Source organism: Bradyrhizobium sp. LA6.8 (assembly GCF_040547935.1).
GTDB classification, from domain to species: domain Bacteria; phylum Pseudomonadota; class Alphaproteobacteria; order Rhizobiales; family Xanthobacteraceae; genus Bradyrhizobium; species Bradyrhizobium barranii.
The window spans coordinates 1-55,218 of the sequence record NZ_JBEPQQ010000013.1 but is presented as its reverse complement, the minus strand read 5'-3'; the positions used below and the strand labels follow the sequence as shown (position 1 = coordinate 55,218).

General features: G+C 64.4%; 55 protein-coding genes, 1 tRNA gene and 1 pseudogene (1 of these 57 only partly in view). 26 read left to right on the top strand and 31 right to left on the bottom strand.

Translation table 11 applies throughout. From position 1 onward, the window contains the following. Positions 1 to 481, bottom strand: the 5' portion of a protein-coding gene (locus tag ABIA90_RS40820; RefSeq protein WP_354121263.1) for an ABC transporter substrate-binding protein. Its footprint begins 278 nt before the window's first position; the window shows 481 of its 759 coding nt (coding positions 1-481); its start codon is at positions 479 to 481; its stop codon lies beyond the left edge, outside the window. 179 nt (positions 482 to 660) lie between these two features. Between ABIA90_RS40820 and ABIA90_RS40815 the strand changes: the two genes are divergently transcribed. Continuing rightward, positions 661 to 1,314, top strand: coding sequence for a helix-turn-helix domain-containing protein (locus ABIA90_RS40815; RefSeq protein ID WP_354098102.1), 654 nt, complete (start codon positions 661 to 663; stop codon positions 1,312 to 1,314). Positions 1,315 to 1,579: 265 nt separating this feature from the next. Here ABIA90_RS40815 and ABIA90_RS40810 read toward each other — a convergent pair whose 3' ends face one another. Together ABIA90_RS40810 and aptA are read right to left on the bottom strand one after the other, a co-directional pair. Continuing rightward, entirely contained in the window at positions 1,580 to 2,845 is a 1,266-nt protein-coding gene (locus tag ABIA90_RS40810; protein ID WP_354121262.1) for a D-amino acid dehydrogenase, read from the bottom strand. 70 nt (positions 2,846 to 2,915) lie between these two features. Next, positions 2,916 to 4,244: an omega-aminotransferase AptA gene (gene aptA, locus ABIA90_RS40805; RefSeq protein ID WP_063986675.1), complete on the bottom strand. Its 1,329-nt coding sequence runs from the start codon at positions 4,242 to 4,244 to the stop codon at positions 2,916 to 2,918. Positions 4,245 to 4,393: 149 nt separating this feature from the next. Between aptA and ABIA90_RS40800 the strand changes: the two genes are divergently transcribed. Further along, entirely contained in the window at positions 4,394 to 4,942 is a 549-nt protein-coding gene (locus ABIA90_RS40800; RefSeq protein ID WP_014497670.1) for a cupin domain-containing protein, read from the top strand. Positions 4,943 to 5,088: 146 nt separating this feature from the next. Beyond that, positions 5,089 to 5,241, top strand: coding sequence for a hypothetical protein (locus tag ABIA90_RS40795; RefSeq protein ID WP_166082130.1), 153 nt, complete (start codon positions 5,089 to 5,091; stop codon positions 5,239 to 5,241). Between the two features lie 43 nt (positions 5,242 to 5,284). On the opposite strand, the gene ABIA90_RS40790 is transcribed toward ABIA90_RS40795, so the two are convergent. From ABIA90_RS40790 to ABIA90_RS40780, 3 genes are read right to left on the bottom strand one after another with little or no spacing between them, the layout of a single operon-like run. Then, positions 5,285 to 7,546, bottom strand: a complete 2,262-nt coding sequence (locus ABIA90_RS40790; protein ID WP_354121261.1) for a xanthine dehydrogenase family protein molybdopterin-binding subunit — start codon at positions 7,544 to 7,546, stop codon at positions 5,285 to 5,287. After that, the gene (locus ABIA90_RS40785) at positions 7,539 to 8,594 is read right to left on the bottom strand and encodes an FAD binding domain-containing protein (RefSeq protein WP_354121260.1); all 1,056 of its coding nucleotides are present in this window, start codon (positions 8,592 to 8,594) and stop codon (positions 7,539 to 7,541) included. The genes ABIA90_RS40790 and ABIA90_RS40785 overlap by 8 nt, the downstream gene beginning before the upstream one ends. Next, on the bottom strand, positions 8,591 to 9,088 hold the full coding sequence (locus tag ABIA90_RS40780; RefSeq protein ID WP_041955025.1) for a (2Fe-2S)-binding protein: 498 nt from the start codon (positions 9,086 to 9,088) through the stop codon (positions 8,591 to 8,593). The genes ABIA90_RS40785 and ABIA90_RS40780 overlap by 4 nt, the downstream gene beginning before the upstream one ends. A gap of 239 nt (positions 9,089 to 9,327) precedes the next feature. Here ABIA90_RS40780 and ABIA90_RS40775 point away from each other — a divergent pair, with 239 nt between their 5' ends. Further along, positions 9,328 to 9,978 (top strand): TetR/AcrR family transcriptional regulator, encoded by a 651-nt coding sequence (locus ABIA90_RS40775; protein ID WP_193560905.1) that lies wholly within the window; start codon positions 9,328 to 9,330, stop codon positions 9,976 to 9,978. A 79-nt stretch (positions 9,979 to 10,057) separates the two neighbouring features. Further along, positions 10,058 to 10,435: a DUF4864 domain-containing protein gene (locus ABIA90_RS40770; RefSeq protein WP_354121259.1), complete on the top strand. Its 378-nt coding sequence runs from the start codon at positions 10,058 to 10,060 to the stop codon at positions 10,433 to 10,435. On the opposite strand, the gene ABIA90_RS40765 is transcribed toward ABIA90_RS40770, so the two are convergent. Continuing rightward, a complete protein-coding gene (locus tag ABIA90_RS40765) occupies positions 10,432 to 11,697 on the bottom strand; it encodes an MFS transporter (protein ID WP_354121258.1) in 1,266 nt (421 codons plus the stop codon). The two genes, ABIA90_RS40770 and ABIA90_RS40765, sit on opposite strands and share 4 nt — an antisense overlap. A gap of 150 nt (positions 11,698 to 11,847) precedes the next feature. Between ABIA90_RS40765 and ABIA90_RS40760 the strand changes: the two genes are divergently transcribed. From ABIA90_RS40760 to ABIA90_RS40725, 8 genes and pseudogenes are all read left to right on the top strand, one after another. Continuing rightward, complete coding sequence (locus tag ABIA90_RS40760) at positions 11,848 to 12,285, top strand: hypothetical protein (protein ID WP_354121257.1); 438 nt, start codon at positions 11,848 to 11,850, stop codon at positions 12,283 to 12,285. A gap of 79 nt (positions 12,286 to 12,364) precedes the next feature. Beyond that, on the top strand, positions 12,365 to 12,649 hold the full coding sequence (locus tag ABIA90_RS40755; RefSeq protein WP_354121256.1) for a hypothetical protein: 285 nt from the start codon (positions 12,365 to 12,367) through the stop codon (positions 12,647 to 12,649). 9 nt (positions 12,650 to 12,658) lie between these two features. Continuing rightward, on the top strand, positions 12,659 to 14,083 hold the full coding sequence (locus ABIA90_RS40750; protein ID WP_354121255.1) for a TolC family protein: 1,425 nt from the start codon (positions 12,659 to 12,661) through the stop codon (positions 14,081 to 14,083). A 13-nt stretch (positions 14,084 to 14,096) separates the two neighbouring features. After that, a complete protein-coding gene (locus tag ABIA90_RS40745; protein ID WP_354121254.1) occupies positions 14,097 to 15,428 on the top strand; it encodes a copper oxidase in 1,332 nt (443 codons plus the stop codon). A gap of 35 nt (positions 15,429 to 15,463) precedes the next feature. Then, complete coding sequence (locus tag ABIA90_RS40740; protein ID WP_354121253.1) at positions 15,464 to 15,919, top strand: cupredoxin domain-containing protein; 456 nt, start codon at positions 15,464 to 15,466, stop codon at positions 15,917 to 15,919. Between the two features lie 14 nt (positions 15,920 to 15,933). Then, positions 15,934 to 16,232 (top strand): annotated as a pseudogene (locus ABIA90_RS40735) (copper-binding protein). A gap of 358 nt (positions 16,233 to 16,590) precedes the next feature. Continuing rightward, entirely contained in the window at positions 16,591 to 18,732 is a 2,142-nt protein-coding gene (gene flhA / locus ABIA90_RS40730; RefSeq protein ID WP_071916417.1) for a flagellar biosynthesis protein FlhA, read from the top strand. Between the two features lie 295 nt (positions 18,733 to 19,027). Continuing rightward, positions 19,028 to 19,231: a hypothetical protein gene (locus ABIA90_RS40725; protein WP_014497685.1), complete on the top strand. Its 204-nt coding sequence runs from the start codon at positions 19,028 to 19,030 to the stop codon at positions 19,229 to 19,231. Positions 19,232 to 19,501: 270 nt separating this feature from the next. On the opposite strand, the gene ABIA90_RS40720 is transcribed toward ABIA90_RS40725, so the two are convergent. The 6 genes from ABIA90_RS40720 to fliI all read right to left on the bottom strand — a co-directional run bounded on the left by ABIA90_RS40720 (position 19,502) and on the right by fliI (position 25,683). Then, the gene (locus ABIA90_RS40720) at positions 19,502 to 20,722 is read right to left on the bottom strand and encodes an NAD(P)/FAD-dependent oxidoreductase (RefSeq protein ID WP_354121252.1); all 1,221 of its coding nucleotides are present in this window, start codon (positions 20,720 to 20,722) and stop codon (positions 19,502 to 19,504) included. A 115-nt stretch (positions 20,723 to 20,837) separates the two neighbouring features. Beyond that, the gene (locus tag ABIA90_RS40715; RefSeq protein ID WP_028149526.1) at positions 20,838 to 21,797 is read right to left on the bottom strand and encodes a helix-turn-helix transcriptional regulator; all 960 of its coding nucleotides are present in this window, start codon (positions 21,795 to 21,797) and stop codon (positions 20,838 to 20,840) included. 194 nt (positions 21,798 to 21,991) lie between these two features. Beyond that, positions 21,992 to 23,053 carry an anti-sigma factor gene (locus ABIA90_RS40710; RefSeq protein ID WP_354121251.1) on the bottom strand — a complete coding sequence of 354 codons (1,062 nt, stop codon included), beginning with the start codon at positions 23,051 to 23,053 and terminating at the stop codon, positions 21,992 to 21,994. A 37-nt stretch (positions 23,054 to 23,090) separates the two neighbouring features. Then, a complete protein-coding gene (locus ABIA90_RS40705) occupies positions 23,091 to 23,636 on the bottom strand; it encodes a sigma-70 family RNA polymerase sigma factor (RefSeq protein WP_041955015.1) in 546 nt (181 codons plus the stop codon). A 180-nt stretch (positions 23,637 to 23,816) separates the two neighbouring features. Further along, a complete protein-coding gene (gene fliJ, locus ABIA90_RS40700; protein ID WP_008138882.1) occupies positions 23,817 to 24,236 on the bottom strand; it encodes a flagellar export protein FliJ in 420 nt (139 codons plus the stop codon). Positions 24,237 to 24,357: 121 nt separating this feature from the next. Then, a complete protein-coding gene (gene fliI, locus ABIA90_RS40695) occupies positions 24,358 to 25,683 on the bottom strand; it encodes a flagellar protein export ATPase FliI (RefSeq protein ID WP_038936482.1) in 1,326 nt (441 codons plus the stop codon). A gap of 431 nt (positions 25,684 to 26,114) precedes the next feature. On the opposite strand from fliI, the gene ctrA reads away from it, so the two are divergent. From ctrA to ABIA90_RS40675, 4 genes are all read left to right on the top strand, one after another. Then, positions 26,115 to 26,816: a response regulator transcription factor CtrA gene (gene ctrA / locus ABIA90_RS40690; RefSeq protein WP_008138878.1), complete on the top strand. Its 702-nt coding sequence runs from the start codon at positions 26,115 to 26,117 to the stop codon at positions 26,814 to 26,816. 170 nt (positions 26,817 to 26,986) lie between these two features. After that, complete coding sequence (locus tag ABIA90_RS40685) at positions 26,987 to 27,391, top strand: DUF350 domain-containing protein (RefSeq protein WP_014497691.1); 405 nt, start codon at positions 26,987 to 26,989, stop codon at positions 27,389 to 27,391. 1 nt (position 27,392) lies between these two features. Then, positions 27,393 to 27,776: a hypothetical protein gene (locus ABIA90_RS40680; protein WP_063985398.1), complete on the top strand. Its 384-nt coding sequence runs from the start codon at positions 27,393 to 27,395 to the stop codon at positions 27,774 to 27,776. A 3-nt stretch (positions 27,777 to 27,779) separates the two neighbouring features. Then, positions 27,780 to 28,940: a glutathionylspermidine synthase family protein gene (locus ABIA90_RS40675; protein ID WP_354121250.1), complete on the top strand. Its 1,161-nt coding sequence runs from the start codon at positions 27,780 to 27,782 to the stop codon at positions 28,938 to 28,940. A 161-nt stretch (positions 28,941 to 29,101) separates the two neighbouring features. On the opposite strand, the gene ABIA90_RS40670 is transcribed toward ABIA90_RS40675, so the two are convergent. The 6 genes from ABIA90_RS40670 to chpT form a co-directional block, all read right to left on the bottom strand. Continuing rightward, positions 29,102 to 29,974 (bottom strand): CheR family methyltransferase, encoded by an 873-nt coding sequence (locus tag ABIA90_RS40670; RefSeq protein WP_085403220.1) that lies wholly within the window; start codon positions 29,972 to 29,974, stop codon positions 29,102 to 29,104. Further along, on the bottom strand, positions 29,971 to 31,164 hold the full coding sequence (locus ABIA90_RS40665) for a protein-glutamate methylesterase/protein-glutamine glutaminase (RefSeq protein ID WP_041955012.1): 1,194 nt from the start codon (positions 31,162 to 31,164) through the stop codon (positions 29,971 to 29,973). Before ABIA90_RS40665 ends, ABIA90_RS40670 begins: the two co-directional genes overlap by 4 nt. Positions 31,165 to 31,238: 74 nt before the next feature. Next, entirely contained in the window at positions 31,239 to 31,604 is a 366-nt protein-coding gene (locus tag ABIA90_RS40660) for a response regulator (RefSeq protein ID WP_007600538.1), read from the bottom strand. Between the two features lie 72 nt (positions 31,605 to 31,676). Then, the gene (locus tag ABIA90_RS40655; RefSeq protein ID WP_166082010.1) at positions 31,677 to 32,150 is read right to left on the bottom strand and encodes a chemotaxis protein CheW; all 474 of its coding nucleotides are present in this window, start codon (positions 32,148 to 32,150) and stop codon (positions 31,677 to 31,679) included. Between the two features lie 27 nt (positions 32,151 to 32,177). Continuing rightward, the gene (locus tag ABIA90_RS40650; protein WP_354121249.1) at positions 32,178 to 34,961 is read right to left on the bottom strand and encodes a hybrid sensor histidine kinase/response regulator; all 2,784 of its coding nucleotides are present in this window, start codon (positions 34,959 to 34,961) and stop codon (positions 32,178 to 32,180) included. A gap of 195 nt (positions 34,962 to 35,156) precedes the next feature. Continuing rightward, positions 35,157 to 35,810, bottom strand: coding sequence for a histidine phosphotransferase ChpT (gene chpT / locus ABIA90_RS40645; RefSeq protein WP_354121248.1), 654 nt, complete (start codon positions 35,808 to 35,810; stop codon positions 35,157 to 35,159). A 170-nt stretch (positions 35,811 to 35,980) separates the two neighbouring features. Between chpT and ABIA90_RS40640 the strand changes: the two genes are divergently transcribed. After that, a complete protein-coding gene (locus ABIA90_RS40640; RefSeq protein WP_354121247.1) occupies positions 35,981 to 36,811 on the top strand; it encodes a 3'(2'),5'-bisphosphate nucleotidase CysQ family protein in 831 nt (276 codons plus the stop codon). 8 nt (positions 36,812 to 36,819) lie between these two features. Here ABIA90_RS40640 and ABIA90_RS40635 read toward each other — a convergent pair whose 3' ends face one another. Continuing rightward, positions 36,820 to 37,305 (bottom strand): YHS domain-containing (seleno)protein, encoded by a 486-nt coding sequence (locus tag ABIA90_RS40635; protein WP_354121246.1) that lies wholly within the window; start codon positions 37,303 to 37,305, stop codon positions 36,820 to 36,822. Positions 37,306 to 37,444: 139 nt separating this feature from the next. Here ABIA90_RS40635 and ABIA90_RS40630 point away from each other — a divergent pair, with 139 nt between their 5' ends. From ABIA90_RS40630 to ABIA90_RS40620, 3 genes are all read left to right on the top strand, one after another. Then, complete coding sequence (locus tag ABIA90_RS40630; RefSeq protein WP_028151234.1) at positions 37,445 to 38,050, top strand: DUF1134 domain-containing protein; 606 nt, start codon at positions 37,445 to 37,447, stop codon at positions 38,048 to 38,050. A 220-nt stretch (positions 38,051 to 38,270) separates the two neighbouring features. Beyond that, positions 38,271 to 39,569: a coiled-coil domain-containing protein gene (locus ABIA90_RS40625; RefSeq protein ID WP_354121245.1), complete on the top strand. Its 1,299-nt coding sequence runs from the start codon at positions 38,271 to 38,273 to the stop codon at positions 39,567 to 39,569. Positions 39,570 to 39,727: 158 nt separating this feature from the next. Beyond that, positions 39,728 to 39,802 (top strand) — tRNA-Val (locus tag ABIA90_RS40620). Positions 39,803 to 40,358: 556 nt separating this feature from the next. Here the strand turns inward: ABIA90_RS40620 and fabG are convergent. The 3 genes from fabG to ABIA90_RS40605 all read right to left on the bottom strand — a co-directional run bounded on the left by fabG (position 40,359) and on the right by ABIA90_RS40605 (position 44,027). Then, positions 40,359 to 41,039, bottom strand: a complete 681-nt coding sequence (fabG, locus tag ABIA90_RS40615; RefSeq protein ID WP_354121244.1) for a 3-oxoacyl-ACP reductase FabG — start codon at positions 41,037 to 41,039, stop codon at positions 40,359 to 40,361. A gap of 170 nt (positions 41,040 to 41,209) precedes the next feature. Further along, complete coding sequence (locus tag ABIA90_RS40610) at positions 41,210 to 42,655, bottom strand: coniferyl aldehyde dehydrogenase (RefSeq protein WP_354121243.1); 1,446 nt, start codon at positions 42,653 to 42,655, stop codon at positions 41,210 to 41,212. A 475-nt stretch (positions 42,656 to 43,130) separates the two neighbouring features. Continuing rightward, on the bottom strand, positions 43,131 to 44,027 hold the full coding sequence (locus tag ABIA90_RS40605; RefSeq protein ID WP_038388984.1) for a sterol desaturase family protein: 897 nt from the start codon (positions 44,025 to 44,027) through the stop codon (positions 43,131 to 43,133). Positions 44,028 to 44,140: 113 nt separating this feature from the next. Between ABIA90_RS40605 and ABIA90_RS40600 the strand changes: the two genes are divergently transcribed. Next, complete coding sequence (locus ABIA90_RS40600; RefSeq protein WP_071917142.1) at positions 44,141 to 45,046, top strand: LysR family transcriptional regulator; 906 nt, start codon at positions 44,141 to 44,143, stop codon at positions 45,044 to 45,046. Between the two features lie 92 nt (positions 45,047 to 45,138). Here ABIA90_RS40600 and ABIA90_RS40595 read toward each other — a convergent pair whose 3' ends face one another. Then, the gene (locus ABIA90_RS40595; protein ID WP_354121241.1) at positions 45,139 to 45,888 is read right to left on the bottom strand and encodes a bestrophin-like domain; all 750 of its coding nucleotides are present in this window, start codon (positions 45,886 to 45,888) and stop codon (positions 45,139 to 45,141) included. 33 nt (positions 45,889 to 45,921) lie between these two features. After that, a complete protein-coding gene (locus tag ABIA90_RS40590; protein ID WP_354121240.1) occupies positions 45,922 to 47,259 on the bottom strand; it encodes a TAXI family TRAP transporter solute-binding subunit in 1,338 nt (445 codons plus the stop codon). A gap of 325 nt (positions 47,260 to 47,584) precedes the next feature. Between ABIA90_RS40590 and ABIA90_RS40585 the strand changes: the two genes are divergently transcribed. From ABIA90_RS40585 to ABIA90_RS40575, 3 genes are all read left to right on the top strand, one after another. Further along, on the top strand, positions 47,585 to 48,850 hold the full coding sequence (locus ABIA90_RS40585) for a metallophosphoesterase family protein (RefSeq protein WP_354122498.1): 1,266 nt from the start codon (positions 47,585 to 47,587) through the stop codon (positions 48,848 to 48,850). A gap of 62 nt (positions 48,851 to 48,912) precedes the next feature. Further along, positions 48,913 to 49,347: a hypothetical protein gene (locus ABIA90_RS40580; protein ID WP_354121238.1), complete on the top strand. Its 435-nt coding sequence runs from the start codon at positions 48,913 to 48,915 to the stop codon at positions 49,345 to 49,347. After that, positions 49,344 to 49,709, top strand: a complete 366-nt coding sequence (locus ABIA90_RS40575) for a hypothetical protein (protein WP_028151240.1) — start codon at positions 49,344 to 49,346, stop codon at positions 49,707 to 49,709. Before ABIA90_RS40580 ends, ABIA90_RS40575 begins: the two co-directional genes overlap by 4 nt. A 91-nt stretch (positions 49,710 to 49,800) precedes the next feature. On the opposite strand, the gene ABIA90_RS40570 is transcribed toward ABIA90_RS40575, so the two are convergent. The 6 genes from ABIA90_RS40570 to ABIA90_RS40545 form a co-directional block, all read right to left on the bottom strand. Beyond that, on the bottom strand, positions 49,801 to 50,478 hold the full coding sequence (locus tag ABIA90_RS40570) for a hypothetical protein (RefSeq protein ID WP_354121237.1): 678 nt from the start codon (positions 50,476 to 50,478) through the stop codon (positions 49,801 to 49,803). Positions 50,479 to 50,659: 181 nt separating this feature from the next. After that, the gene (locus ABIA90_RS40565; protein ID WP_354121236.1) at positions 50,660 to 51,223 is read right to left on the bottom strand and encodes a hypothetical protein; all 564 of its coding nucleotides are present in this window, start codon (positions 51,221 to 51,223) and stop codon (positions 50,660 to 50,662) included. Positions 51,224 to 51,243: 20 nt separating this feature from the next. Then, positions 51,244 to 52,830: a tetratricopeptide repeat protein gene (locus ABIA90_RS40560; protein ID WP_354121235.1), complete on the bottom strand. Its 1,587-nt coding sequence runs from the start codon at positions 52,828 to 52,830 to the stop codon at positions 51,244 to 51,246. 202 nt (positions 52,831 to 53,032) lie between these two features. After that, the gene (gene greA / locus ABIA90_RS40555; RefSeq protein ID WP_063985411.1) at positions 53,033 to 53,515 is read right to left on the bottom strand and encodes a transcription elongation factor GreA; all 483 of its coding nucleotides are present in this window, start codon (positions 53,513 to 53,515) and stop codon (positions 53,033 to 53,035) included. 92 nt (positions 53,516 to 53,607) lie between these two features. Next, on the bottom strand, positions 53,608 to 54,093 hold the full coding sequence (locus ABIA90_RS40550) for a hypothetical protein (RefSeq protein WP_166081847.1): 486 nt from the start codon (positions 54,091 to 54,093) through the stop codon (positions 53,608 to 53,610). 170 nt (positions 54,094 to 54,263) lie between these two features. Continuing rightward, positions 54,264 to 54,602 (bottom strand): hypothetical protein, encoded by a 339-nt coding sequence (locus tag ABIA90_RS40545; RefSeq protein WP_354121234.1) that lies wholly within the window; start codon positions 54,600 to 54,602, stop codon positions 54,264 to 54,266. A 254-nt stretch (positions 54,603 to 54,856) separates the two neighbouring features. Here ABIA90_RS40545 and ABIA90_RS40540 point away from each other — a divergent pair, with 254 nt between their 5' ends. Continuing rightward, positions 54,857 to 55,090, top strand: a complete 234-nt coding sequence (locus ABIA90_RS40540; RefSeq protein WP_028151247.1) for a DUF3551 domain-containing protein — start codon at positions 54,857 to 54,859, stop codon at positions 55,088 to 55,090. Positions 55,091 to 55,218: the final 128 nt, after the last annotated feature.

The window sequence follows — 55,218 nt, the reverse complement described above, 5'->3', positions numbered from 1 at the left end:
CGTAGGCCTTGACGTCGGCGAACAGGCCGGACTTCTTCAGCGCATCGACGAAGGCGGTGCCGACCTGGGCGCCGACCGTCTCGCCCTTCAGATCATCCTGCGTGGCATAGGCCTTGGTGTCGCTCTTCGGGACCACCAAGCCTTCGCCGTAGGTGTAGATCGGATCGGAGAAGTCGACGACCTCCTTGCGCGGCGCGGTGATGAACATCGCCGCCGCAATCATGTCGATCTTGCCCGATGTGAGCGACGGGATCAGCGCCGAGAACGCCATCGGCTCGATCTGCACGCTGAGGCCGGCGTCCTTGCCGATCTCGGTGACGATGTCGACCATGATGCCCTGGATCGTGTTGGTCTTGGTGTCGAGGAAGGTGAAGGGAATGCCTGTCGGCGTCGAGCCGACCTTCAGCACCTGCTGCGCCGAAGCCGGCATCACCGCTGCAATCGCGAGCGCCGCGACCGCGGCCAGACCAAAACGCTTCATCGCATCCCCCTTTGGGCTTGGCCGATGTCGGCGCTCGCGCATGTCGTGATCAGACGTTGCGGGCCAAGCCGTTTCGGCCTATTTTCACCAATATGAAAATTTGGTCACACTTTCGCGGGCGATGCAAGCGGTTTTCATGCACATGAAGGAAGCGGTTTGACGTGAGCGGTGGCAAAAGAATGCGCAAACCGGCCGCCGCAAAGCCGGCGAGGACGGTGAAGGCCAGGAAGGTGCCGGTCAAGGCCAAGCCGGCCGAGCCCGCGATGGATGTCGCAGTCGGCCGCCGCATCCGGGATCTCCGGCGCGTCAGGCAATTCTCGCTGGAGACGGTGGCGGCGCGCACGGATCTGTCGATCGGTTTCCTCAGCCAGATCGAGCGCGGCCTGTCGTCGCCCTCGCTGCGCGTGCTGGCCACACTCGCAGACGTGCTCGGCGTCGGCATCGCCGCGCTGTTCGGCGCAAGCCCAAGTGCCGACGGCGTATCGGATCAGGTCGTGACGCGCGGGCTGCAGCGCCCCGAGCTGAAGCTCTGGCGCACCGGCGTATCGAAACAATTGCTGAGCCCGGCGAGCGCCGACAACAAGCTCAACCTGTTCCTGGTGCATCTGGAACCGGGCGGCTCCACCGGTGACGAGCTCTACACTCACGATGGCGAAGAGGCCGGCCTGGTGCTCGAAGGCGAGATGATGCTGACGGTGGACAGCGAGACGTGGTCGCTGAAGACGGGCGACAGCTTTCGGTTCGCGAGCCGAAGGCCGCACCGGTTTTCCAATCCGGCCAATGATGCGAAGGCTGTGGTGCTGTGGGTGAATTGCGTGACGGGGGCGGGGTAGCTTCTTTTCGCGCGGCGAGCGCAATTCCAGGCCCATCATCCTGAGGCGCTCGCGCAGCGAGCCTCGAAGGATGCACGGCCCCGATAGAGCCGGGCCGTCGCCCTTCGAGGGCCGCTGAGAAGCGGCCACCTCAGGGTGACGGAGAGGGAGTGAGTGAGCGATGCCTCTCCACCGTCATTGCGAGCGCAGCGAAGCAATCCAGGCTGCCACCGCGGAAAGATACTGGATTGCTTCGCTGCGCTCGCAATGACGAGCAGACAGAGTCTTAGCCGAACCGATACTTGTACCGGTCCACCGTCAGCGCACTCACATCGACCTCCGGCTTCCTGCCCGACAGCATGTCCGCGAGCACGCGGCCGGAGCCGCAGGACATGGTCCAGCCGAGCGTGCCATGGCCGGTGTTGAGGTGGAGGTTGCCGTATTGCGTCGGGCCGATCACCGGCGGGCCGTCCGGCGTCATCGGACGCAGGCCGCTCCAGAACGTCGCCTTGGAGAGATCGCCGCCGCGCGGGAACAGATCGGTCAGCGAGTGATCGAGCGTGGCGCGGCGGGCGTCGTAGAGCTGGCTCGAATAGCCGGATATCTCGGCAGTGCCGCCGACGCGGATGCGATTGCCGAGGCGGGTGATCGCGACCTTGTAGCTCTCGTCCATCACGGTCGATTCCGGCGCGCCGGCAGCGTCCTTGATCGGCACCGTGATCGAATAGCCCTTCACCGGATAGACCGGCAATGAGATGCCGAGCGGTGCAACGAGCCGCGACGACCAGCTTCCGAGCGCGAGAACGTAGGCATCGGCCTGCAACGTGCCCGCACTGGTCACGACACCACTGACGCGCGCGCCATCCGTGACAATGCGATCGATGCCGGTGTTGAACATGAAGCGAACGCCGAGCGCTTCGGCATGCCTGGCCAGCGCCTGCGTGAACATGTGGCAGTCACCGGTCTCGTCCTGCGGCAGGCGAAGCCCGCCGGCGAACTTCTCCTTCACGGCGGCGAGCGCCGGCTCGACCGCGATGCAGCCTTCCCGGCTCAGCACCTCGAATGGAACGCCATACTGCTTGAGCACGGCGATGTCCTCACCAGTGCCATCGAGCTGCGCCTGGTAGCGGAACAGCTGCAGCGTGCCCTGCGAACGCTCGTCATACTGGATGCCGATGTCGCGGCGCAGGTCGCGCAGGCAATCGCGGCTGTATTCCGCGATCGGGATCATCCGGCTCTTGTTGACCGCGTAACGCGCGCTGGTGCAGTTGCGCAGCATCTTGGAGAGCCAGACCCACATCACGGGGTCGAGCTTCGGCCGGATCACCAGCGGGCCGTGCTTCATCAGCAGCCATTTGATCGCCTTCACCGGCACCCCGGGGCCGGCCCAGGGCGACGAATAGCCGGGCGACACCTCGCCCGCGTTGGCGAAAGAGGTCTCCAGCGCCGGCTCGGGCTGACGGTCGACGACCGTCACCTCATGTCCGGCACGCGCAAGGTAGTAGGCAGAGGTGACACCGATGACACCGCTGCCGAGGATCAGAACTTTCACGCTTCGTCAAACTCCCGCGGCATCACGCTCGCCGCTGCAAGAACAAACTCCGCAACGGCGAGAGCAATTATCAGGCCACCCGCTTGATGGCGTCGCCGAGGATCGAGACCATATCGTCGATATGGCTCTTCTCGACGATGAGCGGGGGCGACAGCGCAAAGGAGTCGCCGCTCATGCGGAAGTACAGACCGCGATTGAAGCAATCGACCATGACGTCGTAACCACGCGCGCCGACCGCACCGTCACGCGACGACAGCTCTACCGCGCCCATCAGGCCGCAATTGCGGATGTCGACGACGTTCGGCAGACCCTTCAGCGAATGCAGCGCATCGCCCCAGTATTCGGCAATCGACGCACCGCGCGTGAGCAGGCCCTCGTCCTTGTAGATGTCGAGCGTCGCGATGCCGGCGGCGCAGGCCGTCGGATGCGCCGAATAGGTGTAGCCGTGGAACAGCTCCATCTGGTTCTCCGGGCCGACCATCAGGCCGTCGTGAACCTTGCGGCTCGCGAACACCGCGCCGCAGGGAATGGTGCCGTTGGTGATGCCCTTGGCCGTCGTCATCAGGTCCGGCGTAACGCCGAAGAAGTCGGCGGCGAACGGCGTGCCGAGGCGGCCGAAGCCGGTGATGACCTCGTCGAAGATGAGGAGAATGCCGTGCTTGTCGCAGATCTCGCGCAGACGCTTGAGATAGCCCTTCGGCGGCGGCAGCACGGCGGTCGAGCCCGGCACCGGCTCGACGATAACGGCCGCGATCGTCTCGGCGCCGTGCAGGCCGACCAGACGCTCGAGATCGTCGGCGAGCTCGGCGCCATGCTCAGGCTGGTCCTTGGCGAAGGCGTTGCGGGTGAGATCGTGGGTGTGGCGGATGTGGTCGACGCCCGGAAGATGGGTCGCGAAGGCGCGGCGATTGGCGACCATGCCGCCGACCGACATGCCGCCGAAGCCGACGCCGTGATAGCCGCGCTCGCGGCCGATCAGGCGAGTGCGGCTCGCCTGGCCGTTGGCGCGGTGATAGGCGAGTGCGATCTTCAGCGCAGTGTCGACCGACTCGGAGCCGGAATTGGTGAAGAAAATGCGGTCGAGGCCCTTCGGCGCGATCTCGGCGAGACGCTCGGCGAAGTCGAATGCGAGCGGGTGGCCCATCTGGAACGACGGCGCGAAGTCCAGCGTCATCAGCTGGCGCTCGACCGCCGCGGCGATCTGCTTGCGGCCGTGGCCGGCATTGACGCACCAGAGGCCGGCGGAGCCGTCGATCACCTTGCGGCCGTCGACGGTGGTGTAGTGCATGCCCTCGGCCGAGGAGAACAGGCGCGGCGCCTTCTTGAACTGACGGTTGGCCGTGAACGGCATCCAGAACGAGTCGGTCTTGATAGTGTTCGGAATCTGATGAAGGGTCACGGGCCACGCTCCTTTGCTGACCGGATAGCAGAGGCACGGCTTCGGAAGCGCAACAAGTCCTTTTCTGGTCACCTGCAAGCCATTGATTTCACTGGGGCTGCCGGTCCATATTTGCGCGATCCGCAACACCTGCAACAGGGACCAGGGGCATGAGCGTCGACATCGGTGGACGGCTGCGATTCATCCGGGCGCACCACAAGCTGTCGCAGCGCGAGCTCGCCAAGCGCGCCGGGGTCACCAATTCGACGATCTCGCTGATCGAATCCAACCAGATGAACCCGTCGGTCGGCGCACTCAAGCGCATCCTCGACGGCATCCCGATGGGGCTCGCCGAGTTTTTCGCGCTGGAGCCGGAGTCGCGGCGCAAGATCTTCTACCGTGCGGAGGAGCTGACCGAGGTCGGCAAGAAGCCGATCTCGTATCGCCAGATCGGCGACAATCTGTTCGGCCGCAGCCTGCAGATTTTGAAAGAGCGCTACGAGCCCGGCAGCGACACCGGACGCGTTCACCTCGTCCATGACGGCGAGGAAGGTGGCATCGTGATCTCGGGGAAGCTCGAAGTCACCGTCGAAGACGAGCGCCGCATCCTCAATCCGGGCGACGCCTATTATTTCGAGAGCCGTCGCCCGCATCGCTTCCGCTGCGTCGGCGGCAAGCCGTGCGAAGTGATCTCGGCGTGCACGCCGCCGACGTTTTGAGGCGCATCGACATTATCCGGAATCTTACGGAGTGCCCCGGTATCTTACGGATCTTGAGACATCTCAATCTCCGCGCGTCGACCCTCTATATGTTGCGAACCCAAGCCGAGAGACATTCCGGCGCCGCTTCATAACTGGGCTCGAAGATGAAGATCACGCTCGCCAATGCAGAGGCTGCGCTCGATGAGGTGCAGCGCGACACCGACAAGCTCCATTCGCAGGAGCTGCGTAAGGCTATTGCCGACTACATCGAGACGCAGCGAGAAGCGCTGAAGGCGCTCCGCAAGAAACTGCATTAGCAGGACGCGGCGGAACGAGAAGATCTCGTCCCGCCTTTTTGCCTCAACGCTGCGTCAGCAACTCCTCGATCTTGATCGGAAAGCGGCGGACACGCACGCCGGTCGCATGCCACACCGCGTTGGCGACCGCGCCGGCGCTGCCGGTGATGCCGATCTCCCCGACGCCCTTGATGCCGAGCGCATTCACATGCGGATCGTGCTCCTCGACCGTGATCACGTCGAGCGGCGGCACGTCGGCATTCACCGGGATATGGTACTCGCCGAGATTGGCATTCATGATCCGCCCGCTGCGACGATCGGTGATGGCTTCCTCGTGCAGTGCGAACGACATGCCCCAGATCATGCCGCCGAACAGCTGGCTCTTCACCAGATGCGGATTGACGATGCGCCCCGCAGCGAACGCGCCGACCATGCGGGTGACGCGGACCTGGCCGAGCTCGGGATCGACCTTCACCTCCGCGAACACCGCGCCATGGGCGTGCATCGCATACTCCTCCATCGCCGCAGGATTTGGCGCACCGGTGCCGCGGGCCTCGATCTCGGCAACGCCCGCACGGGCGAGGATCTCGACGTAGCTCTCGCCGCGGCTCTCGTCGTCGCGCCGGATCAGCCTGCCGTCGCGCGCGATCACGCCGGCATTGCCGGCACCGAACAGCGGCGAGCGCTCGTCACTGGTGGCGAGATCGGCGAGCTTTGCGACCACGGCCGCACCGGCGCTATGGATCGCAGCACCCGCGGTCGCGGTGTGCGCCGAACCACCGGCAATGCCGGCGTCGGGCAAGTCGGATGAACCAGCCTTGAACTCGACGCGGTCGATATCGAGGCCAAGTTCGTCGGCCGCGATCTGGGCGAGCGCCGTCCAGGCGCCCTGCCCCATGTCATGCGCGCCGATCTCCATCGCGCCGCTGCCGTCGCGGCGGAGCACCGCGCGCGCTTCGGCCTGGAACATCAGCGCCGGGAAGGTCGCCGTGCCCATGCCCCAGCCGACGAGAAGGCCGGCATCATCACGCATCTGCCGGGGCTGGAGCGAACGCTTCGACCAGCCGAAGCGCGCCGCGCCGTGCTCGTAGCAGGCACGCAGCGCCTTCGACGAGAACGGCTTTCCCGTGATGGGTTCGACCTCGGCGTAGTTCTTCAGGCGGAAAGCCAGCGGATCGATGCCGCAGGCCCAGGCCATCTCGTCGATCGCGCTTTCGAGCGCGATCGAGCCGGTGGCCTCGCCGGGCGCACGCATGAACAGCGGCGTCCCGGTGTTGACGCGCACGGCGTCATGCGAGGTGCGAATCGCCGGACTGGTGTAGAGCGTGTGCGAGGCATCCGCGGCCGGCTCGTAGAAATCGTCAAACGTGCTCGACACGGTTCTGGCGTGATGATCGAGCGCGGTCAGGCGCCCTTCGCCGTCCGTGCCGATGCGCAGCCGCTGACGCGTCGGTGCACGGTGACCGACCGGGCCGTACATCTGCTCACGGCGCAGTACCAGCTTGACCGGCTTGCCGACCAGCTTTGCCGCCATGATGCCGAGGACCGGCGGACCAGCCATCAGCCCCTTCGAGCCAAAGCCACCGCCGAGGAAAGGGCTGCGGATGTGGATCTTGTCGTGCGCGATCCCGAACAACTCGGCAACGCGCGCAAGCGACAGCATGAGACCTTGGGTCGGCATATCGATCTGCAGACTGTCGCCATTCCATGCGGCCACGATCGCGTGCGGCTCCATCGCGTTGTGATATTGCGGCGGCGTTTCGTAAACCGCGTCGATCTGCTTCTCGGCCGAGGCAAGGCCGGCCTCGACATCGCCGAGGTGATTTTCGGTGGGGTTGCCGACGCCCACGACCGGCGGCACATAACTCTCGCCGGCATCGAGGCCGACCAGCGCAGGCAGCGTCTCGTAGCGCGGCGCCAGTAGCGCCGCGCCTTCCGTCGCCGCCTCCAGCGTCTCGGCGATCACGACGGCGATGGGCTGGTTGGCGTAGCGGACCTCGTCGCTTTGCAACACCTCCATCCGGAACACGAACGGATTGGTCTTGATCTCCGGATCGATTGCGAGCTGCGGCTTGTGGTCAGGCGTCATCACATCGACGACGCCGGGATGGCGTTTTGCGGCGGCGACATCGAGCGAGGTGACGCGGCCATGCGCGATGCTGGCGACCGCCATCACGGCAAACAGCATGCCGGGCGGATGGTTGTCGGCGGCATAGGTCGCCTGCCCCTTGACCTTGAGGACGCCGTCGCGCCGGGTCAGGGGCTGACCGATGTTCGAGCCGTGGCGCAGATGGGCGGGAGAGCTGGATAGATTAAGCTCAGGCATGGATGGCTCCGGACGTCGAGGCAAAGGGAGAGGCCGGCAGCGCGGGAATACGCGCGGGCGTACCGGCAGCGGCAAGGGTCAGCGCGCGCACGACGATGCGGCGTGCGAGCTCGATCTTGAAGGCGTTGTCGCCGGACGGCTTTGCGTCGGTAAGCGCGCGCCAGGCGGCTTCCTGAAAAGCGTCGCTCGTCGGCGCGACGCCCTTGAGCACATCTTCCGCGGCGCGGGCACGCCAGGGCTTTGCGGCGACGCCGCCGAGCGTCAGCCGCGCCTCCGCGATCTTGCCGTTCTCGATCCGCAACGCAGCCGCGGTCGAGACCACGGCGAACGCGTAAGACGTGCGCTCGCGAACTTTCAGATAGCGCGCATGTGCGGCAAAGCTGCGTGCGGCAGGCGGCAGGCGCACCGCGACGATGAGGTCGCCGGGCTCGAGCGCCGATTCACGCTCGGGCGTATGGCCCGGCAGGCGATGCAGCGCGTCGAGCGCGATCTCGCGGCGGCCGTTCCTGCCCTCGATCTCGACGACGGCATCAAGCGCGACCAGAGGCACGCAGAAGTCCGACGGATGCGTAGCGATACAGCTTTCGCTCCAGCCGAGCACGGCATGGGTGCGGTTCTCGCCCTCACGGGCGTCGCAGCCCGAGCCTGCCTCGCGCTTGTTGCAGTGGCTGGCGGTGTCGTAGAAATAAGCGCAGCGCGTCCGTTGCAGCAAATTGCCGCCGACGGTCGCGGCATTGCGCAGTTGCGCGGACGCACCGGACAGCAGCGCTTCAGCGACGGCCGGGTAGGATTTCGCGAAGTTTGCGTCATGCGCGAGATCGGCGTTGCCCACCAGCGCGCCGATGCGCAACGATCCGTCAGCGAGAGTCTCGATCTGATCGAGCCCATCGAGATGCGTGACATCGACCAGACGATCCGGCCGGCTGACGCCGCCCTTCATCAGATCGAGCAGATTGGTGCCGGCGGCGAGATAAACAGCGCCCGGCTGAGCGGCCGCCGCAACGGCCTCGGCCACTGTGGCCGGCCTGATATAATCGAACGGTTTCATGCGGAGCGCCTCTGATTGGATTCGTCCGTGCCGGCCTGGGCTTCCAGCACGGCATCGACGATGCCGGCATAAGCGCCGCAGCGGCAGAGATTGCCGCTCATGCATTCGCGGATGCGCTCGGGATCGTTGCCGGCCTGCGCCTCTTGCATCATGCCGATCGCGCTCATGATCTGGCCGGGCGTGCAGAAGCCGCACTGGAATCCGTCATGGGCGATGAAGGCCGCCTGCACGGGATGAAGCTGGTCGCCGCGCGCCACGCCTTCGATGGTGAGGATGTCGGCGCCATCATGGCTGATGGCGAGCGCGAGACAGGAGTTGATGCGCTTGCCGTCGACGAGAATGGTGCAGGCGCCGCACTGGCCGCGATCGCATCCCTTCTTGGTTCCGGTCAGATGGAGGCGCTCACGCAGGAGATCGAGCAGCGTGACGCGCGGATCGTCGAGGACGAAGTCGCGCCGCGCACCGTTCACGGTGAGGCTGATGGAGTGGTTCATACAAGGCTCCGATCAGATATGGACATGAGTCATCGCTCAGCGCGCCACCTCCGTGGCCGCTGTCGATATGCGTTGGCCAGGCGGAACCCGGCCAACATCTGGAGGAAGATACGGAGGCACCCTCCGCTTAACAAGGGCCGCCCGAAAATATTTGGAATTCGTCGAAAGCCCGTGCGCATACAACGCGATGCAGCCTTGCTAGGGTTCAATCTAACCAATTCGTGATCTACATTGCCGCCATGGACGACCAGACCGACCAGATTCGGAAGCCCCGCGCCGATGCCGTGCGCAATCGCGAGCGCGTGCTCGAGGCGGCGAAAATCGTGTTCAACGCGGGCGGTCCCGAGGCAAGCCTGGAAGCCGTCGCCAAACGCGCCGGGGTCGGCATCGGCACGCTCTATCGGCATTTTCCAACTCGCGAGGATTTGTTCGAGGCGGTGTACCGGCGCGAGGTCGAGCAGCTCAGCGAGCTCGCCGAGCAATTGAAGAATGCCAAGGATCCAGTCGACGCGCTGCGGCGCTGGCTGCGCTCCAACGTCGAATTCGTTGCCACAAAAAAGGGCATGTCGGCCGCGCTGGCGCTGACGTTCCAGAGCTCATCGGAACTCGCGGCATTCTCGATGGACCGGCTGACCAAGGCGATCGGCTCGCTGCTCGACCGCGCGGTCGCGGCCGGCCAGATGCGCGGCGATGTCAGCCCGGAGGATCTGCTCAGGGCACTCGTCGGCATGTGCTACATGCACGACCAGCCCGGCTGGCAATCCTCGGTGCTGCGCATGCTCGACGTGTTCGTCGACGGGCTGCGGGTGCAGCCGGCCGGCAAGTCCGGCACCAAGGCCAAGGCGCGCGCCGCCAAGCCCGCAAAGCCGGCGGTGAAACGGAAGCGATAGCGCGCCGTATCTCCCTGAGGGCGTGCTAGGATCAGCATCGCCGGGATTTCAACGCGGAGCCTGTCATGCGCATGCCCTTATGATTACCCTTGGTGCCGCTCCAGCATGCGCCGCCGACGTTACTGCGGCACAGGGCGTCATCCGTGCCCAGGAGCAGGCCTTTGCGCGCGACGACGCTGCGGCGGCCTATTCCCACGCAGCGCCGGCGATCAGGGAAATCTTCCCCGCTCCCGATATCTTCATGTCCATGGTGCAAAACGGCTACGCGCCGGTCTACCGGCACAAGAGTTTTGAATTTGGCGAGAGCAGGAGCGAAGGCAACTGGATCTCCCAGCACGTCCACATCATCGACGCCAATGGCGAAGCCTGGGAGGCGCTGTACACGCTCGAGCAGCAGGCCGACGGCAGCTACAAGATCACCGGTTGCTCGCTGCTGAAGGTGGGACGAGAAGTCTAGGTCGCAAAACCCGGTCCCGTCTTGACCGCGTTCATTCGCGACCGGATCAGCAGCGTCAAGACGATGCCGACATTGAGGGCATTCCACGCCACGCCGTTCGCGAACGCCGCAGCGTAGGAGCCCGTCGCGTCGAAGATGACGCCCGACACCCAGCCGCCGAAGGACATGCCGAACACCGAGGCAAAGATCACGATGCCGACGCGGGTTGCGGCCTCGCTCGCCGGCATCGCCTCGCGCACGATGATGGCGTAGCTCGGCACGATGCCGCCCTGGAACAGGCCGAACATCGCGGAGATCAGATAGAGCGAAGTCAGGCTGTCGAAGAACAGATAGAACACCAGTGCAAAGCCCTGCGCCAGCGATCCGACCAGCAGCGTGCGGATGCCGCCGATCTTGTCGGCAAGGTAACCCGAGCCGATGCGGCTGACGATGCCGCAGGCCATCATCAGCGACAGCATCTCGGCGCCGCGCGCCACGCCGTAACCGAGATCGCCGCAATAGGCGACGATGTGCACCTGCGGCATCGCCATGGCGACGCAGCAGGAGATGCTGGCGATCGAGAGCAGCACGGTCAGCGTATTGGTCGAAAGCTTGAGATCGACCTGCGGCGGCCGCGCATTGGCGTGATTGCGGACCTTGTCGTCGCCCATCTGTGCGCGCAGGACCAGCACCAGGATCGTCATCAAGACCACGCAAACGAGGGCGATGCCGATATGCGTGGTGCGCCAGCCGATCGTCTGCATGCCCTCGCTGATGAGCGGCGGCCACATCGTGCCCGCGACGTAATTGCCGCTCGCGACGATGGTCACGGCAAGTCCGCGATAGCGCTCGAACCAGTGCGAGGCCTCCGCCATTAGAGGCGCGAAGGTCGCCGAGGTGCCGAGCCCGATCAGGAAATAGGCCGCGACGAACTGCCAGAGCTGGGTCGAGAGCCCCGCCAGCACATTGGCAACGCCGATGAAAGCGATGCTGATCGCCATCGCCGGCACGATGCCGAACTTGTCGGTGATCTTGCCGGCGATCACGCCGCCGAGGCCGAAACCGAACATCATCAGTGTGAAGGCCAGCGACACCGCAGCACGCGTGGCGGCGAACTCGGTCTGCACGACGGGAATCACCACGACGACCGCCCACATGCCGACGCCACCGACCGAACCGATCAGCAGCGCGAGCAACAGCCGCACCCAAGCCTGACGCGAATCAGGGGTGAATGAGGCCGGTCTCTGTCCTGGAAGATTTGGCGCGTGCACGGGCCGGACCATGTTCGCTGATCGCCGCGCGGTCAAGCAACGTGCCGCGATATTGGGCATGCGCGGTGCACTGCGGTAAGAAGATGCTTGGCGAAGCCGCGCTTTGCCATTAGTTTGCAATCTGCGTGTGCAAGATTGCCGCGCGAGGAGCCTGTCGGCGGAATGCTGTTGCGATTGACGCGATCGATGCGGATCAGGGTGGGGCGGATCATCGCCCTCGCCTATCTGTTCTGCGTGCTCGCGCCGGCAGCAGCCCTCGCCTGGGGCAGCGGCCCGGCGCCGTGCCTCGACGACGCACTCCTCGCCGATCTTGTGCCGGTGCATCACCAGATGCAGGCCGGCCACGTGCATGACGGTGTGTCGCATGACCACGCAGGCATGCACGCGCATCACCAGGCTGCCGCACAGGACGCGCCCGTCCAACATCACCATGACGGCAAGGCTGGCCCATGCTGCGCGATGATGTGCGTGAGCGCCCTGCCGGCCGACCTGCCCGGCGTCGCCAAGCCGCTGCAGCCGGTCTCCGCCTGCGCGCCCGAGATCGTGGCCAGCCTGCACAGCGCGGCGCCGCCCCAGCTCTACCGCCCTCCCATCGCCTGATCTGACGCGACGACGTCAGGGCCGCACGCGCATCTGCGCGCGCGAACCTGTGGTCTCTACGACAGATCAGGGATGACTCATGCTTACGCTTTCCGGGGCGAAGTTCGCCGCCGCATCCGCGGCGCGTGGACGACACGTTCGATTCAATTGGCCGCTGCTGGCCGCAACCGCGTTGATATTGTCCGGCTGCATGCCGGCAACTGTGCCCGTGGCCGGCGCCGATCCTGCCGATCCTGCGGCGAAGGTCGCGCGCGTCGGCTATCGCTCGACGATTACGCCCTACACCAGCCTGCGGCCTGCGACGCCGGGGCCATGGCGCGACCGCAACGACGCTGTCGCACCGCAGCCGAAGCAAGACCGGTAGGGGCGCGCCATGACGCATCATTTTGCGCGGGGCCTGCTGGTGCTCACTGCGCTGGGACTCTCCGGCTGCATGGCATTCTCGCCGGACGGAGGCATGACGACGGTCTCGGACCTCACCAGCCAGACCATCAACAAGGACGTCGCCTTCGTGCGAACGGCCGAAGGTGCGGAGGCCGTCAACGCGACCGTCCGCCGCTTGCTGGCACGCACGCTGACCACCGAGACGGCCGTGCAGATCGCGCTGCTCAACAACAAGGGACTGCAAGCGACCTATAACGAGCTGGCGCTGGCCGAGACCGAACTCGTCGAGCAGAGCCTGCCGCCCAATCCCGTGTTCTCGATCTCGCGAATCTCAGGCAATGGCGCCAGCGAGATAGAGCGTCAGGTGGTTGGCGACATCCTCGCGCTGGCCGCCCTGCCGTTCCGCTCCGAGATCGCCCGCGACCGTTTCCGTCAGGCGCAATTGCGCGCGGCGTTGGCGACGCTGCGGCTGGCCGCCGATGTCCGGCGCGCCTATGTCCGCGCAGTCGCCGGCAACGAAATGGTGGTGCTGCTCACCGACGCGAAGGCGACGGCGGAATCGACTGCACAGCTCGCGGTCAAACTCGGCGAGACCGGCTCGATCAACAAGCTCGATCAGGCCCGCGAACAAGTGTTTTATGCCGAGACCACGGCCGACCTCGCCACCGCGCGGCAGGCGGCAACGAGCGCGCGCGAAAGGCTCGCGCGCCTGATGGGGCTGTGGGACGGCGGCCTCGACTTCCGTCTGCCCGATCAACTGCCACCGCTGCCGCGCCGGCCGCAGGCTCTGCCCTCGATCGAAGCCGATGCGGTTGCCCATCGCATCGATCTTCAGATCGCGCGGCTGGAGCTGACGGCGCTGGCAAAGTCACTCAACCTCACCGAGGCGACGCGCTTTGTCACGCTGCTCGACCTCGCCGGCATCTCTCGCCGCACCCAGGATCCCGAGGGCCCGCCGTTCCGCGAACGCGGTTTTGACGTGCAGTTCCAGATCCCGATCTTCGACGGCGGCGAGGTGCGCGTGCGGCAAGCGGCGGAGACCTACAATCTCGCCTTCAACCGCCTGACCGAGCGCGCCGTGAACGTTCGCTCCGAAGCGCGCGACGCTTATCGCGCCTATCGCTCGACCTACGACATCGCCAGCCACTATCAGCGCGAGATCCTGCCCCTGCGCAAGATCATCACCGAGGAGATGCAGCTGCGCTTCTCCAGCATGCAGGTCGATATTTTCGCGCTGCTCACCGAAGCGCGGCAGCGCCTGGCGTCGCTGCGCGGCGCGATCGATGCCAAGCAAAAACTCTTCCTCGCCCAGTCCGACCTCCAGACTGCCGTCAACGGCGGCGGCGCACCTGCGTCGGGCGGCGACACTTCAACCACCATCGCCGCGGCAGCGCCTGCCGATGGCGGTCACTGAGATGGAGGCCAACATGTATTCCCGCCGAGGATTTTTGGGCACCGCCGCGCTTGCCAGCGCGTCAGCCGTCAGCGGCCGTGTGCAGGCCGCGTCCATTCCGGAAGCGCCTCACATGGACAAGGTGGTGATGCAGCCGCCGCTGCATCCGATCAGCGGCCCGGACTACCGCCCCGTGGTCACGCTGAACGGCTGGTCACTGCCGTTCCGCATGAACGGCGACTGGAAGGAATTCCATCTCGTCGCCGAACCCGTGGTGCGCGAGTTCGCCGAAGGCATGAAAGTGAATCTGTGGGGCTATAACGGCCAGTCACCGGGCCCGACCATCGAGGCGGTCGAAGGCGACAAGATTCGTGTCTTCGTCACCAACAGACTGCCCGAATACACCACCGTGCACTGGCACGGCATGATCATTCCCAGCGGCATGGACGGTGTCGGCGGACTGACGCAGCCGCACATCCAGCCGGGAAAAACCTTCGTCTACGAGTTCGAGATGAAGAAGAGCGGGACCTTCATGTACCACCCGCATTCCGACGAGATGGTGCAGATGGCGATGGGCATGATGGGCATGGTGGTCGTGCATCCGCGCGATCAAAGCTTCCGGCCTGTCGACCGCGACTTCGTCTTCGTGATGAGCACCTATCGCGTCGATCCCGGCACATACCTGCCGCAGGTCAACGAGATGACCGACTTCAACATGTGGACCTGGAATTCGCGGGTGTTTCCCGGCATCGATCCCTTGCCGGTGCGGCTCGGCGACAAGGTGCGCGTGCGCATCGGCAATCTCAGCATGACCAACCATCCGATTCATCTGCACGGCCACAGCTTTGCGGTGACCTGCACCGATGGCGGCTGGATTCCGGAGAGCGCGCAATATCCGGAGACGACCACCGACGTGCCGGTCGGCGCGGTGCGCGTGTTCGACGTGCTCGCCGACAATCCCGGCGACTGGGCGTTCCATTGCCACAAGTCGCACCACACCATGAACGCGATGGGGCACGAGGTGCGCAATCTGATCGGCGTGTCGCGCAAGGACCTCGCCAAGGCCGTCGGCAAGCTCGCACCTGACAGCATGGCGATGGGCTCGACCGGCATGGCCATGGGCAACATGGAGATGCCCGCGCCCGACAACACGCTGCCGATGATGACCGGCACCGGTCAGTTCGGCCCGATCGAGATGGGCGGCATGTTCACGGTGATGAAGATCCGCGAGGACCTCGCGCGCGACGATTACCGCAATCCCGGCCCCTACCAATTCCCGCAAGGCACCGTTGCCTACGAGGTCACGCCACCGGCCGCCGAGCCGGCGCGGCAGCAAGGCGCGCCGATGAAGAACATGAAGATGTGAGCGTTTCGATGAACCACCACCAACTGGAGAACAAGATGAAGAAGACGATCAAACTCGGACTTGCGCTGGCCGCGCTTTCGACTGCGCCGGCATTTGCCCACGACCAGCACGGGCATGGGACCTTTTCGGCCGGCGAGCCCGGCGATCCCAGGAAGCCCGCGCGCACGATCGAGGTCCTGCTGAACGAGATGGACTACGCGCCCGCCAGGATCGAGGTCAAACGCGGCGAGCAGATTCGTTTCGTGCTGCGCAATGTCGGCAAGGAGGACCACGAATTCCTGCTCGCCACCACGAAGGAGAATCTCGCGCATGCCGTGGAGATGAAGAAGCATCCGCATATGGAGCACGACGATCCCAATGGCGTCAGGCTCGCACCGAACAAGACGGCCGAGATCCTCTGGAAGTTCAGCAAGGCCGGCACGTTCGAATTCTCCTGCCTGATTCCCGACCATCGCGACTACGGCATGGTCGGCCACGTCACCGTGAAGTAACGAGGAAGACGCCCATGAACCGCACCATCCGTATCGCCGCAGCGCTGGCGCTGACCGTCGGTCTTGCCGCGGAGGCCTTCGCAGCCCAGGGCGCCGCGATCAGCGGCGAGGTCAAGAAGATCGACGAGGGCGCCGGCAAGATCACAAGCACGGACCGGCGAAAAGCCTCGGCATGGATGAACCCATGACCATGGTCTATCGCGTCAAGGACCCCGCTTTGCTCAAGCAGGTGAAGGTCGGCGACAAGGTGACCTTCGAGGCCGAGGAGGCGGCTTCGGGGTATACGGTGACGACGATGCAGAAGGCGAAGTAGGGCTACGTCCTCCGCAGCTGATTTTGGCGCCAAACGCTTCCACAGCGTCATGGCCGGGCCCGTCCCGGCCATCCACGCCTTCGGCCGCGCAGGCGGGACAAGCCCGGGCATGACGACTTCGTCCCTGCCAGGTGCCCGAAACACCCCAGTCTGACCTCCTGCCGCACCCTCCGTTAACCCTTTGCTAACCATACACCCGGCAAGAATTGCCGGGTGAAGTCGAGTGTCGTCAGCCGCGTAGAACGGGAGGTCCCCCGTGGACGCCAGTGCGGTGCCTCACTTTCGAAACGGCGGCCCTTCGGCCGCCGCGCAGACATTTGGGGCGCGCGGACGGCAGTCGCGCGGGGGAGCAGCTACCATGGTCGACGTCACCGCGGGACAGGGCGTAGGCAGCACGAACGCCGGCTTCCCGACCCTCACCGAGATCGGCAACATCCTCAAGCGCGGCGATATCGCGCTGGCACTCGGCGTCCTCACCATCCTGGTAGTGCTGATCCTGCCGCTGCCCGCGATCGTGCTGGACCTGTTCCTAGCGATCTCGATCACGCTCTCGATCCTGATCCTGATGACGTCGCTGTTCATCCAGGCGCCGCTGGAATTCTCCGCCTTCCCGACCGTCCTCCTGATCTCGACCATGCTGCGCCTGTCGCTGAACATGGCCTCGACCCGCCTGATCCTGTCGCACGGGCACGAGGGCACGGATGCCGCCGGTCACGTCATCGAAGCCTTCGGCAGCTTCGTGATGGGCGGCAATTTCGTCATCGGTATCATCGTCTTCGCCATCCTGATCATCGTCAACTTCGTCGTCATCACCAAGGGTTCGGGCCGTATCGCCGAAGTCGCCGCCCGCTTCCACCTCGACGCCATGCCCGGCAAGCAGATGGCGATCGACGCCGATCTCTCCGCCGGCCTGATCGACGAGAAGGTCGCCAAGCAGCGGCGCAAGGACCTCGAGGACGAGAGCGGCTTCTTCGGCGCCATGGACGGTGCCTCCAAATTCGTCCGCGGCGATGCCATCGCGGGCCTTTTGATCGTCTTCATCAACATCGTCGGCGGCATGATCATCGGTGTCGCGCAGCAGGGCCTCTCCTTCGCCGACGCCGGGCGCAGCTACACGCTGCTGACCGTCGGTGACGGCCTCGTCACCCAGGTGCCGGCGCTGATCGTTTCGACCGCGGCCGGCCTGCTCGTCTCCAAGGCCGGCGTGTCCGGCGCCGCCGACAAGGCGCTGATGAAACAGTTCTCCGGCTATCCGCAGGCGCTGGCGATGTCCGCGGCGGTCATGCTGGTGCTGGCGGCGCTGCCGGGTATCCCGACCATCCCCTTCCTGGCGCTCGGCGGCGGCGCCGGTGCGCTCGCCTGGCACGCCCGCAACCGCAACCGGGCGACTGCCAGGGCTGACGAAGTTGCAAAGACCGCACCCGCTCCGGGAACGCCGGGTTCACCTGGCGCCGCTGCGGCCGAAGAGCCGATCTCCGCCGCGCTCAAGATCGACGATCTCAAGATCGAGCTCGGCTATGCGCTACTGCCGCTCGTCAACGGCCCTGATGGCACCGACCGCCTCACCGAGCAGATCAAGGCGCTGCGCCGCTCGCTCGCGATCGAGATGGGCTTTGTGATGCCCGCCGTGCGCATCCTCGATAACGTCCAGCTCGAAGCCAACACCTACATCATCAAGATCAAGGAAGTGGACGCCGGCACCGGCAAGATCTGGCCGAACCAGTTCATGGTCATGGACCCCGGCGGCAGCCAGGTGCAGGTGCCCGGCATCCACACCACCGAGCCGACCTTCGGCCTGCCCGCAACCTGGGTCGATGCCAGCCTCAAGGAAGAAGCCTCGCTCAAGGGCTACACCGTCGTCGACGCCGCGACCGTGCTCTCGACCCACCTCACCGAGCTGCTCAAGGCCAACATGTCGGACCTGCTCTCCTACGGCGAGGTGCAGAAGCTGCTCAAGGAGCTGCCGAAGGAGCAGGGCGAGCTGGTCAAGGACATCGTGCCGGGCCAGGTCACGGTCTCCGGCATCCAGCGCGTGCTGCAGCTGCTGCTTGCCGAGCGCATCTCGATCCGCGACCTCTCGACCATCCTGGAAGGCATCGCCGACTCGCTCGCCTTCTCGCGCAATCCCGCGACCATGGTCGAGCATGTCCGCGCCCGCCTCGCGCGGCAGATCTGCGCGCAAAACACCTCCTACAGCGGTTATCTGCCGCTGATCGCGCTGTCGGCGCGGTGGGAACAGGCCTTCGCCGAATCCATCATCGGCCAGGGCGAGGAACGCAGCCTCGCGATGCAGCCCTCGAAGCTGTCGGAATTCATGACCGGCGTGCGCGAGGCCTTCGAGCGCGCCGCGCGCGAAGGCGAGGCGCCGGTGCTGGTCACGTCTGCGGCAATTCGTCCCTTCGTACGCTCCCTCGTCGAGCGGTTCCGGGCCCAGACGACGGTGCTGTCGCAGGCTGAAATCCACCCCAGGGCGAGATTGAAAACGGTCGGAAGCATCTGATTTGCCTTAAGAAGCCGTGTGTTTTTCGGCCACAGGCAAATGGTTTTTGAGTTCCCGGCGCCTTGTCGACCAAATGCAAACAAGGCGCCTCGCAAGCACATTACACCTTTGAAATAATTATATAATCGCACGATTGAGGGGTCGCTTTCGATCGCGATCTTTCACGTCCTGTCACGCTCTTGTGATCGCCCCTTGGGAACGAATCCCCCCAATACTAGGTTGTTGAGGACCGGAAGCATGAACCTCCCCCAACAGGGTAGCGACTACTTCGGGTAGATGGCGGCAGGAGCCCTCCATGAACCACTCGATTTACAGCGCTGATCGCTCGACCCACTTGAAAATCGTGGTCGTAGCCCTCGTCGCCGGCATCGCGGTGGCAGGCTTCGGCATCACGGCGGCGCGCACGGGTTCGGACGAAGGCCTGACCCAGACCGCCCGCGTCATCAAGGCCGGCAAGCCGGTTGTTATCACCAGCTCGAACGCATCCCTCGTTCGATAAGGAGATTTGACGAGTTTTGTGAATTCACGCGGCTCTTTACCAGCCCCCCAAAGTCGCCACGTGGATATGTAGACGACCCCAACCCCAAGTCGACTACGGAAAGCGCCCGCCCCCCACGGGCGCTTTCTCATGTCTGGGGTACCTCGTCATTGCGAGCGTAGCGAAGCAATCCAGACTGTCGCCGCGGAAAGATTCTGGATTGCTTCGCTACGCTCGCAATGACGGAGCAATTGGCACAGCCGCGATCCTCCAACCAGCCCCGATCAAATTCTACCGCGCCCCATAAGTCGGCGGCGGCGCCTGGACCGTCGGTGCTGCCGCAGCGAAGAGCTCGGCCTTGCTACCGGTGAGCGGCGGGTAGATGCGCTTGCAGTTGATGGTCTGCTTGGTCGCCTTTGCGGCCGCGCCAGTGGTGCGAACCTCGCGATCCCACCCCTCCGTATAAAGCGCGCCCCAGCCGCCGAGGTCGAGCACGGTCACGTACCAGTCGATGCGCAGCGGCAGCATCGGCAGGCCGGCGAGATCGGCCACGACGTTGTGACCGGCGAAGCGGCCCATGGGACGGGCGAACTGGCAGGACATCACCGTCGGGTGCAGTCCATCGACCACGCTCGAGGCGACATCGCCGGCGGCGAACACGCCCGGCACATCCGCAACCCGCAAAAAAGGATCGACCAGCAGGCGGCCGAGGCGATCGCGCGCGCCCGCGAAGCTCTCGGCCAGCCGGCTCGCGCGCATCCCGGCGCACCAGATCACGGTCTGCGCCGGGATGAATTCGCCCGAGCTCAGGTGCATGCCGGCGGCCTCGACGGACACGACGCGCACGCCAAGCCGCGTCTCGACGTCGAGCGAGGCCAATGCCGTCTCGATGACAGGACGCGCATGCGCGCCGATGGTGGCGCCGACCACAGGGTTGGGATCGACCAGGACGATGCGGCGGCTGCCGGTGATGCCGGCACGCGCCAGCCTGTCCGGCATCTCGGCCGCGACCTCGATGCCGGTGAATCCGGCGCCGACCACCACGACCGTCGAGCGCCCTGGCGATGGCGCGCTGTGTCCGAGCGAGACGAGATGATTTTCGAGGATGAGCGCGGCGGCATAGGTATCGACATCGAAAGCATGCTCGGCAAGGCCGGGGATGGCGGGACGCATCACTTCGCTGCCGAGCGCCAGCACCAGGCGGTCGTAGCTCAGCGTCTCCTCGCCGCTGCTCGTGACGAGCGAAATCTCGCGCCGTGACGGGTCGATGGCTTCGACCTCGCCAATGCCATGAGTGACGCCGATCGGATCGAGCAGTTGCGGCAACGGCAGTGCGACCTCGCTGAGGTCGGCCTCGTAATTGCGCACCCGGATGTTGTGATAGGGATTGCGATCGACGACACGGATCTCGATGTCACGGCCGGCCGCGCCGATCTCGTCGCGCTTGCGCGCGGCGCCGATGGCCGCCCACAGACCCGCAAACCCCGCGCCGAGCACGACGATACGCGCCATGTCCGTTTACTGCTTTGTCCAAGAATTCCGGCGGCCTGCCCGCGCAGGCAGATATAGCTCATTCGCCCGGATCGACCAACTGCGGCGGCGCCGCTCCGCAGCATAAAATCGCGGCTCAGGCCTCGCGCAGCTCCGATGGCGTCGCGCCAAAACGCTTGCGGAAGGCGCGGTTGAAATAGGACAGGTCGGAGAAGCCCGAGGAATGCGCGATGTCGCTGATCTTGCGCGCCCTCGCGCGGGGATCGCCGAGCAGCTTGCGTGCCAGCAACAGGCGCTGCTCCAGCACGAATTCGGTGAATGTCGTGCCGGCCTGCTCGAACAAGCGTTGCGCCTGGCGCGGGCTGAGCCCTGAGCGCGTCGCGATCTCGGACAGACAGAGATCGTTGCGGCCGAGCGCGGCCATCACGTCGGCACGCATGAGATCGAGACGGGCCGCCGCATGTCCGCGACCGCGCGCAAGGCTTGCATGCTCCGCATCGGTGCCGAGCAACAGGCCGACGAGATCGATCACGTGCTGCGCGGTCAGGCGCTGGCCGACGGCGTCGAGATGCGGCGCGTGATTGGCGGCGAGTGCGTGGTAGCGGAAGATCGTCTCGGCCACCGCGCCATCCGAGAGCACTTGCGACAGCTTGTCCTCGGCACGCGGATTGATGTCGAGCAGCGCGCGGCGCGGCATGCGGATGCTGGTGAAGCGATCTTCCTGGGTGTGGCCGACGGTGCCGGTGACGCCCATGTCGACGAGCACCATCTGCGCGGGCGCAAGCTCGACGGTGTGGCCGTTCTGCCCGACGCGGACAAGACCCGCATGCGCGGCGATCAGGACCAGATCGTCGCTGCCGTCGGCCAGATGGCTCTGCGTGCGCGAATATTGCGCGGAGGCACCTTCGGGAATGGCCAAAGCGATATTGTCGACCACGCTGACCTGGAGCCGGCAATCGATGCTGTCGCCATGGCTCGGCCCGACGTCGAGGCCGCAGGGACCGAAGGCCCGCTCGCGCCAATGTTCGAAGGCCGGACCATGCGGAAGGCCCGCATATTGGTGGACGAAGATGCCCGGCGTCTTAGCTGCATCCATCTGACTTCTAGCCCCTTTTCCGGCGCCATATGTGCGGCGCCGACTGCAAATTCCGGGCATTTGACGCCGTGGATTGCGGGGAGGTTCAACGCGGGCGTGGATTCGGCGGGACTTGTCGGGGTACGACGGCTGGACGGACCTTGGCGACGGTCGAGCGCCGTGTGCGCTCCATACGGGCTACGGCGCCACGACACCTACTTCTTCGCGGGCGCCTGCGGCTGAGACGGCGGCACGGTCTCGATCAGCTTGCCGGAAAACACCGGAGCCGAGGTCGGCTGGCCGTTGGGCGAGCCGCCGGCCTGCTCGACGGTGACGGCGTAGGTCGCACCGTTGACGACCTCGGGATCGAAGGAGCCGAGCACCGGGCGCGCGGTGAAATCGCCCGCGCCAATCACGCCGAGCGAGCGCGGACGCGGCAGCTTGTCGGAGATCAGCCAGAGCTCGAAGCTCTTGCCGGCCTCCGGCGTCGCGCCGACCTTGCGCACAGTGAAATTCCGCGTCGCGCCGTCGACGGTGAGGATGAAGGCGGGCCCGCCGCCCTGGCCCTGCAGCAGCGCGACATATTGCGCAGCAGCCGTGAGCGGCGCCGCCGGCGTCTTCACTTCCACCGTCTGGATGCGCGGCGCCGGGCGCAAGCCGCCCGGCAGCGCATCGGGCTGGAAGATCTGGAGCGACAGCGTCACCAGCAGTGCAGCCGCAAGCGCGCCCACCGCGGAGGCGATCGTGCGCCAGCGTTTCACGCGGCCCTCGAGCCGGATGACATTGCTGTTGTCGGCGACCGGCGCCGGCGGCGCGCGCGCGACGTCAGGATCGGGTGCATGGACCTGCGGCATGAATATCGGCGCGATGTCGGGAAGCGCATCGGGTGCCGGCCGCGCCGTCCCGGGCTGCTCTGTTTCGGAAGGCTGCAGCTCCGATTGCGGCACGGCGTCCGGTGCCAGCTCAGGCGGTGCAGCTTCGATCGAGGAGGACTCGGGCACAGGTGGCGGCGGCGGCGAAGCTTCCGGCGCAGGCGTCTCCTGCGCAAAGTCCGTCCGCGCAAGCTCGGACCGGATGTTCTCCCACACGATCGGACGCGGCTCGACCGAACCGACCATCTGGTTGAGGACGCCAAGCCGGTAAGCCCAGGCCTGCACGACATCGGCGAACGCCTTGTCCACGGCCATCATGGTCTCGACCTGCGCGCGCTCACTAGCGTCGAGCGTACCGAGCGCATATTCCGCGGCGAGCGCGATATGGTCCTCCGTGTAGGCCATCACTTGCAGTCCAGAACCACCCTCACAATGCGAGCCCTCATAGTCCGAGGCACTCGCGGATATCCAGCATGCTGCGCCGGAGCCACGTCTTCACCGTGTTGACGGGCGCGGCGAATTTTTCCGCCAATTGCTCGCGGCTCCAGCCGTTGTAATAGGCGAGAAGCACGAGCCTCTGACGATCCGGCTCGAGCCGGCCGATGCATTCCAGGAGCCGCTTCAACTCCTCGGTCATCTCCCTCCGCGCCAGCGGATCGGGGCTGTCGGCAGCGACTTCCATCGCCTGCGGCTCTTCCTCGATGGAGACTTCCGTCTTCTTGCGCACGATGTCGATGGCGCGGTTGCGCGCGATCGATGCCATCCATGTGATCGGCGACGACAAGGCCGGATTGAACTGGCCGGCGCCGTTCCATATCTTGACGTAGGTCTCCTGAATGACCTCCTCTGCGAGATCCTGTCGGCGCAAGATACGGAGCACGACGCCATAGAGTTTCGCGCGCGTGGCGACGTAGAGGCGCTCGAACGCGGCCTGATCGCCCCTGGCGACCTCCCCAATCAGCCCGACCAGCTCTGCTGGCGTCAGCATTCAGCCCCCCACGCACGGCCTGTCGCGTTCGACGCAGGCCCTGGCACTCCGCTACCATAGCGCGCGGCAAAGCCCATCACCAAGGGGCGGCGCGCCACACTGTGGATAGCAAACGCGAAACCCGGACCTTGCGGGTCCGGGTTCGACGAATTCTCGGCTGTTGGACCGCTGGCTGCGCCGTCAGGCGACGGCGCCGATGCGGGCGCGCATCAGGCCGATGCTGTCGAGGTCGGCCTGCTCGCGGGCGTTTTCTTCGGCGCGCTCGCGGGCCTGGTCACGCTCGTCGAGGAGCTCGACCTTCTTCAGTTCCTCGAAGGCTTCGGCCAGCGCGGCCTTGGCTTCGTCGAGCTGGCCCTTCAGTTCGTCGGCCGAGCGGGTCAGGTTCTCACGGCGCTGAATCGCGGCCTTGGCATAGGTCGGATAAGCGAAGTGCGAGGGATCGTTGATCCCGGCACGCTCCTGCTCGGTCGTGATCTCGCGTTCAAGATCGGTCGACATCCGCTGGAAGTCGGCGATCATGGTCTCGATCTGGGTGACCCGGCGGCGCTTCTCGTCGACCTGAAATTTCTTCAGGCGGATGAGGGTATCACGTGACTTCATCGACTCATACTCCCCAGAAGTCCCCTGGCTGCACGTGGGACGTCACCGGTCTCCCCACAGGCCCGATTGGGGCCAAGACCGGCTCTGCTACTCTGTGAGAGCGGATGATGACCTGACAAAGTTAGCGTTCCGTTTCCAAATCACCGAGGATTTGCGCCAACTGGCGGTAGCCGTCCGCCAGTGATGCATTTTCGTCCTTGCGCTGCCGCAGGAACGCCTCCAGCGGCTCGTGCAGCCGGATCGCCTCGTCCACCTCGGGGCTGGAGCCGGCCCGGTAGGCCCCGAGCCGGATCAATTCCTCCATGTCGGCATAGGTCGCCATCACCTGGCGGGCCCGCTGGATGGTCGGCCAGAACTGCGGATCGGCCGATTTCGGCATGGTGCGGGAGACGGATTTGAGGATGTTGATGGCGGGGTAGCGGCCGCGCTCTGCGATCGAGCGCTGCATCACGATATGGCCGTCGAGGATGCCGCGGACGGCATCCGCAATCGGCTCGTTATGGTCGTCACCGTCGACCAGCACCGTGAAGATCGCGGTGATCGCGCCCTCACCCAGGCCCGGCCCTGCGCGCTCCAGAAGCTTCGGCAACTCGGTGAACACGGTCGGCGTATAGCCCTTGGCGGTCGGCGGTTCGCCGGCGGACAGGCCGATCTCGCGCTGGGCCATGGCAAAGCGCGTCACCGAGTCCATCAGGCACAGCACGTCCTTGTCCTCGTCGCGGAAATATTCGGCCACCGCGAGCGTCAGATAGGCGGCCTGGCGCCGCATCAGCGCCGGCTCGTCCGAGGTTGCGACCACCACGACCGAGCGCGCCAGGCCCTCCTCGCCGAGGTCGTCCTGCAGGAATTCCTGGACCTCGCGGCCGCGTTCGCCGATCAGCCCGATGACGCTGACCGCGGCATCGACGTTGCGCGCGAGCATCGACAGCAGCACCGATTTGCCGACGCCGGACCCTGCGAAAATGCCCATGCGCTGGCCGCGGCAGCAGGTGAGGAACGTGTTCATCGCGCGCACGCCGAGATCGAGCGGGGCGCCGACGCGCTTGCGCGAATGCGCCGGCGGCGGCGAATTGCGGTATGGCATCGGCGCCGGGCCCTGCGGCAATGGCCCCTTGCCGTCGATCGGCTCGCCCAGCGCGTTGACGACGCGGCCGAGCCAGGCCGATGACGGACGCACTTGATTGGCGGCATTGGCGATGACGGCCTTGCAGCCGCGGCGCACCCCGTCCAGGCCGGCGAACGGCATCACGACAGCGTTGTTGCCGGAGAAGCCGATCACCTCGCAGGGAATGGAACGGTTCGCGCCGGTCTCGATCACGAGCCGCGCACCGACCGACATCGCGTGAATGGGTCCGGCCACTTCGACCATCAGGCCGCGAACGCCGACCACGCGGCCATAGATGTTGACGCCGTCGATGTCGCCGATCTGTTCGGCAAGAGCCTTCATCAGGGGCGCGCCTTTAATAAGAGGACCTTCATAAGGTGATCGCCTCCGATCCCGGGCTTCATGGCGAAAGACTTAAGTTTCGCCATATTTCTGAACGGCGCTTAACTTCGTGTTTACCCGCATCGTTAATCATTGCGTCACTGTCTTTGTGACTGAGCGTGACTCCCCTTCAGAAGAAGGCTGAGTCGCGGGAGTCGGTTAGGCCCGTCTCTTAAAGTGGAACTTGAACGGTACGGGGTGACAAAAGCTGCTTCGCGCGCAAGACCTTAGGGCGATTCGACAAAAATTGCACCGGGGGGACTTGCGTTCCAGAATCAGAGTTTGTTAACCATCTGTTGTCAGGATCCGAATCAGTTGTTCAAAGGCGTTTTGTTGAGTGCCGCGAATGCGGCCGACCTGACGCCCAGGAGCGGCGACTATGGGGAACTGGCATGCGCGTTTTGCTGATTGAAGATGACAGCGCCGTCGCGCAGTCGATCGAGCTGATGCTGAAGTCTGAGAGCTTCAACGTCTACACGACCGATTTGGGGGAAGAAGGCGTCGATCTCGGTAAGTTATACGATTACGACATTATTCTTCTCGACCTCAACCTGCCCGACATGTCCGGCTACGACGTGCTCAAGCAGCTTCGGGTCTCCAAGATCAAGACACCGATTCTGATCCTCTCCGGCCTCGCCGGCATCGAGGACAAGGTCAAGGGTCTCGGCGTCGGCGCCGACGACTACATGACCAAGCCCTTCCACAAGGACGAGCTGGTGGCCCGCATCCACGCGATCGTGCGCCGCTCCAAGGGTCACGCCCAGTCGGTCATCCAGACCGGCGACCTCGTCGTCAACCTCGACACCAAGACGGTGGAAGTCGGCGGCCAGCGCGTGCATCTGACCGGCAAGGAATACCAGATGCTGGAGCTCCTCTCGCTCCGCAAGGGTACGACCCTCACCAAGGAAATGTTCCTCAACCATCTCTATGGCGGCATGGACGAGCCCGAGCTGAAGATCATCGACGTCTTCATCTGCAAGCTCCGCAAGAAGCTCGCCAACGCTTCCGAGGGCCGCAACTTCATCGAGACCGTGTGGGGCCGCGGCTATGTGCTGCGCGAGCCGCACGAGCACGAAGAGCGCATTCCCGCCTGATCCCTAAGTTTACGTCGCGAGCCCCCGGGGCTCGCTCCTCCCAGCCTGGACCCCGCCGCAAATGGCGGGGTTTTGTTTTTTGGGGACGCCAACGCGGCCTCATCGTCCTTGCGCCGTTGAACCGCTATCCTCCCCCCGCCGACGAATGGTCGCTGCACGATGGGGGAACGATGATCCTGCAATCACTGGCCGGCCTGCCCGCCTTCCTGGTCTATTTCTGCACCGGCCTGATCGCGATCGTGGCGTATCTGTTCGTCTACACCCGCATCACTCCGCACAATGAGTTCCAGCTCATCCGCGACAACGAGCCGGCCGCCGCGATCGCGCTCGGCCTCAGCCTGCTCGGCTTCGTGGCGCCATTGGTCAGCGCGATCGCGCATTCGGCCAATGTGCTGGACTGCCTGATCTGGGCGGTCATCGCGCTGATCGTGCAGATCATCGTGCTCTTTCTGGTGAAGGTCCCGGTGCCGAACCTGTCGGCGCGGATTGCCGCAGGCGAGCTTGCGCCGGCGATCTGGCTCGGGCTGTCCTCGCTCGCGGCGGGCCTGTTGAACGCCGCCTGCATGATCTACTGACATGGCCAAACCCTCCAAAAAGGAGTTCGGCAAGCGCCGGCCAGCGCCCGTGGCGCCGCCATCGGGGCCGCCGGTGAAGCGCTCCGGCCATGTCGCGCTGCTGGTGATGGGCACGATCGCGGTCGGCACCACCGCCTACACGCTGATGCCGCGGCAGCACTGCGAGCCCTCGCCCGGAGCCGTGCCGGGCCAGACGACCACGACGTGCAGCAGTAGCAGCAGTTCATCGGGCGGCAGCAGCTCGCGCTGGTCGTCGCGATCGAGCTTCTTCAGCAGCGATTCCTCGAGCCATTCCTCATCGGGAACCTCTTCGGACTCAGGCTCCAGCAGCGTGAGCCGTGGCGGCTTCGGCTCGTTCGGCCATGGCTTCTCGGGCGGCGGCTGATCCATGCGACGCATCGTCTGCCCCGAGCGCGACGACTGGCGGCAGACCGCCGAACAATGCGGCTTCGCCTTCCACACGATCGACGGCGAACGCTATTGGGACGAGAGTGCCTATTACGCCTTCACGCTCGACGAGATCGAGCGCGGCATCGAGGCGCCGACAGCCGAGATCGACGCGATGTGCCTCGAGCTTGCCGGCCGCGTGATCGGTGACGAGCGCTATCTGCGACGCTTGAAGATTCCGGAGGCGTTCTGGAGCTTGATCGCCGAGAGCTGGGAGCGCGACGATCGCAGCCTCTATGGCCGGCTCGATCTGAAGTTCGACGGACAGTCGCCTGCAAAGCTGCTCGAATACAACGCGGATACGCCGACCTCGATTTTCGAGGCCGCGGTGTTTCAATGGACCTGGCTCGAACAGGCGATCGAACGCCGCATCATTCCGGCGCGCGCCGACCAGTTCAACTCCATCCACGAGCGGCTGATCGCGGCGTGGAAGGAGATTGCCGCAGGCCGCCACGTCCATCTCACCGGCACCACCGGCAACGAGGAAGACGCCGGCACACTCGCTTATCTCGAGGACACCGCGCGCCAGGCGGGGCTCTCGACCAGGATGCTCGACATCGAGGAGATCGGCTGGCGCGACGAGCCTGGCGGCTTCGTCGATCTCGACGACGGCGACATCGCGTTCGCCTTCAAGCTCTATCCCTGGGAATGGATGTTCCACGACGCCTTCGGCGCCAAGCTGATGAGCGCGCCCACGCGCTGGATCGAGCCGCCGTGGAAGGCGGTGCTCTCCAACAAGGGCATTTTGCCGCTGCTCTGGGAGATGTTTCCGAACCATCCCAATCTGCTGCCGGCCTTCTTCGAGGACGACGCGCGGGCAGCCGAGCTCGGCAGTTCCTACGTCCGCAAGCCGCTGCTGTCGCGCGAAGGTGCCAATGTCACGCTGGTGTCCGGAGGCATGCCGCTCGACGAGCAGGCAGGACCTTACGGCGCTGAAGGCTTCGTGCGGCAGGCACTGTCGCCGCTGCCGAATTTCTCGGGCTTCTATGTGGTGGTGGGAAGCTGGCTGGTGAACCACGAGCCATGCGGCCTGTCGATCCGCGAGGACGAGAGCCCGATCACCGGCAACCGCTCGCGGTTTCTGCCGCATGCGATTTTGTAGAGTCTCGTCATTCCGGGGCGCGACGTAGTCGCGAGCCCGGAATCCATAACCACAGGCAGATGAAAGAGGCCGGCTCTGTCAGCCTGCCTGTTACGATTGCCTGTGGTTATGGATTCCGGGCTCGGCGCTGACGCGCCGCCCCGGAATGACAGAAACGGAGATCACCTCGCCGCGGCGACCTTCAGCGGCTGCGGCATCAATCCGCCCATCGGACGGCCGGAGCGCGCGGGATTGAGCTGATAGAGACCGCGGCGCTCGGTGATCGGGCGGAACGCGTCGGTGATGCCGACGACGGATTCGGCCGCGCCAAGCAGCAGCGTGCCGTCGGCTTCCAGTCCCTTCGCCATGCGCTCGAAGATCACGGCCTTGGTGTCCTGGTCGAAATAGATCAGGACGTTGCGGCAGAAGATCACGTCGAACGTGCCGAGATGGGAGAAGTCCTGCAACAGATTGAGCTGACGGAACTGCACCATCGCGCGAATGTCGGCATTGAGCTGCCAGAGCTCGCCGACTTGCGTGAAGTATTTCATCAGGTGCTGGATCGGCAGGCCGCGCTGCACCTCGAACTGGCTGTAGATGCCAGCCCTGGATTTCTCCAGCACCTCCTGCGACAGATCGGTGGCGACGATCTCGATGCGCCAGCCGGCGAAGGCCGCGCCCATCTCCTTCACGCACATCGCGATCGAATAGGGCTCCTGCCCGGTCGACGAGGCCGCCGACCAGATGCGGAGCGACCTGCGCGCCGCGCGCGCCTGGAGCAGGCCCGGCAGGATGGTTTCGCGCAGATGATCGAACGGGATCTTGTCGCGGTAGAAGAAGGTCTCGTTGGTGGTCATCGCTTCGACCACGTCGGTCGCAAGCCGGCCGTCGCCGTTCCTGATCTTCAGCACGAGATCGGGAATGCCGGGCAAGCTCGCCTTACGGGCAAGCGGCAGCAGCCGGCTCTCGACGAGATATTGCTTGTCGGCGGAGAGATCGAGGCCGGAGCGCTCTTTCAGGAACTTGCGCAGATATTCGTAGTCGACCGGCGTCACGAGCGGTCTCCCGCGAACAGGCGGTTGACCTTGGCGCCGATCTGGTTGAGCGGCAGGATCGCCGCGCAGATGCCGGCATTTGCCGCCGCGCCCGGCATGCCCCAGACCACGCTGGAGGCTTCGTCCTGCGCGATCACGTTGCCGCCGGCGGCGACGATGTCCTTGCCGCCGCGCATGCCGTCCGAGCCCATGCCCGTCAGGATCACCGAGAGGATGTTGCCGTGCCAGATGTCGATGGCAGAGGTGAACAGCGGATCGACCGCGGGCTTGCAGAAATTGACGGCCGGACCGTCGTCGAGCGCGATCGCCGCGTCCGCGCCGCTGCGCACGACACGCATGTGCTTGCCGCCGGGCGCGAGGTAGATCCGTCCCGGCTTCACCGGCTCGCCGTCGACCGCCTCGGCCGCCGGCTTGCGGCTCGCGCGCGCCAGGTGCTCGGCGAGAATGGTGGTGAAGGTCGGCGGCATGTGCTGGGTGATCAGCACCGGGAAGCGGTCGATCACCGGGCCGAGCTCGGTGACGAGCGCCATCAGCGCCTGCGGACCGCCGGTCGAGGAGCCGATCAGCAGCACCTTCGGTGCGTGGGCCGAGAACGGGCGCGTGGACAGCGCCCCAGACGACGGCGCATGCAGGGCCGGTGCGGGCGCGGCGGGCCGCACGACAGCCGGTGCACGTGCAGCCGGTGCCGGGGTCGCTGGCGCCAGCGGCGGGCTCGCGACTGCGGGCCTGCGGCGCAGCCGCGCGCCGAGGTGACGGATCTTCTGGATCAGATCGTGATGAAAGATGTCCGCGGCTGACGCTTCGCGCGTCGACTCCGGCTTCGGAATGTAGTCCGCCGCACCGAGCGACAGCGCCTTGAAGCTGATCTCCGCGTTACGGCGGGTCAGCGTCGAGGCCATGATGATGACGAGATCGCGCTTCTTCGCCAGCAGTTGCGGCAGCGCCGAGATGCCATCGAGCTCGGGCATTTCGATGTCGAGCACGGCAACGTCGGGATTGATGCGTTCGAGCTGGTTGACCGCCTCGAGCCCGGTGCGCAGCGAGGCCGCGACCTCCATGTCATGCTCGGCACCGATCCAGCGCGAGATCAGACCGCGTATGACGACCGAGTCGTCGACGACCATCACCCGCAGCGGCCCGGCGTCGCGCGACGGACCCGTGGTCGAATTACCTGCGAACGCAACACTCATTACTCACCAACTCAGACTGAAACGGTTCAGTTGAAACAATCGCCGAAGGATCCGTTCAGCCTCCGGATGTTCGCTCAGATAAGCCCGACTTCCTGGAATTTCGCCGTCACGATGTCCTTGTCGAAGGGCTTCATGATGTATTCATTGGCGCCGGCGTGCAGCGCACGGGCGATGTGCGCGACGTCGTTCTCGGTGGTGCAGAACACCACCTTGGGCTGGTCACCGCCGGGCATCCGCCGGAGATGGCCAAGGAATTCGTAGCCGTCCATGACCGGCATGTTCCAGTCGAGCAGCACGGCATCGGGCAAGCCGCGCTTGCAGGCCTCCAGTGCCTTCTCACCGTCCTCGGCTTCGAGAATCTGGAAGTCGAGGCCCTCCAGGATCCGGCGCGCAACCTTGCGGATGACGCTGGAATCATCAACGACGAGACAAGTGCGCATGTGAACCTCTGCTTCCTACCCCCTTGTGGGGATACTTCCAATTGCGAGTCCGTCGGCGGCGATGCCGCCGTATCAGGCCGCCATCATCTCGGGCGCGAGCTCGAGGACGCGATCGACGTCGAGGACGACCATGAGCTGGCCGTCGAGGCGGTGGACGCCGCCGGCGAGCTTGGCCATGCGGGGATCGAGGTTGACGGGGTTCTCTTCCATGCCGGCCTCGGCAAGGCGCAGCACTTCGCCGATCTGGTCGATCAGGAGGCCGTAGGATTCACCGCGCAGGTCGACGCCGACCGCCATCGGGGCCTTGCCGTCCTCGGGCTTGGGCAGGCCGAGCCGGGCGCGCATGTCGACCACGGTGACAATGCGGCCGCGCAGGTTAAGCACCCCCGCGATCTCGCGCGAGGACAAGGGAACGCGGGTGACGCGCTCGGGCATGAACACGTCCTGGACCCGGGAGATCGGCAGGCCGAACAGCTGGCCGCCGATCATCGCGGTGACGTATTCGACCATGGCGCCTTCGCCGATCTGCGTCTTCTTGTTGCTCATAGCGGTATCTCCTGATCCCCAGTGCCGTTACGCCGCTGCCCGGCTCAGCTCGGAGGCGCCGGCGGCACCCGCGGTCTGTTCCTTCAGCGCCGCGATCAGACCGGGACGGTCGAACTTGGCGACATAGTCGTGGAAGCCGGCCTGACGGCCGCGCTCGATCGCCGCCGGCGACACCAGCGCGGACAGGCCGATGATCGGCATCGCGCCCAGATTGGTGTCGGAGCGGATCACTTCGGCGAACTCGAACCCGTTCATGTCGGGCATCTCGATGTCGGTGAGGACCACGTCGAAGCTCTGCGCACGCAGTGCAGCCAGGCCCTCCTGCGCGGTCGGCGCGGTGCGGACGCGGTAGCCGGCCGCCTTCAGCACGGGTGCCAGCATGTTGCGGAAGAAGGCCGAGTCGTCGACCAGCAGCACCGACTGCGAGTGCTGCGACGGCTTCATCTCCTTGCGGGTGAACCAGTCGGCGAACGCCATCGGCAGGAAGTGGCCGACGTCGATCACTTCGGTGGCCTGGCCCTTGATCACGGCCGAGCCGAGAATGCCGGAGGCGGAGCCGCCGACCTCGATGTTGAGCCGTTCCTCGACGATGTCGATGATCTCGTCGACGACGAGGCCCATGGAACGGCCGTCATCGGCGAACACCAGGATCGGCTGGGCGCCCTGGCTCGCAATGGTGACGCTCTCCATGGCGACGAGCGGCATCAGCTGCTCGCGGTACTGCACCATGTAGCGGCCGTTGCTGAACTCGATCTTGTCGGCCGGCAGCTCTTCCAGGCGGGTGACGAGCCCGAGCGGGACCGCCTTGGGCTGGCTGGAGCCGGCGCGGAAGACCAGCAGCGAGGTGGTCTGCTCGCCACTTCCGATGTGATGCGCCCCGTTCTCGTCGCCCATGTCATGGGCCGAGGAGCCGGCGGCGCCGAGCGCTTTCGCAATGCCGTTGGGATCGATGATCATGATGACAGCGCCATCGCCCAGAATGGTGTTGCCGGAGAACATGTCGATGTGACGCAGCTTCGTCGACATCGGCTTCACCACGATCTCTTCGGTGTGGAAGACGCCGTCGACGACGATGCCAAAGGTCTGGCTGCCGACCTGGGTCACCACGATAAAACCGTTCTCGGGATCGCTGGCCGCGCCGTCGTCGATCTTCAAGAGCTTCTTGAGGTGGATCAGCGGCAGCAGCTTGTTGCGCAACCTGAGCACCGCGGTGTCCTTGATGCGCTCGATGCGGTGCTCGGAGTTGGCCCGGGCACGGACGAGCTCGACCACCGAGAGCTGCGGGATCGCAAAGCGGTCGCCGGCGGCCTCGACGATCAGCGCCGAGACGATGGCCAGCGTCAGCGGGATCTTGATGGTGACGGAGGAACCCTCGCCGGCGACCGACTTGATGTCGATGGTGCCGCCGATCTGGTCGATATTGGTGCGCACCACGTCCATGCCGACGCCGCGGCCCGAGACCGAGGTGATCGCAGCTGCCGTGGAGAAGCCGGGCGCGAAGATGAACTTGTGGATCTGGGCTTCGCTCATCTTCTCGAGCTCGGCCTCGGTGACGAGACCGGAGGAGATCGCCTTGGCCTTGATCCTCTCGGTGTTGAGGCCGCGGCCGTTGTCGGCGATGCAGATGATGATGTGGCCGCCCTCGTGATAGGCGGACAGGCGAATGGTGCCCTGCTCGCCCTTGCCGGACGCGAGCCGCTCGGCGGGGGTCTCCAGGCCGTGGTCGGCGGAGTTGCGCACCATGTGGGTGAGCGGGTCCTTGATCAAATCGAGCACCTGGCGGTCGAGCTCGGTGTCGGCGCCGTGCATCTCCAGCTCGATCTGCTTGCCGAGTTCGCTCGACAGATCGCGGACGATGCGGGGCAGCTTCTGCCAGGCATTGCCGATCGGCTGCATGCGCGTCTTCATGACGCCTTCCTGCAGCTCGGCGGTGACGTTGGACAGGCGCTGCAACGGCACCTTGAACTCGGTGTCCTCGTTGCGGCGGGAGATCTCCAGCAGCTGGTTGCGGGTCAGGACCAGCTCGGAGACCATGGTCATCAGATGCTCCAGCGTATCCACGTTGACGCGGATCGACTGGTTGGCGATGCGGTCGCCCTCGGCGGCGCCCTCGTCGGCCATCGACTTCTTCGGCGCGGCCTTCTCCTTGGCCGGCTTCGCAGCTTCCTTGGCGGCGGGCGCAGGAGCTTCAGCAGCCGGCGCGGGCTCGGCCTTGACGGCGGGGGCCGGCGCTTCGATCGCGGTCTCGCGGAAGGCGCGCTCGAGCTCGTCGAGCGAGACTTCGCCCGGACGCAGCGGGCGCTCCAGGGTCTGGTCGATCAGCGAGCCCTGCGTCATCTCCTTTGCGGGCGCAGGCGCAGCAGCAACAGGGGCTTCAGGCGCCAGTGGCGGAGATTCGGCGACAGGAGCAGCGGCCCCAGCGGCCATTGCCGCCATGCCCTGCTCGACCATCGCTTCCAGCTTGTCGATGAGATCGCGGTCGGTGCCCTCGGGCTCGGCTTCGGTCGCCTCCAGCCCGGCGAGGATCTCCTTGATGCGGTCGATCGAGGACAGGATCACCGTCACGGCCTGCCCCGTCACCGGCATGCCGTCACGGAATTTGCCCATCAGCGTCTCGCCAGCATGCGCCAGCGCTTCAAGTCGCGGCAGTCCGAGGAAGCCGCACGTGCCCTTGATGGTGTGGACCAGGCGGAAGATGTTATCCAGGATCTTGGCGTTGTTCGGCTCCTGCTCGAACTTCACCAGCTGATTGTCGACGGTGTCCAGGCTCTCGCTGGTCTCCGTCAAAAACTCCCGCAACAGATCATCCATGAAAACAGGCCTTCATACAGGGAGGGCGCGCACGACTTGTGATGCGCCATTTCGGAATGGGGCCAGCTTCACCGCAAAGCGTTTAATAATGGTTGAGTATGTGCAAAAGAACGGAACCAACAAAGAGATAAGGCGCTCCGGACAAGCCGAAGCGCCTTGTAAAGATTCGATTAACGTTTGAGGGCGGCGGCGCGCTTACGACGCGGTAATGGTGATGGCTTCGCCTTCGTGCGCGAGCCTCACGGTGAGCCCGCAAGCCTCTGCCAACAGCCGCGTATAATAAGGCTGGATCGCGTGCGCATCCGCGGCCGGGCCACGCTCCCCGCTCAGGAGCTCGGAGATGTTCTGCGGCAGGCGCGCATTATGACCGGTCGCGGTGATGCGAAAGCTCATGCTCTCGCCCTCGCCGATCGGATCGATCGTCAGCATGCCGCCGCGCGGGATCGTGTGCTGGGAAACAACCAGCATATTGAGCAGCAGCTTGACGCGATTCTTCGGCAGCAGGAGCCGCGGCAGATTCCACGTGATCGAGCACTTGCCGTCCTCGATGTGGCCGCGCGCCATGGTCTGGGCGTCGCCAAGATCGATCTGCGCGCCGGAGGAGCCGGCCGCGCCGAAGGCCAGGCGACAGAACTGGAGGCGGGCGGAGGCGGTTTTCGCGCTCTTGCGGATCAAATCGAGCGCGAACTCGCGATCCTCGGGCTTGGGATCGTCGTCGAGCACTTCGAGCCCATTGACGATGGCGCCGACAGGGCTGATGAGATCGTGGCAGACCCGCGAGCACAGGAGCGCGGCGAGTTCGAGCGCATCTGGAGCGGTAGCGGTACCGGGTGACGAAGCGTCAGACATAAAGGGTTCCTGGAATTGCACGGCGCGGACGCGGCGAATCACGCATGCTTGACGAATGCCGCAGGTTCTAACATTCGCAAGCCCGTGGCAGCTAGCTTGCGATCGGCTCGAAGCGGCCCTAAAGCCGCGGCGAATCAGTCGAGTAGGATGGAATTGCCGATGAATGAGGCATGCAGGTGAAGCGGATCATCGACGGCCCGGCCGCCTCCCACCTGATGGAGCCGCTCACTGCGCTGGTGGTGAAGGCGGGCGAAGCGATTCTCGCGGTCAACCGCGCAGCGATGCGGGTCGACGGCAAGCAGGACGGCTCGCCGGTCACCGAGGCCGATCTCGCCGCCGACCGCATCATCGCCGACGGTCTGGCGCAGCTGGCGGGCGACGTGCCGACGCTGTCGGAAGAGCGGACCCAGCTCGCCTCGCCCCCATTCCGCGACAGCTTCTTCCTGATCGACCCGCTCGACGGCACCAAGGAGTTCGTCGCCGGCCGCGACGAGTTCACCGTCAACCTCGCCCTCGTGACCGAAGGTGTGCCGTTACTGGGCATCGTAGCCGCGCCCGCGCTCGGCCTGCTCTGGCGCGGCATCGTCGGCCGCGGCGCCGAGCGCGTCAGGTTCGACGGCACGAGCATCGGTGCTGCCGAACCGGTCCGCACCCGCACGCTGCCGACGCAGGGCGAGCCCTGGATCGCGGCGGTGAGCCGTTCCCATGGCGACCTCAGAAGCGAAGCGTTCATCGACGGCCGGCCCAATGCGGTCAGGAAGACGGTCGGCTCGGCGGTGAAATTCGGCCGGATCGCGGAGGGCAGCGCCGACATCTATCCCCGCTTCGGACCCACTTGCGAATGGGATGTCGGGGCGGGTTGCGCGGTCGTGACGGCGGCCGGCGGCAAGGTCACCGACGGCAAGGGTGGCGAGCTCCGATTCGGCCAGCGCGGCGACACCGGCTTCATTATCCCGGAGTTCATCGCTTGGGGCGATCCGCGGGCGGCAGGCTGCTACTGACTGAGCTGTTATTGACTAAGCTGTTCCTGGAGCGCCGGCCAGCGCTTGCGCACCTCATAGAGGAAGCGCTCCGGGTCGGCGGCGAAGGCATCGCGATTGGCCTCCCGGCTGAACAGATAGAGCCGCTGCGCCGAAATCACGTAGAAGCGGGGATTGGCGGCGACGGCGACGCCGCGGGCGATGTCGGCCGGATCGTAGCCGCCGAACTGCGGTCCATAGATCTCGGGATGGGCCAGGAAGGACGCCCGGTTGCCCTCGTTGCGGAAACGCCAGACCGCGCCCCAGAGGTTCGCCTCGAACTCGGCCGTCCCCTGCACGGCCGCGCCATCGACGAAATAGGCGACGGGGTCGAAACCCTCGATCGCCACGCCGCTGAAGCGGTTGACGACGATCCGCTCGGTGGTGGCGGCCTCGGCCGGCAAACCTGCGCAGGCGATCCAAATGCCGGCCAGCAGCCAGACCAGAAAGCGGATCAAGGCGATTCCGGGGCGCAAAGGGCTATCTTCCTGCCGTTGTGCCGTCATAGTTGCTGCGGATAACATCCGAGTCGAGGGGACATCCGGCGCAACCTAGAGCCGTGCCTGTTGGCGTCAGGTTAAGGAAGCGGCGGGATTCGATACCAGGGGTTCTTTTATGACTTTCGCATCACGCCTTGCTGCGGTCGCGCTTGCCGCGCTGGTCGGCTGGATCGTCCCGGCCTCCGCCCAGCAGCCGCCGCCGCCCAATTTGCCGCCGCCGCAGCGGAGCCCGTCACCCAGCACCTATGGGCCGGACGAACTCGTGACCGCCGGCCACCGCTTCTTCGGCAACGTCTCGCGCGGGCTCGCCTCGATCATCGAGAAGGCCGTCAGCCAATGGGGCCTGCCCAACGGCTATATCCTGGGTGAGGAAGGCTCCGGCGCCTTCGTTGCCGGCCTGCGCTACGGCGAAGGCACGCTCTACACCAAGAACGCCGGCGACCTGCGCGTCTATTGGCAGGGCCCCTCGCTCGGCTTCGACTGGGGCGGCGACGGCGCGCGCACCATGACGCTGGTCTACAACCTGCCCGCCACCAACGCGATCTACCAGCGCTTCGCCGGCATCGACGGCTCGGCCTATATCATCGGCGGCTTCGGCATGACGGCGCTCACCGCCAACAACATCGTGCTGGTGCCGATCCGCTCGGGCCTTGGGCTGCGGCTGGGCGCCAATATCGGCTATTTGAAATTCACCCCGCGCGCGACCTGGAACCCGTTCTAAGGCGCGATCGCGCTTTAGATTGTTGTTCGAGCATAATCTTTCCGGAGAACCGCTGCGCACTTTGCGCTGACGCGGCCCTTCGGGTCCGGATCATGTTCTAGGGCTCCCTCCTCCGGTCCGATTCCGGATTCACGTTAACAACAGGGCGGGGCTGGCTTTTTGCCGGCCCGCCATGCATTGTCTTTGGTAAATTTTTCCTTGCTTTCGGAGTTCTGGCCCCATGGTCGAACCGATCATGTACCTGGCGATCGGCTTCCTGCTCTCGATGCTGTGCGGGCTTGCCATCGTGCCGCTGGTGCATAACCGCGCGGTCCGCCTGACCACGCGCCGGCTCGAGGCCGCCACGCCGCTCTCGATGGCCGAGATCCAGGCCGACAAGGACCAGCTCCGGGCCGAATTCGCCATGTCGGCGCGGCGGCTCGAGATGAGCGTCGACCAGCTCAAGAACAAGACCACGAGCCAGCTCGCCGAGCTCGGCAAGAAGAGCGACGCCATCAACCGCATGAAGATCGAGCTCGGCGAGAAGAACGCCACGATCTTCGCGCTGGAGGCACGCGAGAAGGCGGTGAAGGAGCAGCTCCGCGCCACCGAAGAGGAATTCAACACCAAGACCGACGCCCTGCGCGCCGCCGAGAATGCGCTGACCGACAAGCAGGGCGAGCTCGCAAAAATCAATTCCGAGCTGTCCGACCGCTCGATGATGGCGGAGAGCCGTCAGGTCGAGCTGGTCGCGGTGCGCGCGCAGATCGAGAACTTGAAAAATCACGTCGGCGACGCCGAGAAGGAATTTGCCGCCACGCAGGCGCGGCTGACGCAGGAGCGGACCGAATCCGAGACCGCCTCCCGCGAGCTCGGCGATGCGCGCGGCCGCGTCGAGAATCTGAGCCAGCGCGTCACCGAGCTCGATCGCCAGTTGATCGTGCAGGTGAAAGAGGCCGAGATGCTGTCGGGCCGCGTCGCCGATCTCGAAGGCCGCCTCGCCACGCAGGGCAGGCTGCTTGCCGAGCGCGAATACGAGAACAACCAGCTCCGCCAGGCCAATGAGGGCAATGATCGCACCATCAAGGAGCTGCGCGTCGAGATCGCCGGCTTAAGCGGCGGCAAATCATCGGCGGCGTTCGAATCGCTCCGCGCGGAAAAGACCGCGCTGGAGGAGCAGCTGCGCACCGCGCGCGACGAGCGCGCCAAGCTCCAGCGCGACATCAATGCGATCCAGCAGCAGGCGGAGAGTTCCTGGGCGACCGAGCGCATGGAGAATGCGCTGCTACGCGAACGCATCAACGACATCGCGGCCGAGGTCGCGAAGCTCGCGATGCAGCTCGAGGGCCCGAACTCGCCGATCGAGGCGCTGCTGGCGGCCGAGGCCGGCCAGCCGCCGAAACCGGCGCCCCGCCCGGCCAATGATGCCGCCGGCAATGGCGCGGCCGCAATCACCCTGCCCGAAGGCGGCGGAACGCTCGCCGAGCGCATCCGCGCGCTCCAGGCCCACGCCTCCCGCGCCCGCCAGCAGGGCGCATAAGCGGCCCAAACCACGGTTTCGCGCGCGAATCGCGTGATTGGCGCAAGGTTTTCCGGCCTCGAGGCGCCTGGAAACTTGACACCTTTGGCCGGCACTTCTAAATCGCGGGCTCCGATGTGCCGGCCGGCCGAAAGTCCGGCCGTCGGCATGATGGTCCCGGGCGCATAGCTCAGCGGGAGAGCGTTCCCTTCACACGGGAGAGGTCCAAGGTTCGATCCCTTGTGCGCCCACCATTCATCCTCCTGAACCCTCTGCCGGTTGCGAACGATCACCCAGGCCTGACGGCTGTCGGGGCCGTCTGATCAAAAATGTCGAAAACAACCCCATGCACAGTAGCCGGCGTCAGTCGGATCAATTAGTTACGCCTTTTCCGAAATTCGATTGACGCGTCGGGCAAAACACCGGCATGATGGCATCATCCAAGGAGAGGCCCGCACCACCGAGCGACTAGCCCGCCTTGACACGCGAGAGGCCCATGGTTCGACCCACGTGCGCCCACCATTGATCCTAGATTTCAAGAGTCGCTGAAAGCTCCCTTGCGAGGCGTGCGAACGTCCGCTTTGCCAAAAGCGGTCATTCACCCGAGGTCGGCTTTTGACCCAAAGCGGACATGCCGACCTCGGTCATCGCAGTAAGCAGGGTTGGAGCTATCCTATTCACAGAACCTCGAGGACTATCATCTTTCGGTGGTCTTTGCGGGACAGGCGACTGGGACGTACATCGATATCGGCGCAGGGGCATCCGGTAGCTGAGCTGTGCTTCGGAAGCTGGTAGCGGCGCAACCGCGCTTCAGACCCGTCCGTTGACCGGCAGCAGCGCGCCGGTAACGGCGCTGGCGGCGTCACTCGCCAGGAAGAGGATGACATCGGCGAGTTCCTTTGGCGCGACCCATTCGGAAGAATCGGCCTTCGGCATGCTGGCGCGGTTTGCCGCGGTATCGATGATCGAGGGCAGCACCGCATTGACGGTGATCTTGCCTTTCAACTCGGCAGCTAGTGACTCCGTCAGCTTATGCACGCCGGCCTTCGACGCCGCATAAGGACCCATGCCGGGGCCGGCCCGCAGTGCGCCCGTCGCACCGATATTGACGATGCGGGCCGCCTGCGAGTTGAGAAGATGCGGGATCGCTGCGCGCGAAGCATTCAGCGCGGTCTCGACATTGAGAGCATGCATGCGCTGCCAAACCTTGGGATCGCCGTCGGCAATGGTCTCGAAGGCAAATCCGCCAGCAATATTGATTAGCGCGTCGATCGCGCCAAAATGCGCGGCGGCGGCATCGATCGCCTCTTTCGCCTGTGCCGCATCGGTCAGGTCGATGCGGCCGAATTCGATCCGCTGGGCTGTTGCGGCGAACTGCGACTCAGCATGATCGATACCGGCGACTCGCGCGCCGCGCGAAAGGGCTTCCTCGGCGACCACCTTGCCAAGCGCGCCCAGCGCGCCGGTGATGATAAAGACGTTACCCTTCATGGCGGTCTCCGTGCGAATGAGAATGAATCGACGCCGCAGTCACTATAGTCAGCAGAGCTTCAAAATGCCGAGATCGACCGCGACGATACCGGGATAAAATGCCGACGACGCCCGGCATCCGCCCAGGCTTGCGGCGCATATCATTGGCGCCGATCTGCCACAGTCACGCATCACGTCTTCCACTTGATCATCGTCCGCAGGATGCTCATTGGGCGGCCGGCGTAGGGCGGCTGAAATAGCATTTGGATCGGCGAGAGAGGACCTTGATAGAAGACCGGGCGCAATTTTGAAAAGGTGTTGAACCCCTCGCGCGCGTGGTAATGGCCCATACCGCTCGCACCGATCCCACCGAATGGTAGGTCGTGCTGGCCGACGTGCAGGAGAGCTTCATTGACCGATACGCCACCCGACATCACCCGCGAGATGTAGAAGTCGCGCAGCTCGGCATCGGAGGTGAATGGATAGATTGCCAACGGTCGGTCGTGACTATTGATATAGTCGGCGACCTCCTGCCGATCTGTATAGGTCTTGATCGGCAGGATCGGGCCAAAGATCTCGCGCTGCATGACAATCATGTCGTCCGTCGGATTTAGCACGAGATGCGGTGGAAATTTGCGCTGCTTCGTGTCCGGAATCTGCCGTTCCGCAAGATTGACCAGGACTGCACCCTTTGTACGGGCATCCTCCAGGGTCGCCTGCAGCCGCGTGAACGACGGTTCATCGATAATCGACGTGTAGTCTTGACCGTTGACGTCCGGGAAGCGCTCGGCAAACAGCTTGCGGCAATGATGGACGAACTCGTCCTCACTCCCTTTGGGCAGAAACATGTAGTCGACATTCGTACAGATCTGACCGGCATTGAACATCTTCACCCAGAGAATGCGCTCTGCCGCTGTCTTGACCGGGAAGTCAGGCCCAACAATTGCAGGTGCCTTGCCGCCCAATTCAAGCGTGACAGGGGTGAGGTTGCGGGCCGCGTTTGCCATGACTGCGCGACCGGTCGCGCCGGATCCCGTGAACAGCAGATGGTCGAAGGGCAATGACGAGAATGCGGGTCCTCGTCCGCCGCCATCCTCGAAAAAGGCAAGCTTCTCGAGCGGGAAATACTTCGGCGAGACACGGATCAGGACCTCGGCGAGCGCTCTTGAATTTTCCGACATCTTGACCATCGCACGATTGCCGGCGGCCAGAATTGCGGCGAGCGGGCAGAAGCTGAGGTTAAGCGGGAAATTCCAGGGAACGATGACCCCGACGACGCCGAGCGGCTGTGGGATGACGCGGTTGCGCGCGAGCGGGTAGGTCATGAAGTCGACGTGCCTGCGCTGCGGTTTCATCCACTTTTTCAGGTTCTTTCTGGCGTCGGCGATTGTTTCCAGGACAACGAAATATTCGGCGAACAGGGTCTCGAATTCAGACCGGTTGCCGTAGTCGGCGTTGATCGCTGCGACCAGCTCGTCCTTGTTGTCCTTCAGGAGTTGCCCGAGGGCCTTCAGGTCAGCAATGCGCTGATCGTAGGATGGCTCGGGCGCCGCCAAATAGGCCGCCCGCTGCGCGGCGAAGCAGGACTGCAGTTCGGCGGGAATGTCGACGGAACGGAAATTGACAGGCACGTTCATGATGTTCGCTTCCTCTGGGTTTCGCGTGTCCTCCAGGTGGATAACCAGGGCACGTGCTGACCGTGACCGTGTCAGCTCCAAGTCAGTGCATGCTTGCGCTCGCATGGACGGAGCCCGGCCTCTCATCCATGATCCGCTTGATGGCGCGAGCGCAGCAGCCGCACTGGGCGCAGCATCCGAGGCAGGCATACACCTCGCTCATGCGGGGCCGTCGCGCTTCTTTTATGACCACTGACCGCACCTGGTGGTCGCTGAACACATTGCAAGAACAGACGATCATCGCCTTCTCCTAACCAATACCAATGAGTCGGATGAAGATCGCCACAAGCGCGGTGCTCCAGCCGCAAGCACGATGGTTTCCGCTCGGCTCATCTCGGTGTGGCCAAGAGGCTGCTCGCGGACCAGATGGTTACCCATTCCAGCTCCTTCCGAGGCATCGCGAACGCTTGCTGCGGCGCCTCGACGCTACCCGCGTTCAGGTGGCCTTCTGCTTAGCTTCGGTCTGCAGGTCTGCTTCGGTGAAGCCACGGCCGCCGGGGCGGAGCGCCGAATGTTCGCGCTTTGAGTGGACGAGCGGATAGAACATCTGCGTCGTCCAGCGCTCCGGGCCAAACAGGATGTCGTCCTGCAGGCCGACCTTGGCGGGATATTTGCGTGTGATATGCGCCGTGCCGAACAGCACGTCCCAGAAGAACAGCAGGTTGCCGAAGTTGCCCTTGTAGTGGCCAATGCCATCTTCGTTGGTGAGCGCATGGTGCGCCTGGTGCGTGGCCGGCGTGGAGATGGTGCGCTCCAGCACCCACATCAGCGGATGCAGCGCGCGGATGCGGTACAGCGGCGCATCCCACGCCCAAGCGCAGTGCGCGCCCAGGATGACCGCCAACTTGATCACCAGGTACGCCGCATAGACTGGGCCGAAACCCAGGTACACCGCCACGCCGCCGATCCACAGGCCCGGCATCATCAGGTAGTAAAAGAAGTTGTTGCGGTAGGTAATGCGCACGCTCATGTAGGCCGCGCTGTGATGCGCGCGGTGCAGCGGCCACAGCAAGGGCGTGTGCGAGGCGCGGTGCCAGAGGTACTGCGTGAGGTCATCGCCGATGAGCAGCAGTCCGGCCATCGCCCACCATGGCAGGTTGGCCCAGGCGTCGTGCTGCGTCGGCATGAGCCAGCTGCACAACGCGTTGCTGCCCAGCAGTGCGATAGGCTGAGTGATGGCGATCAGGCTGACGAACATCAGCACTTCAAGCCAGGCGTCGTTGGCTGTCGCGTTGCCGCGCACGGTGGCTTGATACCGCCGGGTGACGAACTCCATGGCGGCAAAGCCTAGGATGCAGGCGCCAATTAAAAGGTACTGCAATTGCGAGCTCATATGGGACGTCTCCTGCCGCTCTCATGTTTTGAATTGTGGAACGGTCTAGGGGGTGTCGCCATATTGCGTCCAATGCATAATATTCATCGTCTTGATGCATGGAGAGCAATGCCATGAATCTGCGCCGCCTGAATCACGTTGTCGCCCTTGCCGACACTCTGCACTTCGCCCGCGCCGCCGCAGCCGCCCACCTGAGCCAGCCGGCCTTCAGCCGCAGCATCCAGGCCATCGAGAACGACCTGGGTATCCGCCTGTTCGACCGCGACGTTGGTGATGTCCGCCCCACCCGTGCCGGGGAATTCGTCATTGAGCGGGCGCGCAAGCTGCTGTTCGAGGCGCGTTGCCTGCAGCGCGACGTGGATCTTTACCGCGACAGCCAGCTCGGCGACACGGCCTTCGGCGTCGGGCCGCTGCTAACGGCCACCCTGATGCCACGCGCGCTTGTGGCGTTGCGCCGCCAGCACCCGCAGGTGGCGCTGCGCATGGAGGTCGGCAACTGGGTGCAGTTGCTGGAGAGCTTGCGTACCGAAAGCATCGAGTTCTTTGCCGCCGATGTCCGTGACATGCCTGGGGATGCCGCGCTGGACATCCAGTTGATCGGGGGGCAGCAGGCCGGCCTGTATGTGCGGGCAGGACATCCGCTGGCCGGGCGCGAGCACATGCTGCAGGACGTCTGGGCGTACGGTCTCGCCGCACCGAAGTTGCTGAGCCCCTCAAAGGTGGAGCTCGCCGCCCTGCTGGGCCTGCCTGCGGGCCAGGAGGCCGCCATTGCGCTCGAGTGCGACAACTACGGCCTGCTCAAGACGGTCGCGCTCACCACGGATACCGTTCTGGGTGCGACGAACGCGGCGGTACGGGGGGAGCTGGAATCCGGCGCGCTTGTCCGGCTTGTCGTACATGGCTGGCAGTCGCCGCCGTCAAGCACGGGCATCGTGTGTTTGCGAGGGAGAACCTCGTCGCCGGCAGCCAAGGCAACCGTAGCAGCGATTGTGCGGGCAGCGGCCGAGATCAACGTCTAGGCGCCTTGATTCGAAAAACCGCTGCAGCAGGCCGCGACGACCACGATAGCAGTCGGGGCTCGCTCTGGCCGGCAACCTCGATCATGCGAACGTCAGGGACCGAGCGGCGTGAGGGCGCTGCGCAGTGGCGCGCTGGAAATCTGCATCAAACCCGCAAATGGCTGCCCCAGCTCCAGGACCAGGTAGATCGCCCCGGCGGCCGACAGTGCAAAAACGAACAGCGAGCCGAAAACGGTTGCGCTGGGCTTGGCAAACAGGCCGAAGCTTCCAAAGATGATGGTGAGCCAGAAAATCAGCACCACCAGGAACGGCATAGGGATCGAGTTGTTCGTCTGTGCGAACAGCGACAGGCGGGTTTGCGCAATGTCGGTGGCGATCTGTATGGCCCTGGCTTGCAGGGAGCGCTGGGAATCGTTCTGCGGCGAAAGCTGCTGAAGCTTCGCGTAGAATGCTTCGCTTACGGCGCTAGCCTCGAAGGGGTTCGCCTTGGCAACCTCGGAACTTTTCTCGCGCCACATTCGATCGGCTAAAACAACGATGGCGCGCCGCAACAGATTGCGTTCGTCATTCGTCTCCGGTCCGTACTGCGCCAGCAGATTGTCGAGCAGGACAACATTGCTCGTCATCTGCGTGACTTGAGTGCTCTGCGTGTCATAGGAGCCCTTCGCCGAGGCGATCAGCAGGCCGAGGACAAGCGCGGCTATCGTCCCGATGAGACCCGTGCCCAGCCTGACCACATCCTTGTCATCCGTGCTCAGGTGATGCCCAGGAAGGAACATACCGAGCAGGGCACCGCCCGAGATGCATAGAAACGTGATGCACGATAGCGCGATTGCATTCATGATTCACCAGTGTGTTGCGAGGCGTGTCGTGACTTAGCGCTGTGTCGCCTTCGCCGCGGAGGTAACTGCGGGTCCCCTGGCGATCAATGTGCGCCGGTCGTGAATCAAGTTCTCCAGCCGGTGGGCTGCCACGTTCAATGTGGCATCATCCACTGCGCTCTCGTCTCCAGCAGCGGATTTGGCGCGCTCCGCTTTTAGAATGCCGTCGATTTCGTCTTCGATATCCGAAAGTTCAGCCTCTGTATCGACTTTCCGAATCCGGCGCGCCAGGGCGTAGAGAGAATCAAGCGGACCTTCGGCTGCGCGGTTGCCGAGGCCCAGGAATTTCCACGCCGCCGCAAGCATGGTGGCGACGCCACCCAGTACCATCGGCGTCAAATAGATCCAGTTGCCGTATTCATCCATGAAGCTCTGCGTGGTGCTGTTGTAGACGGCTGCCGCGCCAGGGTGCAGCGGAAGGTAGGCATCCTGGTCGGTGCTGGGCGCGGTGATCTGCGCGAAAATCGGCTGCTCGCGCAGCAGATTCCTGCGCGCGCTCATGATCGCCTCCGTGAGGTCGGTTACCAGATCAGTGCCAAGCTTCTTTTGCGCAACCAGGTATAGCGAGGTCCTCAGGGTCGTCAGGTCATCTTCCGGGACCGGCGGCGATCCCCGCAGCGTGCCCTTCGGGACGTCGAAGCTTTCAAAAGCGCGCTCATTCTCTGCAATTGCCCCCGCGGAGTCGATTGGGATCAGTACCGGGGTCTTTTTACGGTCAAGCTGAAAAAATCCACGAACGAGCGAGAGGTATTTTTCGGCGAGCGGGATCACGACAAGCAGGGCGCCGACTTGTTTTGACTGAATGGCTTGCCGGACATCCGTCAAAGCAAGGTTCTTGAAGACAACTTTCGCGCCCGCCAGATCGTATCCCTTGGTCAACACATCGACAATTTTGGCGTTCACTGCTCCGCCGACCACGCCGACCGTGCGTCCCTTCAGGCTGGCAATGCTGTCGATGGACGATCCCGGCGGCGCGATGATCAGTACGACCATATGGCTGACGACGACGACGGCTTGCGCCTGCGACAAGTCGCCGACATCGCCGCGAACCACAGCGAGATCGACCTTACCCGCGGAGAAAGCAGCAGCGGCCTCAAGCGCGGTGCCGCTGTCGATGACCTTGAGCCGGACCGGCGCGTTCGCTGAAACGAACTCGCCTGCTATCGCTGACATTGCCTTGGCTGCCTCGCCGTCGACCGAGCCGACCGCCACAGTCAGCGTTACCGGGCGGCTGTAGTACCGATAGGCAAGGAGACTTGCGCCTGCTGCAAAGGCGACGACGCCGACGAGCAGGAAAAAGCGAAGCCACAGCGGCAATTTCATCGACATCATGCTCGCCACCTGTGTGGGTTCGCCACGTCCTTGCCGCCGTATTTCTGCACACCTGCGATGCCCGCAAACGTCCGCGGCCAGAATAGCCGCCAGCCGCCGCTCTACGTGCTCGCTGCTACGGCAGGTGAAGACGTTGATCTATATCAAGCTTACCCACCGCTGAAGGTCTACGGGAGACGGTTGCCAAATCGGACCGTTTGCGCGCCCTGTGCGGCGGCTCATTCCCTCTCCTCGATCAGGGGTGATCATCATGCAATCCTCTTGGCCTAACGAGCCCAGTCGTCGCCTGGTTCTAGGCGCACTCGCAGCACTGCCCGCGGTCTCCGTGCCACTCGTTGCCGATGCCCAGACACAGACAACGCCCGCGCAAGCACCGCTTCCCGCAGCAGCCGGTTTTTCATTCGCTACGGTCGGCGATACCCGACCGATGCTGTACCTCCCATTGAAAGAGGGACAACCGGACCTCAGCAAGTTCTTCGTCGAGATGTTCGGGTTGGTCATGCCGGAAAAGGTCGCCGAGGCCGTCGTCGCAAGGGATGTGAAGATGATCTTCGATCCGGTCACAAAGGACCTGATCAAGGTCGTCATGCCGTTCGTATCCAAGACGGAAGTGATGACCTTAACGGTGGACAAAGGTTGGGTCACCGAGGCATCCGTTGAAGACGTGAAACTGCTTCCCGGAGTGCATCGAACCATGTTCCGGCTTCAGGGCGGCGAATGGGTGACGCGCGAAATCGTCAAGGACGTTCAATCCGGTCGCGCCAAATTCGTGGTCAATAGCGGTGACGCTGTGTGGTGGGGCAATCAGGGCTTGACCGTGAGTGACAGCCCATACTGGAAGCGCGTGAACGAAACAATGTTGAAGAAGCTACCCGCGCCGGATGACGAGATGCGCGCAGCCGGTCTGGATGGGCGCTTTTTCATGAGTGTGGGCAATCATGAGGTGTGGGCCGACCCAAAGATTGAGGGCGTACTTTCGGCTGTGCCGTATCTGAAAAAATTCGGCGTCACGCCGGAAAACCTCATCTACAAATTCGACTTCAAGGGCACCCGTTTCATCTATCTCTGGAGTGGCAAGTACGATTACCGCTCGCCGTCGCTGTGGGACGCTGATCGACCAAAATATGCCGAGCAGATGACCCAGCTTCAAAAGTGGATGGACGAGGCCAGGGCCAATGGCATTCGGAAGGCGTTTATCGTCTTCCACTATCCCGTGTTTGCGCGGTCAGGCTTGGGCCCGATCCCGGCTCCCGATAACCCGCACAAGGTGATTGCGTCGTATGCCAAGGACATGGAGGTGGTCGTGTTGAACGGGCACGTCCACACCACGGAAATCTACGATGTAGATGGGGTAAAGTATCTGATGTTGGGCGGTGGGGGCGCAGAACAAGACCCAATCCTGCCGGGGCGAACCAGCATCAAGGTGCCCGCCGACTATCCGCGGGACCTTTACTGGAAGGGCCAGCCTCCGCAAGAGGAGTACAACTACGTGCTGGTGGACGTTGAACCCGGCCAGAAGACGAAGTTCACCCTCAATCGCTTCCGGCCGTGGTCGGCGGAGCCATTCGGGACTGAGGAACTCTTCACGTGACAGCAAGCGGGCAATAGGCCGGGAGTGAGGTTCTGGCGACAGTACTCCTGATTATTCACGGCTTGGTCGCCGTTGCACTGCTTGGCGCGATTACGCACCAGACCTTGGCGACGTGGGCGACTGTGGGAACGCGCCCCAGTTCGTTTTTCGGCCACTTTCGCTCCGTGTCATCGGCCCGGTTCGCCGACGCCGTCGTCGTCTTGTATGCCATCTCCATCCTGCTCGGTGGGATCATCTATCTCTATTTTCGCGTCGACATCAGGCCAGAGTTAGAGCGCGCCGGTCATTGGCCAGCCCTGGGCTTCTTCGACCTCAAGGAGCACTTCGCCGCTATCGGTTTTGCGTTGCTACCAGCCTACTGGGTTTGCTGGCGACGGCCGCGTGCCGACGAGCCTGCTCAGACGCGCACGATGCTCACCTCGATCCTCGCCTTTGTCATCTGGTGGGGCTTCCTAACTGGCCACGTCGTAAACAACATCAGGGGTTTCGGCGCATGACGTTATCGGCTGCGTTCCGCCGCTTTGCATTCGCGTTCGGGACGACATTTGGCTTCCTCTACGTGGTTGCACTCGCAAAGGACCTTGCTCTTTTCACCGTTTTCCCGTCGCTCGGCATCGTGCTGGCGGGCACGCATCATTCGCGAGACGTTGCTGACCCCGCGATGGGATTTCTAGCTCCAGCGATGTACTGGTACGGGTGGGCCGCGACGGCCGCGCTCGGGGCACTGATCGTCGCCCTCGTTGCTGCGTCGTTACCCGGACGTTCAGTGCGAAACTTCTGGTCGGGATGGGTGTGGGTAATTCCCATCCTCTCGATGATCGCTTGCGTCTATCTCACCCTGCCTTGGTTTAGGCTCTGACTTGGGTGCTTCCGCACATGGATCATGACCGACCAAGCTCAAAGCGGGCTCTCTGGTCGGAAAACCGCTTCGAGCTCTTCCGGATCAAGCTTCAAGCAGCCCGATCCGGCCGCAAGGCCGCGTAGAGACCGACGAGGGTTCCGATGGCGACCAGGCCTGCCGCCAGCAGCACCTGCAATTCCCCATCATCGGTGGCGCCTGCGGACGACACCAGCCTGGTCACGACGACGAACAGAATGCCCACGGAGGCTGCTGCACCCACACTGAGATAAGCGAGCTCTCGCGTCAGGTTCCGGCCAAGAAGTCCGAGGGCCGTGAAATACATCGCGCAAGCGTTGGGATGAACGAACAAGGCAACGCGCGCGTACGGACCATAGGAGTCGAGAAGGGACTCACATCGGCCCAGTGCCGCTTTTGAGGCAACCCGCTGCAACATCGGTCTGAAAAAGCGAGCCTGTCCGTAACTCAGAACGGCGCCCACGATGATGGCCGCCCACGCCACGATGAAAACGGAGACATCCGCAGGCTTCGGATTGAGCGCCACGGACATCAGGATGAGGGCGGTTCCAGGAAAATAGCCGAAATACGGGAAGACCGACTCCAGGAGCACGCAAGCGAACATGAAGACCGGAAACCATGCCGAACCGGTCGCACCCTGGACGATGGCGTTCAAGTCGAACAGGTTCGTCTTGTACAGGACGAGGTACATGCACATGGCCAATCCGGCCAGCGCGTAGAACGGCAACGCCCCCGACAGAAACCGTCTCATCCAGCCGCCGCGCTTTGTTTCGCGGACAGGGCGGAGACCTTCGATATCGGGACAAGACAACGGAAACGCATGGCTCATGTTTAGGCGAATGAGATTGCCCCTGTCGATAGCAATCCTCGCCCCAGCTGCGCGGGCCATTCGCCGCATTGAAAATACTCGCCGATCGGGAAGGTGCAGTCGATCACAGACCCAGTGTGACCTCAGCCCAGTGCATCGCGGTGCTGCCGCCCAGAAACTCGATCACGCGGGGTTCGATGGTCTCCGGCCGATCGGAGCCAGTGACAGCGGTCGCTGCGATCATGTCGCAACGTTCGTTGTAGACGACCGACACCAGCGTTTTACCGGGAGCGCCACGTGAGTTGAGCGTGTAGGCGCGGCTGCGACCGTTCATCGACGCAATCCTGACGGGATGGCCGGAACCGCGTGGAGAGACTTCGCCCAGGAGAACGGTATCGCCCATACGATCGAGGTCATCATCATCGGCGACGCCCGTCGTGCAATTGCAAAAGCCTATCTTGGCGCGCAGGTACAGCGTCACCTCGACGCCGCAGTCGGCCGCCTTGCAGCGGAACGCCTTTCCTTTGCCCCATTGGTCGATCGAGAACGGCCAAGTCACCTCGTGCCACACCGGCGTGGCGGAATTCGCGGCGGCATGCCGTGGCATATGGAGCCACAAGAGCGATGCCGCCAGCGCGCTTCCCAGCACGATTGCTGCGACGGCGATGGCGGCTGCCCTTCTCATCATTCCACCGTTCTCGTTCCGGGTCAGTTGCTGGCGAGGTATTGCTTCGCCGCCGCGACCTCGGGGCGTTCCGAATCGGCACTGGCCGTCAGCGTTACGAGCTGCTGACAGTTCTGCCGTGCCGCTTCCCTGTCACCAAGGGCTTCGGCCGCCTTGGCCGCCCCCGCGAAAGCATGCAGGCGGTTCGGCTCTTTCGCCTTGGTTGCCTCGAATGCAGCAAGCGCCTCCTTGGCCATGCCGCGATCGAGCAGCATGAAGCCGTAAAGCTCGCGCGCCGGCGCCAGCGGTCCGGGCGTGATCACGTGCTTTTCCGTCTTGTCCTCTGCATCCGCCGCGGCACTCATCGCATTGAGCGCCTCGTCATACTTGCCCTCGGCGTAAAGCACCCAGGCGACGGCGACCTGACGCTGGATGTCGACGATTCCGGACCAATAATTGTCCTTGGCGTCCTGCAACTTGTCGCGCAATTCCGCCAGCTTCTGGATGTCGGCCTTGGCGGCTTCCGGTTTGCCGGAGCGCGCCGCGCCGAGCGCCCGGGCGAAATGCGTTACCGCCATCGCAAAGTTGAGGTTGCTCGGCCTGACCGGCAGCTGCGAGGCACCCTCCCAATCGCCACGGTCGATCGCATAACGCGCCGGCGAAGCCGCCAGTGCGTAGTCTGCCGCCGCGACTGTCGCCTTGAAGTCGGTCTCCTTGATCATGTCGTCGATGACGGCGCGCGCCTGCTTGTCCTGGCCGAGCTGCAGGTAAGCATAGACCATGTAGTCCTGCGCATGCAGGTAGTTGCCGACCGACTTTTCGGCCATCGCGGCTTTCACGGAAGCGACGTTGGAGTCGATCGATTCCTTCCAATAGCCGACGCGCGTGTGGATGTGGGAGGGCATGTGCTGGGCGTGCGGCGCGGCCGGCGCGATCTTGGCGTAACGATTGGCGGCATCGAGCCCTTTCTGCGCCAGCGCCGGGTAGTCGTAGAGATGGATCAGATAATGCGTCACGCCCGGATGCATCGGCAGCCGCCTGGAGATCGGCTCGAGGATCGCCGCGCCTTTAATTTGCTGCGCGTAGGTCTTGTCGTTCAGATCCGCCGACGTATTGAGCGTAATGGCGTAGGCGATCTGGGCTTCGTCGTCGTCTGGATATTTTGCCGCGACGCGCGCCTGCGTGTCACGCAGCATGCGCATCCGCTGGACGTGAGGGATCGTGTCGTAGTCGGCATACATCACCATCAGCGCATCGATGTAGTCGCGTTCGCGCTCGGTCGCGGCGCCGATCTCCTTGGCCTTCATGATCGCGGCGAGGCCTGGCGCGAGGTTCGGCTTTGGAATCGCATTGTGCGGATTGTCCATGTAGGTGAGCGCAATGCCCCAATAGGCCATGCTGCATGTCGGGTCAGCCTTGATGGCTTCCTCGAAGATCTCCTTGGCGTTGGCGTACCAGTAGGAATGCTGGTAGCGCATCCCGCGATCGAAACGACGCTGGGCCACATCGTTGCAAGAGGTCTGGAAATGAACGCTGCCGAGCTGCTGATCTACATCGTCTTGCGCGACCAGAGCCTGTGGTCCTGATAGGCCGAAACCGGCTACGATGACGAGGAACAGGGACTTCCGCATGGATCCCTCCCTTTGCCTGACACGCAATGAATTGGTCTTGATACCCCCTCACTATATGACGTTCGCGGCTTTTGAACAGCGAAGTGAATCGCGGCAGCGCAACTGACCCAGCGGCGCCTCGAAGTTGGCGAAACCAATCCGAAGCCAGAGCCGTCGGAGTTCGATCCTTACGCGACCACCATGCGGGCCTCGGATCGCATCGCTACGCGATCGACAGAATCTCGATCTCTTGCGCGCCTGAACCCACGACATCGCCGACCGCCTTCCCGATCAGCGACTTCGCAACCGGCGCCACGAACGAGATCGATCCGGCCTTTGGATCCGCCTCGTCCTCGCCGACGATGCGATAGGTCTGCACGCGGCCGTCGGTGCGGCTGAAGGTCACGGTGCTGCCGAAGGCGACGACATCGGTCGACGCCGGATCGGGGATGACCTGCGCCGTGCGCAGCCGTTCGGTCAGATAGCGAGCGTCGCGCAAGGGCACCGCCGACTGCCGGCGCTTTTCGTTGACGTCCTCGATGGCTTGCGCGGCTTCATAGGCCTCGCGCGCCTCGCGAAGCTGCGCCTGCAGCGCCTGCAAGCCGGCTTCCGTCACGAGATTTGGATGCGGCGAAATCGGGCGATCCGGCAGCAGCGTCTCGGACGCGGTTTCGGCGCTTTCTTCTTTGGTAAAGGCGACGCTCAATTCAAGATCCTGTCGAACTGTTTCGGACACCCGCTCGCGCCTCGCCCCACAACGGGGAATCGCGCCGAACAGCAGCCGGTGATTGTCCCGGACTATATCTCAAGTTCGACGAAACGGCGCAGCTTGAAGACCAGGTCCGGTACGGCCTGGCGGAACCGCGTCGCGTTCTGGAACGTGGTCGAGAACGGCGCGAAGGTGATCATCGCATTCCAGTGCTTGTAACCGTAGACCGTGACGGAGGCGCCGGTCGCCGGAAAATTCTCCAGCTTGCGCAGCTCGCCAAGCACGAGATCGGCAATCGCCTCGGCGGGAAGCAGCTTCTTGCCATCAGGCGTCGTCGTAATTTTCGCTGGCCGCTCGACCGGCTTCGCGGCAGCCGGCACGGCATCGGGCGCAGCGTCGGATTCGGCCGGTGCAGGATCGGGGGTGGACGGCTCGACCAGGTCGAACCCGTTCGTCGGCGCTGTCGGCGGAACCTCGTTGAGCGGCGGCGGAGCACTGCTGTCTGCGCGCTTGTTGCCTCCCAGGATGCTGCTGATCATGGCCACAAGGCCAGCATCCTTCACGTCGTCGCTCATTTCTCCCCCCGGGGTTCGGCCTACTCTAGCACCGCTCTCGCGGACCGCCACTGGGGATGTATGGCCGGATTCCGCTTGGTTAAGGCGCTACGACAAGGCGTCACACCAAGGCCGTCACACGATGGCACCGGCGGCCCGACGTCCGATCACGTCGCCCGCCGTGAGACCCATCACCGCTTATCGAACGGAATGTACTGCTGGTACTGCTTGGGCACAGAGCTGCGGTAGCGCGCGGGCACGGTGCCGGTGTCGACCGAATGATCGATTTCCTGCTGCCGCGTCATCTTCTTCTTCGCCGGCTTCTTCGATGCGCTCTTCTTGGAGTCCGCCGGCTGGCTGGAGGTGTCGCTGGTCGCGGCCGGCGTTGTCGTCGTCGCTGCCGGCGCAGTGGTCGTCGCCGCAGGCGCTGCGGTTCCACCGGCGGCCGGCGCATTCTGGGCCAGCGCGAGCGGTATTTGCATGAAAAGCGCCAGCGCTGCTGTCGCAGCCAGCAAATATGACCTTTGCATTAGAACCTCCAAAATACCTGATCCGAATGAGACAAGCCTGGTTCTCCGGGATCGACGCGCGCAAGTCTGCTCACGATAGGCCCGGACCCCCACCGCGAACTGTGGCGTAGATCACATTCCTGGCCGCCGGCTGCGTCATGATGTGCCATGTCGCGAACGCACGGCATTCCGCCGACACCAAGATAGGCATGACATGCCTCAGACGAGCCCAGCTCGCTGACGTTCCCGTCCACCCGCTCTCGAAGGAGATTGAAATGCGTCGCATCATCCTCACTCTCGCATCGTTCGCCGCCCTGGTCGCCGTAGCATCCCCGGCCGCCCAGGCACATCCTGCAAACGATCGATATTGCCTGCAGGGACGCATGTGGGGCTATCCCGGCAACTGCCAGTTCGCGAGCTATCAGCAGTGCCTCGCCACCGCCTCCGGCACGTCGGCCTCTTGCGGCATCAATCCGCGCTACGCGTTCTCGCAGCAGTACGCCTACTGACGACGTCGCGGGGGGGGGGGGGGGGGGGGCCCCCCCCCCCCCCCCAGGGTGTTGGAGAAAACAAAAAAACCCCCACCCCCCGCCCCACCAACGGCGCGCCGCCCCGGGGGCGCCCCCGAGGGCACTGT

What these genes read in the sequence shown, in the direction of transcription:
- ABIA90_RS40720 (WP_354121252.1), bottom strand. Translation starts at nt 20,722, where the DNA reads ATGGCGCGTATCGTCGTGCTCGGCGCGGGGTTTGCGGGTCTGTGGGCG.
- ABIA90_RS40560 (WP_354121235.1), bottom strand. Translation starts at nt 52,830, where the DNA reads ATGCGGAAGTCCCTGTTCCTCGTCATCGTAGCCGGTTTCGGCCTATCA.
- ABIA90_RS40595 (WP_354121241.1), bottom strand. Translation starts at nt 45,888, where the DNA reads ATGAATGCAATCGCGCTATCGTGCATCACGTTTCTATGCATCTCGGGC.
- chpT (WP_354121248.1), bottom strand. Translation starts at nt 35,810, where the DNA reads ATGTCTGACGCTTCGTCACCCGGTACCGCTACCGCTCCAGATGCGCTC.
- ABIA90_RS40785 (WP_354121260.1), bottom strand. Translation starts at nt 8,594, where the DNA reads ATGAAACCGTTCGATTATATCAGGCCGGCCACAGTGGCCGAGGCCGTT.
- ctrA (WP_008138878.1), top strand. Translation starts at nt 26,115, where the DNA reads ATGCGCGTTTTGCTGATTGAAGATGACAGCGCCGTCGCGCAGTCGATC.
- ABIA90_RS40625 (WP_354121245.1), top strand. Translation starts at nt 38,271, where the DNA reads ATGGTCGAACCGATCATGTACCTGGCGATCGGCTTCCTGCTCTCGATG.
- ABIA90_RS40815 (WP_354098102.1), top strand. Translation starts at nt 661, where the DNA reads ATGCGCAAACCGGCCGCCGCAAAGCCGGCGAGGACGGTGAAGGCCAGG.
- ABIA90_RS40600 (WP_071917142.1), top strand. Translation starts at nt 44,141, where the DNA reads ATGAATCTGCGCCGCCTGAATCACGTTGTCGCCCTTGCCGACACTCTG.
- fabG (WP_354121244.1), bottom strand. Translation starts at nt 41,039, where the DNA reads ATGAAGGGTAACGTCTTTATCATCACCGGCGCGCTGGGCGCGCTTGGC.
- ABIA90_RS40655 (WP_166082010.1), bottom strand. Translation starts at nt 32,150, where the DNA reads ATGAGCAACAAGAAGACGCAGATCGGCGAAGGCGCCATGGTCGAATAC.
- ABIA90_RS40570 (WP_354121237.1), bottom strand. Translation starts at nt 50,478, where the DNA reads ATGAGACGGTTTCTGTCGGGGGCGTTGCCGTTCTACGCGCTGGCCGGA.
- ABIA90_RS40640 (WP_354121247.1), top strand. Translation starts at nt 35,981, where the DNA reads ATGCAGGTGAAGCGGATCATCGACGGCCCGGCCGCCTCCCACCTGATG.
- ABIA90_RS40545 (WP_354121234.1), bottom strand. Translation starts at nt 54,602, where the DNA reads ATGCAAAGGTCATATTTGCTGGCTGCGACAGCAGCGCTGGCGCTTTTC.
- ABIA90_RS40780 (WP_041955025.1), bottom strand. Translation starts at nt 9,088, where the DNA reads ATGAACCACTCCATCAGCCTCACCGTGAACGGTGCGCGGCGCGACTTC.
- ABIA90_RS40775 (WP_193560905.1), top strand. Translation starts at nt 9,328, where the DNA reads ATGGACGACCAGACCGACCAGATTCGGAAGCCCCGCGCCGATGCCGTG.
- ABIA90_RS40565 (WP_354121236.1), bottom strand. Translation starts at nt 51,223, where the DNA reads ATGATGAGAAGGGCAGCCGCCATCGCCGTCGCAGCAATCGTGCTGGGA.
- ABIA90_RS40650 (WP_354121249.1), bottom strand. Translation starts at nt 34,961, where the DNA reads ATGGATGATCTGTTGCGGGAGTTTTTGACGGAGACCAGCGAGAGCCTG.
- ABIA90_RS40800 (WP_014497670.1), top strand. Translation starts at nt 4,394, where the DNA reads ATGAGCGTCGACATCGGTGGACGGCTGCGATTCATCCGGGCGCACCAC.
- ABIA90_RS40770 (WP_354121259.1), top strand. Translation starts at nt 10,058, where the DNA reads ATGATTACCCTTGGTGCCGCTCCAGCATGCGCCGCCGACGTTACTGCG.
- ABIA90_RS40750 (WP_354121255.1), top strand. Translation starts at nt 12,659, where the DNA reads ATGACGCATCATTTTGCGCGGGGCCTGCTGGTGCTCACTGCGCTGGGA.
- ABIA90_RS40660 (WP_007600538.1), bottom strand. Translation starts at nt 31,604, where the DNA reads ATGCGCACTTGTCTCGTCGTTGATGATTCCAGCGTCATCCGCAAGGTT.
- ABIA90_RS40610 (WP_354121243.1), bottom strand. Translation starts at nt 42,655, where the DNA reads ATGAACGTGCCTGTCAATTTCCGTTCCGTCGACATTCCCGCCGAACTG.
- ABIA90_RS40740 (WP_354121253.1), top strand. Translation starts at nt 15,464, where the DNA reads ATGAAGAAGACGATCAAACTCGGACTTGCGCTGGCCGCGCTTTCGACT.
- ABIA90_RS40725 (WP_014497685.1), top strand. Translation starts at nt 19,028, where the DNA reads ATGAACCACTCGATTTACAGCGCTGATCGCTCGACCCACTTGAAAATC.
- ABIA90_RS40680 (WP_063985398.1), top strand. Translation starts at nt 27,393, where the DNA reads ATGGCCAAACCCTCCAAAAAGGAGTTCGGCAAGCGCCGGCCAGCGCCC.
- ABIA90_RS40605 (WP_038388984.1), bottom strand. Translation starts at nt 44,027, where the DNA reads ATGAGCTCGCAATTGCAGTACCTTTTAATTGGCGCCTGCATCCTAGGC.
- ABIA90_RS40755 (WP_354121256.1), top strand. Translation starts at nt 12,365, where the DNA reads ATGCTTACGCTTTCCGGGGCGAAGTTCGCCGCCGCATCCGCGGCGCGT.
- ABIA90_RS40675 (WP_354121250.1), top strand. Translation starts at nt 27,780, where the DNA reads ATGCGACGCATCGTCTGCCCCGAGCGCGACGACTGGCGGCAGACCGCC.
- ABIA90_RS40710 (WP_354121251.1), bottom strand. Translation starts at nt 23,053, where the DNA reads ATGGCCTACACGGAGGACCATATCGCGCTCGCCGCGGAATATGCGCTC.
- ABIA90_RS40765 (WP_354121258.1), bottom strand. Translation starts at nt 11,697, where the DNA reads ATGGTCCGGCCCGTGCACGCGCCAAATCTTCCAGGACAGAGACCGGCC.
- ABIA90_RS40760 (WP_354121257.1), top strand. Translation starts at nt 11,848, where the DNA reads ATGCTGTTGCGATTGACGCGATCGATGCGGATCAGGGTGGGGCGGATC.
- ABIA90_RS40790 (WP_354121261.1), bottom strand. Translation starts at nt 7,546, where the DNA reads ATGCCTGAGCTTAATCTATCCAGCTCTCCCGCCCATCTGCGCCACGGC.
- fliI (WP_038936482.1), bottom strand. Translation starts at nt 25,683, where the DNA reads ATGAAGGCTCTTGCCGAACAGATCGGCGACATCGACGGCGTCAACATC.
- ABIA90_RS40540 (WP_028151247.1), top strand. Translation starts at nt 54,857, where the DNA reads ATGCGTCGCATCATCCTCACTCTCGCATCGTTCGCCGCCCTGGTCGCC.
- ABIA90_RS40590 (WP_354121240.1), bottom strand. Translation starts at nt 47,259, where the DNA reads ATGATGTCGATGAAATTGCCGCTGTGGCTTCGCTTTTTCCTGCTCGTC.
- ABIA90_RS40705 (WP_041955015.1), bottom strand. Translation starts at nt 23,636, where the DNA reads ATGCTGACGCCAGCAGAGCTGGTCGGGCTGATTGGGGAGGTCGCCAGG.
- ABIA90_RS40745 (WP_354121254.1), top strand. Translation starts at nt 14,097, where the DNA reads ATGTATTCCCGCCGAGGATTTTTGGGCACCGCCGCGCTTGCCAGCGCG.
- ABIA90_RS40575 (WP_028151240.1), top strand. Translation starts at nt 49,344, where the DNA reads ATGACGTTATCGGCTGCGTTCCGCCGCTTTGCATTCGCGTTCGGGACG.
- ABIA90_RS40795 (WP_166082130.1), top strand. Translation starts at nt 5,089, where the DNA reads ATGAAGATCACGCTCGCCAATGCAGAGGCTGCGCTCGATGAGGTGCAG.
- flhA (WP_071916417.1), top strand. Translation starts at nt 16,591, where the DNA reads ATGGTCGACGTCACCGCGGGACAGGGCGTAGGCAGCACGAACGCCGGC.
- ABIA90_RS40665 (WP_041955012.1), bottom strand. Translation starts at nt 31,164, where the DNA reads ATGAGTGTTGCGTTCGCAGGTAATTCGACCACGGGTCCGTCGCGCGAC.
- ABIA90_RS40715 (WP_028149526.1), bottom strand. Translation starts at nt 21,797, where the DNA reads ATGGATGCAGCTAAGACGCCGGGCATCTTCGTCCACCAATATGCGGGC.
- ABIA90_RS40685 (WP_014497691.1), top strand. Translation starts at nt 26,987, where the DNA reads ATGATCCTGCAATCACTGGCCGGCCTGCCCGCCTTCCTGGTCTATTTC.
- ABIA90_RS40550 (WP_166081847.1), bottom strand. Translation starts at nt 54,093, where the DNA reads ATGAGCGACGACGTGAAGGATGCTGGCCTTGTGGCCATGATCAGCAGC.
- fliJ (WP_008138882.1), bottom strand. Translation starts at nt 24,236, where the DNA reads ATGAAGTCACGTGATACCCTCATCCGCCTGAAGAAATTTCAGGTCGAC.
- ABIA90_RS40630 (WP_028151234.1), top strand. Translation starts at nt 37,445, where the DNA reads ATGACTTTCGCATCACGCCTTGCTGCGGTCGCGCTTGCCGCGCTGGTC.